General features: G+C 62.9%; 53 protein-coding genes, 2 tRNA genes and 2 pseudogenes (1 of these 57 only partly in view). 24 read left to right on the top strand and 33 right to left on the bottom strand.

The window, feature by feature from the left end:
• On the bottom strand, positions 1-398 hold the 5' end (the start) of the coding sequence (locus PAA8504_RS14430) for a YifB family Mg chelatase-like AAA ATPase (protein WP_108894904.1). 1,111 nt of this gene lie to the left of the window's left edge; 398 of the gene's 1,509 nt are visible here — the first part of the coding sequence; it begins with the start codon at positions 396-398; its stop codon lies beyond the left edge, outside the window.
• Positions 399-423: 25 nt separating this feature from the next.
• On the bottom strand, positions 424-1,119 hold the full coding sequence (locus PAA8504_RS14425; protein ID WP_108894903.1) for a glutathione S-transferase: 696 nt from the start codon (positions 1,117-1,119) through the stop codon (positions 424-426).
• Positions 1,120-1,334: 215 nt separating this feature from the next.
• On the opposite strand from PAA8504_RS14425, the gene PAA8504_RS14420 reads away from it, so the two are divergent.
• The 8 genes from PAA8504_RS14420 (at position 1,335) to PAA8504_RS14385 (ending at position 9,403) form a co-directional block, all read left to right on the top strand.
• Positions 1,335-2,213, top strand: coding sequence for an RNA polymerase factor sigma-32 (locus PAA8504_RS14420; RefSeq protein ID WP_108894902.1), 879 nt, complete (start codon positions 1,335-1,337; stop codon positions 2,211-2,213).
• Positions 2,214-2,217: 4 nt separating this feature from the next.
• Positions 2,218-3,012: a ChaN family lipoprotein gene (locus PAA8504_RS14415; protein WP_245897645.1), complete on the top strand. Its 795-nt coding sequence runs from the start codon at positions 2,218-2,220 to the stop codon at positions 3,010-3,012.
• A 45-nt stretch (positions 3,013-3,057) separates the two neighbouring features.
• Positions 3,058-4,248: a bifunctional phosphopantothenoylcysteine decarboxylase/phosphopantothenate--cysteine ligase CoaBC gene (gene coaBC, locus PAA8504_RS14410; RefSeq protein WP_108894900.1), complete on the top strand. Its 1,191-nt coding sequence runs from the start codon at positions 3,058-3,060 to the stop codon at positions 4,246-4,248.
• Positions 4,245-4,703 carry a dUTP diphosphatase gene (gene dut / locus PAA8504_RS14405; RefSeq protein ID WP_108894899.1) on the top strand — a complete coding sequence of 153 codons (459 nt, stop codon included), beginning with the start codon at positions 4,245-4,247 and terminating at the stop codon, positions 4,701-4,703. Before coaBC ends, dut begins: the two co-directional genes overlap by 4 nt.
• Positions 4,703-5,734, top strand: coding sequence for a HesA/MoeB/ThiF family protein (locus PAA8504_RS14400; RefSeq protein ID WP_108894898.1), 1,032 nt, complete (start codon positions 4,703-4,705; stop codon positions 5,732-5,734). Before dut ends, PAA8504_RS14400 begins: the two co-directional genes overlap by 1 nt.
• A 72-nt stretch (positions 5,735-5,806) precedes the next feature.
• Complete coding sequence (locus PAA8504_RS14395) at positions 5,807-6,595, top strand: transporter substrate-binding domain-containing protein (RefSeq protein ID WP_108894897.1); 789 nt, start codon at positions 5,807-5,809, stop codon at positions 6,593-6,595.
• 6 nt (positions 6,596-6,601) lie between these two features.
• Positions 6,602-7,363, top strand: coding sequence for an amino acid ABC transporter permease (locus PAA8504_RS14390; RefSeq protein WP_108894896.1), 762 nt, complete (start codon positions 6,602-6,604; stop codon positions 7,361-7,363).
• Positions 7,364-7,384: 21 nt separating this feature from the next.
• Positions 7,385-9,403: a M3 family metallopeptidase gene (locus tag PAA8504_RS14385; RefSeq protein ID WP_108894895.1), complete on the top strand. Its 2,019-nt coding sequence runs from the start codon at positions 7,385-7,387 to the stop codon at positions 9,401-9,403.
• A gap of 50 nt (positions 9,404-9,453) precedes the next feature.
• On the opposite strand, the gene PAA8504_RS14380 is transcribed toward PAA8504_RS14385, so the two are convergent.
• Both PAA8504_RS14380 and trxB read right to left on the bottom strand, forming a co-directional pair.
• Entirely contained in the window at positions 9,454-11,160 is a 1,707-nt protein-coding gene (locus PAA8504_RS14380) for a bifunctional sulfate adenylyltransferase/adenylylsulfate kinase (RefSeq protein WP_108894894.1), read from the bottom strand.
• A 221-nt stretch (positions 11,161-11,381) separates the two neighbouring features.
• Entirely contained in the window at positions 11,382-12,386 is a 1,005-nt protein-coding gene (trxB, locus tag PAA8504_RS14375) for a thioredoxin-disulfide reductase (protein WP_108894893.1), read from the bottom strand.
• A 141-nt stretch (positions 12,387-12,527) separates the two neighbouring features.
• Between trxB and PAA8504_RS14370 the strand changes: the two genes are divergently transcribed.
• Entirely contained in the window at positions 12,528-13,028 is a 501-nt protein-coding gene (locus PAA8504_RS14370) for an Lrp/AsnC family transcriptional regulator (RefSeq protein ID WP_108894892.1), read from the top strand.
• On the opposite strand, the gene PAA8504_RS14365 is transcribed toward PAA8504_RS14370, so the two are convergent.
• The 4 genes from PAA8504_RS14365 to lgt form a co-directional block, all read right to left on the bottom strand.
• Positions 13,025-13,795, bottom strand: a complete 771-nt coding sequence (locus PAA8504_RS14365) for a Hint domain-containing protein (RefSeq protein ID WP_108894891.1) — start codon at positions 13,793-13,795, stop codon at positions 13,025-13,027. The genes PAA8504_RS14370 and PAA8504_RS14365 overlap by 4 nt on opposite strands.
• A 213-nt stretch (positions 13,796-14,008) precedes the next feature.
• A complete protein-coding gene (gene pgeF / locus PAA8504_RS14360) occupies positions 14,009-14,764 on the bottom strand; it encodes a peptidoglycan editing factor PgeF (RefSeq protein ID WP_108894890.1) in 756 nt (251 codons plus the stop codon).
• Complete coding sequence (locus tag PAA8504_RS14355; RefSeq protein ID WP_108894889.1) at positions 14,761-15,828, bottom strand: class I SAM-dependent methyltransferase; 1,068 nt, start codon at positions 15,826-15,828, stop codon at positions 14,761-14,763. Before PAA8504_RS14355 ends, pgeF begins: the two co-directional genes overlap by 4 nt.
• On the bottom strand, positions 15,825-16,709 hold the full coding sequence (gene lgt / locus PAA8504_RS14350; RefSeq protein WP_108895023.1) for a prolipoprotein diacylglyceryl transferase: 885 nt from the start codon (positions 16,707-16,709) through the stop codon (positions 15,825-15,827). The genes PAA8504_RS14355 and lgt overlap by 4 nt, the downstream gene beginning before the upstream one ends.
• Positions 16,710-16,800: 91 nt before the next feature.
• On the opposite strand from lgt, the gene PAA8504_RS14345 reads away from it, so the two are divergent.
• Positions 16,801-17,052 (top strand): accessory factor UbiK family protein, encoded by a 252-nt coding sequence (locus PAA8504_RS14345; RefSeq protein ID WP_108894888.1) that lies wholly within the window; start codon positions 16,801-16,803, stop codon positions 17,050-17,052.
• Between the two features lie 66 nt (positions 17,053-17,118).
• Here PAA8504_RS14345 and lipB read toward each other — a convergent pair.
• Positions 17,119-17,775: pseudogene (gene lipB, locus PAA8504_RS14340) on the bottom strand (lipoyl(octanoyl) transferase LipB); the annotation flags it as partial.
• A gap of 123 nt (positions 17,776-17,898) precedes the next feature.
• On the opposite strand from lipB, the gene PAA8504_RS14335 reads away from it, so the two are divergent.
• From PAA8504_RS14335 to PAA8504_RS14305, 7 genes and pseudogenes are all read left to right on the top strand, one after another.
• Positions 17,899-17,984, top strand: a tRNA-Leu gene (locus tag PAA8504_RS14335).
• 74 nt (positions 17,985-18,058) lie between these two features.
• The gene (locus PAA8504_RS14330) at positions 18,059-19,759 is read left to right on the top strand and encodes a hybrid sensor histidine kinase/response regulator (RefSeq protein ID WP_108894886.1); all 1,701 of its coding nucleotides are present in this window, start codon (positions 18,059-18,061) and stop codon (positions 19,757-19,759) included.
• A 183-nt stretch (positions 19,760-19,942) separates the two neighbouring features.
• On the top strand, positions 19,943-21,043 hold the full coding sequence (locus PAA8504_RS14325) for an ABC transporter ATP-binding protein (RefSeq protein WP_108894885.1): 1,101 nt from the start codon (positions 19,943-19,945) through the stop codon (positions 21,041-21,043).
• Positions 21,044-21,124: 81 nt separating this feature from the next.
• Positions 21,125-22,276 carry an extracellular solute-binding protein gene (locus PAA8504_RS14320; protein WP_108894884.1) on the top strand — a complete coding sequence of 384 codons (1,152 nt, stop codon included), beginning with the start codon at positions 21,125-21,127 and terminating at the stop codon, positions 22,274-22,276.
• A 150-nt stretch (positions 22,277-22,426) separates the two neighbouring features.
• A complete protein-coding gene (locus PAA8504_RS14315) occupies positions 22,427-22,717 on the top strand; it encodes a DUF1330 domain-containing protein (protein WP_108894883.1) in 291 nt (96 codons plus the stop codon).
• Positions 22,714-24,420, top strand: a complete 1,707-nt coding sequence (locus tag PAA8504_RS14310) for an ABC transporter permease (protein WP_108894882.1) — start codon at positions 22,714-22,716, stop codon at positions 24,418-24,420. Before PAA8504_RS14315 ends, PAA8504_RS14310 begins: the two co-directional genes overlap by 4 nt.
• 10 nt (positions 24,421-24,430) lie before the next feature.
• A pseudogene (locus PAA8504_RS14305) lies at positions 24,431-25,282 on the top strand (ABC transporter permease); the annotation flags it as partial.
• Here PAA8504_RS14305 and PAA8504_RS14300 read toward each other — a convergent pair.
• From PAA8504_RS14300 to PAA8504_RS14270, 7 genes are read right to left on the bottom strand one after another with little or no spacing between them, the layout of a single operon-like run.
• Entirely contained in the window at positions 25,279-26,205 is a 927-nt protein-coding gene (locus PAA8504_RS14300) for an AEC family transporter (protein WP_108894880.1), read from the bottom strand. The pseudogene PAA8504_RS14305 and the gene PAA8504_RS14300 overlap by 4 nt on opposite strands.
• The gene (locus tag PAA8504_RS14295) at positions 26,202-26,999 is read right to left on the bottom strand and encodes an MBL fold metallo-hydrolase (RefSeq protein WP_108894879.1); all 798 of its coding nucleotides are present in this window, start codon (positions 26,997-26,999) and stop codon (positions 26,202-26,204) included. The genes PAA8504_RS14300 and PAA8504_RS14295 overlap by 4 nt, the downstream gene beginning before the upstream one ends.
• Positions 26,996-27,775 carry a TatD family hydrolase gene (locus PAA8504_RS14290; protein WP_108894878.1) on the bottom strand — a complete coding sequence of 260 codons (780 nt, stop codon included), beginning with the start codon at positions 27,773-27,775 and terminating at the stop codon, positions 26,996-26,998. The genes PAA8504_RS14295 and PAA8504_RS14290 overlap by 4 nt, the downstream gene beginning before the upstream one ends.
• Positions 27,776-27,778: 3 nt before the next feature.
• A complete protein-coding gene (locus tag PAA8504_RS14285) occupies positions 27,779-28,891 on the bottom strand; it encodes a DNA polymerase III subunit delta' (protein ID WP_108894877.1) in 1,113 nt (370 codons plus the stop codon).
• A 10-nt stretch (positions 28,892-28,901) separates the two neighbouring features.
• Entirely contained in the window at positions 28,902-29,510 is a 609-nt protein-coding gene (tmk, locus tag PAA8504_RS14280) for a dTMP kinase (protein WP_108894876.1), read from the bottom strand.
• Positions 29,507-30,682, bottom strand: coding sequence for a D-alanyl-D-alanine carboxypeptidase family protein (locus PAA8504_RS14275; protein ID WP_108894875.1), 1,176 nt, complete (start codon positions 30,680-30,682; stop codon positions 29,507-29,509). The genes tmk and PAA8504_RS14275 overlap by 4 nt, the downstream gene beginning before the upstream one ends.
• Positions 30,683-30,716: 34 nt before the next feature.
• On the bottom strand, positions 30,717-31,520 hold the full coding sequence (locus PAA8504_RS14270; RefSeq protein ID WP_108894874.1) for an SPOR domain-containing protein: 804 nt from the start codon (positions 31,518-31,520) through the stop codon (positions 30,717-30,719).
• A 153-nt stretch (positions 31,521-31,673) separates the two neighbouring features.
• Between PAA8504_RS14270 and PAA8504_RS14265 the strand changes: the two genes are divergently transcribed.
• Positions 31,674-31,763: transfer RNA gene (locus PAA8504_RS14265), tRNA-Ser, on the top strand.
• 63 nt (positions 31,764-31,826) lie between these two features.
• On the top strand, positions 31,827-32,426 hold the full coding sequence (locus tag PAA8504_RS14260; RefSeq protein ID WP_146190501.1) for a hypothetical protein: 600 nt from the start codon (positions 31,827-31,829) through the stop codon (positions 32,424-32,426).
• A 452-nt stretch (positions 32,427-32,878) separates the two neighbouring features.
• On the opposite strand, the gene PAA8504_RS14255 is transcribed toward PAA8504_RS14260, so the two are convergent.
• The 11 genes from PAA8504_RS14255 to PAA8504_RS14200 form a co-directional block, all read right to left on the bottom strand.
• Positions 32,879-33,391: a hypothetical protein gene (locus PAA8504_RS14255; protein ID WP_108894872.1), complete on the bottom strand. Its 513-nt coding sequence runs from the start codon at positions 33,389-33,391 to the stop codon at positions 32,879-32,881.
• Positions 33,388-33,603, bottom strand: coding sequence for a hypothetical protein (locus tag PAA8504_RS14250; RefSeq protein WP_108894871.1), 216 nt, complete (start codon positions 33,601-33,603; stop codon positions 33,388-33,390). The genes PAA8504_RS14255 and PAA8504_RS14250 overlap by 4 nt, the downstream gene beginning before the upstream one ends.
• Positions 33,604-33,680: 77 nt before the next feature.
• Positions 33,681-35,381, bottom strand: coding sequence for a CHAT domain-containing protein (locus PAA8504_RS14245; RefSeq protein ID WP_108894870.1), 1,701 nt, complete (start codon positions 35,379-35,381; stop codon positions 33,681-33,683).
• Positions 35,382-35,385: 4 nt separating this feature from the next.
• Positions 35,386-36,315 carry an HTH domain-containing protein gene (locus tag PAA8504_RS14240; RefSeq protein WP_108894869.1) on the bottom strand — a complete coding sequence of 310 codons (930 nt, stop codon included), beginning with the start codon at positions 36,313-36,315 and terminating at the stop codon, positions 35,386-35,388.
• Positions 36,316-36,713: 398 nt separating this feature from the next.
• Positions 36,714-37,316, bottom strand: coding sequence for a recombinase family protein (locus tag PAA8504_RS14235; protein WP_108894868.1), 603 nt, complete (start codon positions 37,314-37,316; stop codon positions 36,714-36,716).
• A 506-nt stretch (positions 37,317-37,822) separates the two neighbouring features.
• Positions 37,823-38,623, bottom strand: coding sequence for an abortive infection family protein (locus tag PAA8504_RS14230; RefSeq protein ID WP_245897643.1), 801 nt, complete (start codon positions 38,621-38,623; stop codon positions 37,823-37,825).
• Positions 38,624-39,327: 704 nt separating this feature from the next.
• The gene (locus PAA8504_RS14225) at positions 39,328-42,273 is read right to left on the bottom strand and encodes a primase-helicase family protein (RefSeq protein ID WP_146190500.1); all 2,946 of its coding nucleotides are present in this window, start codon (positions 42,271-42,273) and stop codon (positions 39,328-39,330) included.
• A gap of 295 nt (positions 42,274-42,568) precedes the next feature.
• The gene (locus PAA8504_RS14220; protein WP_108894866.1) at positions 42,569-42,883 is read right to left on the bottom strand and encodes a hypothetical protein; all 315 of its coding nucleotides are present in this window, start codon (positions 42,881-42,883) and stop codon (positions 42,569-42,571) included.
• Between the two features lie 245 nt (positions 42,884-43,128).
• Entirely contained in the window at positions 43,129-43,416 is a 288-nt protein-coding gene (locus PAA8504_RS14210; protein ID WP_108894864.1) for a hypothetical protein, read from the bottom strand.
• Between the two features lie 213 nt (positions 43,417-43,629).
• On the bottom strand, positions 43,630-44,118 hold the full coding sequence (locus tag PAA8504_RS14205) for a hypothetical protein (protein WP_108894863.1): 489 nt from the start codon (positions 44,116-44,118) through the stop codon (positions 43,630-43,632).
• On the bottom strand, positions 44,118-44,642 hold the full coding sequence (locus PAA8504_RS14200) for a hypothetical protein (protein WP_108894862.1): 525 nt from the start codon (positions 44,640-44,642) through the stop codon (positions 44,118-44,120). Before PAA8504_RS14200 ends, PAA8504_RS14205 begins: the two co-directional genes overlap by 1 nt.
• Before the next feature lie 337 nt (positions 44,643-44,979).
• Here PAA8504_RS14200 and PAA8504_RS22105 point away from each other — a divergent pair, with 337 nt between their 5' ends.
• The gene (locus PAA8504_RS22105) at positions 44,980-45,153 is read left to right on the top strand and encodes a hypothetical protein (RefSeq protein WP_181375808.1); all 174 of its coding nucleotides are present in this window, start codon (positions 44,980-44,982) and stop codon (positions 45,151-45,153) included.
• A 176-nt stretch (positions 45,154-45,329) separates the two neighbouring features.
• Here PAA8504_RS22105 and PAA8504_RS14195 read toward each other — a convergent pair whose 3' ends face one another.
• The 4 genes from PAA8504_RS14195 to PAA8504_RS22100 all read right to left on the bottom strand — a co-directional run bounded on the left by PAA8504_RS14195 (position 45,330) and on the right by PAA8504_RS22100 (position 49,803).
• Positions 45,330-46,898, bottom strand: coding sequence for a tyrosine-type recombinase/integrase (locus PAA8504_RS14195; RefSeq protein ID WP_108894861.1), 1,569 nt, complete (start codon positions 46,896-46,898; stop codon positions 45,330-45,332).
• Positions 46,899-47,444: 546 nt separating this feature from the next.
• Entirely contained in the window at positions 47,445-49,121 is a 1,677-nt protein-coding gene (locus PAA8504_RS14190; protein WP_108894860.1) for a recombinase family protein, read from the bottom strand.
• A complete protein-coding gene (locus PAA8504_RS14185) occupies positions 49,118-49,531 on the bottom strand; it encodes a DUF2924 domain-containing protein (protein WP_108894859.1) in 414 nt (137 codons plus the stop codon). Before PAA8504_RS14185 ends, PAA8504_RS14190 begins: the two co-directional genes overlap by 4 nt.
• Positions 49,532-49,533: 2 nt before the next feature.
• Positions 49,534-49,803, bottom strand: a complete 270-nt coding sequence (locus PAA8504_RS22100) for a DUF3489 domain-containing protein (RefSeq protein WP_181375807.1) — start codon at positions 49,801-49,803, stop codon at positions 49,534-49,536.
• A gap of 478 nt (positions 49,804-50,281) precedes the next feature.
• On the opposite strand from PAA8504_RS22100, the gene PAA8504_RS14175 reads away from it, so the two are divergent.
• From PAA8504_RS14175 to PAA8504_RS14165, 3 genes are read left to right on the top strand one after another with little or no spacing between them, the layout of a single operon-like run.
• Positions 50,282-51,601, top strand: a complete 1,320-nt coding sequence (locus PAA8504_RS14175; RefSeq protein ID WP_108894857.1) for a site-specific DNA-methyltransferase — start codon at positions 50,282-50,284, stop codon at positions 51,599-51,601.
• Positions 51,601-51,948: a DUF5681 domain-containing protein gene (locus tag PAA8504_RS14170; RefSeq protein WP_108894856.1), complete on the top strand. Its 348-nt coding sequence runs from the start codon at positions 51,601-51,603 to the stop codon at positions 51,946-51,948. Before PAA8504_RS14175 ends, PAA8504_RS14170 begins: the two co-directional genes overlap by 1 nt.
• Positions 51,917-53,275: a hypothetical protein gene (locus PAA8504_RS14165; RefSeq protein WP_108894855.1), complete on the top strand. Its 1,359-nt coding sequence runs from the start codon at positions 51,917-51,919 to the stop codon at positions 53,273-53,275. Before PAA8504_RS14170 ends, PAA8504_RS14165 begins: the two co-directional genes overlap by 32 nt.
• 19 nt (positions 53,276-53,294) lie before the next feature.
• Here the strand turns inward: PAA8504_RS14165 and PAA8504_RS14160 are convergent, their stop codons facing one another.
• Positions 53,295-55,001: a recombinase family protein gene (locus PAA8504_RS14160; RefSeq protein ID WP_108894854.1), complete on the bottom strand. Its 1,707-nt coding sequence runs from the start codon at positions 54,999-55,001 to the stop codon at positions 53,295-53,297.
• A 15-nt stretch (positions 55,002-55,016) separates the two neighbouring features.
• Positions 55,017-55,187 (bottom strand): hypothetical protein, encoded by a 171-nt coding sequence (locus PAA8504_RS22095; RefSeq protein ID WP_181375806.1) that lies wholly within the window; start codon positions 55,185-55,187, stop codon positions 55,017-55,019.
• 369 nt (positions 55,188-55,556) lie between these two features.
• On the opposite strand from PAA8504_RS22095, the gene PAA8504_RS22795 reads away from it, so the two are divergent.
• Positions 55,557-55,748: a DNA cytosine methyltransferase gene (locus PAA8504_RS22795; RefSeq protein WP_108894853.1), complete on the top strand. Its 192-nt coding sequence runs from the start codon at positions 55,557-55,559 to the stop codon at positions 55,746-55,748.
• The last annotated feature ends 94 nt before the right edge of the window (positions 55,749-55,842 follow it).

Genomic DNA, 55,842 nt, shown 5'->3' with positions numbered 1-55,842 from the left:
CGGTGGGTCTCGGCGGCGTGCAGGGCGGTGGGCAGGGCCCCGACCACCGGCAGAAGGCTTCCGTCCAACGACAGTTCGCCCAGCGATACCACCCGTTCGACCGCCTCGCGCGGTAGAATGTCGATGGCCGCCAGCAACGCCAGGGCGATGGGCAGGTCGAAATGAGACCCCTCCTTCGGCAGTCCGGCCGGGGACAGGTTCACCACGATCCGCTTCGACGGCAGCGCGATGGATAGCGCCATCAAGGCCGTGCGCACCCGGTCGCGCGCCTCGCTGACGGCCTTGTCAGGCAGGCCGACGATGGCAAAGCCCGGTATCCCCAAGGTTGCCGCGCACTGAACCTCGACCTCGCGGGTCTCAATGCCTTCGAAGGCTACGGTATAGCTGCGGGCGGTCATCCGCCACAGCTACGCCAATGGTGGTTTACGCCCGATTAATGCTGTCCGGCCACGCGACGCGGGGAAACGGCCTGGAATAAACCCCGTAGTGCAGATCCTCGCCGATCTGTAGGCCCATCCGGCGCCATTCGCGGAACGAAGGCTCCGTGAGGTGGCTATTAACGTAAGCAACGCTTGCAGCGCGCGTCAGCGGCAGGCCGTATCCGGCAATTCGTGCGGCCACGGGTGCATAGAACGCATCAGCCGCCGACCAAGCCCCGGCCAGCCAGGGCCCACCCGATCGATCGAGGGCGTCGGACCAGATGTCTTCGAGGCGCCGAAGATCGGCCAGAACCCCATCGCCCACCGGAACGTCGCAATATGCCGTCCTGAGGCACATCGGACAGTCGCCGCGCAGCGCTGCGAAGCCCGAATGCATCTCCGCGGCCAGCGACCGGGCAAGGGCACGTCGCGCGGGATCGGCGGGCCAGACGTCGGCATCGGGATAGCGCGAGGCAACCTCTTCCGCGATGGCAAGGCTGTCGCGGATTGCGACGCCGTCGGTGACCAGCACCGGAACCGTCCGTGCCGGGGGCTGGCCGATCTGTGCCGCCAACGGGGGATCCCCGTAGACCCTGTGCCACTCCACGCGGTGCGGAATGCCTGTGCGAGACAGGATCAGCCATACGCGCATGGACCAGGACGAAAAGCCGGGATCCGCCAGATGCAGAATATTTTCCATGGCTCACAGCTAAGGCTGAAAGCGCCCCCAAGTCCAATCAAGGAAGGTGCATATGACGATCACCGCGGCCGATCCCTAGACCGAATTGCGCATTTAGCAACGTCGCCCGGGAACTTTCCCGGATCGCCGCGGCTTAGGCTTCGGAACGCGCGAGTTACCAGTTGCCTGAACGTCCGAGCAAGCGCGCTGACAAAAGAAATCGTGGGAGTAGACACGTGGCTTTCGATGGATTCTCAGACCAGACCCTGTCGCGTCGGGCGATGCAGGCCGAATTACTGGATGCCGAAACCGAACTGAAGCTCGCCTACGCTTGGCGCGACGAGCGCGATGAGGCTGCCCTTCACCGCCTGATCACGGCCTACATGAGGTTGGCGATCTCGATGGCGGCGAAGTTCAAACGTTACGGCGCCCCCATGAACGACCTCATTCAGGAGGCCGGGTTGGGCCTCATGAAGGCGGCCGACAAGTTCGATCCCGATCGCGGTGTGCGGTTTTCCACATATGCGGTATGGTGGATCAAGGCGTCGATCCAAGACTATGTGATGCGCAACTGGTCGATGGTCCGAACCGGATCGACCTCGTCGCAAAAGTCGCTGTTCTTCAACATGCGTCGCGTACAGGCGAGGCTCGAGCGGGAGGCGGCCGCATCGGGCGAACGTCTGGACCGTCAGACGATGCGGCAGATGATCGCCACGGAGGTCGGCGTCCCACTGCATGATGTAGAGATGATGGAAGGCCGGCTTGCGGGTTCCGATTTCTCCCTTAACGCGACCCAGTCGACCGAAGACGAAGGGCGTCAGTGGATCGACGCGCTGGAGGACGATGCCGCGCAGGCGGACGAAACCGTAAGCCATGCCAAGGACGTCGATACCCTGCGCATCTGGCTGGTCGAGGCGATGCAGCAATTGAACGACCGCGAACGTTTCATCGTCCGCGAGCGTAAGCTGCGCGATCAGCCCCGGACGCTGGAAAGCCTCGGCACGGAACTCGGCCTTTCGAAGGAGCGTGTTCGCCAGCTCGAGGCTGCGGCCTTCGGCAAGATGCGCAAGTCGCTTGAGACCCAGTGTTCCGAGGTTCGGAATTTCCTCTCCTGACGGCGTGAGACCTCTCATTGCCTTCTCGGTCGGCGTCGCCCTTTCCCTCGGGGCGACGCCTTCTATTGCGCAGGACGTACCGCTGGATGCTCCGGTCGTCGTCATGGGCGAGGAACACGACGCCCCCCAACACCATCTGAACCAGGCAGACTGGATCGCAAGGATGAACCCGGGCGCGGTCGTGTTCGAGATGCTGCCGCCCGAACTCGGGCCGGTCGCAACAGCCCGGGCCGGGGACGATCCCGGCGCGTTGGGCGATGCCTTGCAGTGGGAAGACCGTGGATGGCCGGATTTCGGGATCTACGCCCCCGTTTTCGCCGCGGCCGAAGGGGCCCTGATCCTCGGGGCTGAACTGTCGCGCGACGATCTTTCCCGCGCGGTCGACAGCGGCCGCGCCAATTCCGCAGGCGGTGACGATCCGTTCGGCCTGTCCATTCCCTTGCCCACGGACGAGCAGATGGCCCGCGAAGCCGAACAGGCCGAGGCGCATTGCAACATGCTTCCCGCCGAGGCTCTGCCCGGCATGGTTGCGGCACAGCGCCTCAGGGATGCCGCCTTGGCCGAAGCGACCTTGAAGGCATTGGAGGCTTCTGGCGGCCCGGTTGCGGTTATCACCGGGAACGGACATGCGCGAACGGATCGCGGCGTACCGGCCCTTCTGCGAATGGCGCGGCCGGGCCTTCACGTGATTTCCATCGGGCAGAGTTCGGGCGGATGGGACGAGGCGCCATTCGACGTTCTGATCCGGACCGATCCCCCGGCTGATCGCGCCGGCGATCCCTGCGACGCTTTCCGCTGACGCCGGGCGTTGCCGCCGCCGGGTCATCGGCCTAGGGTCCGCCGCATGTTGACTGGAAAACGCATCCTTCTGATCGTCGGTGGTGGTATCGCGGCCTACAAGACGCTTGACCTAATCCGCCAGTTGCGGCGTGCCGGGGCATCGATCACGCCCGTCCTAACGCGCGCGGGGGCCGAGTTCGTCACCCCACTTTCTGTCGCGTCCCTGGCGGGGGAGAAGGTGTATACCGACCTGTGGGACCTGACAGACGAGGCCGAAATGGGGCACATCCAACTGTCCCGCGTGGCCGACCTGATCGTCATGGCCCCCGCAACCGCCGACCTGATGGCGAAGATGGCGGGCGGTCACGCCGACGACCTGGCCTCGACCCTGCTTCTGGCGACCGACACGCCCGTCCTGATCGCCCCGGCGATGAACGTCCGGATGTGGCAGCACCCCGCGACGCAGCGCAATCTTGACCTGCTGAGGCAAGACGGGATCGGAACGGTTGGCCCGGATGTCGGCGATATGGCCTGCGGTGAGCATGGGCCCGGGCGGATGTCGGAACCGGCGGCCATACTTGCCGAAATCACTTCACGGCTGACCGCGGGCCCCCTGACGGGGCGGCATGTCCTGATCACATCCGGTCCGACCCACGAGCCCATCGACCCGGTCCGCTATATCGCCAACCGATCGTCCGGGGCGCAGGGAACGGCCATTGCGCGGGCGGCCCGACGCGCCGGGGCACGCGTCACTTTCGTGACCGGCCCCGCCGATGCGCCCCTGCCCGAGGGTTGCACCATCCATCGTGTCGAGACGGCGCGCCAGATGCACGAGACCGTCACGCAGGCCTTGCCCGCCGACGTTGCCATCTTCGCCGCCGCGGTTGCCGACTGGCGGGTTTCGAACGCGGCGGCCTCGAAGATGAAGAAGACCGCGGGCGGACTGCCGCAGCTCGAGTTCGCCGAGAACCCGGACATCCTGGCGTGCGTCTCGACCCGGGCGGACCGGCCCGGGCTGGTCATCGGGTTCGCGGCCGAAACGGATGACGTGGTGGCCAACGCGATCACCAAGCGGCGCCGCAAGGGATGCGATTGGATCGTCGCCAACGATGTCTCGGACGGCACCGGGATCATGGGCGGGACCGAGAACGCCGTCACTCTGGTCACCGAAACCGGGACCGAGGACTGGCCCCGCGCCGGAAAGGATGTCGTGGCCGAAAGACTGATTGCCCGGATTGCGGAGACGCTGCGATGAAAGTTGTCGTCCAGCGGTTGCCCGAAAGCGATCCCGACGTTCCACTGCCGAACTACGCCACTGCCGGCGCCGCGGGGGCGGACCTGCGCGCGAACTTCCCCGCCCATCGCCGCGAGGGCGTCGAGCTGCAGCCGATGGATCGCGCGCTGATCCCCACGGGCCTTGCCATGGCGCTGCCGGAGGGGTGGGAGATGCAGGTGCGCCCTCGCTCGGGGCTGGCGCTGAAGGCGGGCCTGACCCTCGTCAACAGCCCCGGAACGGTGGATGCGGACTATCGGGGGGAAGTTGGCGTATTGCTGATCAACCTCGGCAGCGAACCGGTCCGGATCGCCCACGGTGACCGGATCGCCCAGGCGGTGTTCGCCCCCGTGACCCGAGCGGTCTTTTCGTTTGCGGACGCTCTGCCGCCCACGCCCCGCGGCACGGGCGGATTCGGGTCGACCGGGTCCACCTGATGGCGCTTGCCCTGATCCTGGCGGCCGCGATCTGGTTCGGCGGGCGCTGGCTTGGTTGGCCCAGCCAAGCCAGGTTGCTGGCCCTGGGGCTTCTTTACGTCATTGTCATGGCTTTGGCGGTGCTTCTGCCGGGGCAATCCCCTTTGGGTGGATCCGTAGGCGAGTGGTTGGTTCTAGGGGGGCTAGGACTTCTGGTGTTCGGCTATTCGCTGGTTCTGAAGCGCCTGCGCCGGAACGTCCGCCCCGAGAATCGCCCAACCGAGGTCGCGCCGGGACAGTTCGCGCCGGGCGAGCTCGACCGGTATGCCCGGCATGTCGTCTTGCGCGAGATCGGGGGACTGGGGCAGAAGAAGCTGAAGCAGTCCTCTGTCCTGGTCGTGGGGGCAGGGGGGCTGGGCTCGCCCGCGATGCTGTATCTCGCTGCGGCGGGGGTGGGGACGATCGGGGTGATCGACGACGATCACGTGGACGCGACGAACCTGCAACGACAGGTTATTCACACCGACAAGCGCGTCGGCATGCCCAAGGTGTTCTCGGCCGAAGCGGCGATGAAGGCTCTGAACCCCTATCTCGTCGTCAAGCCGTATCACCGGCGCCTGACCGCTGACATCGCGGGGGACCTCGTCCCGGAGTTCGACATCGTGCTGGACGGATGCGACGACCTCGACACGCGCTATGTGCTGAACGATGCCTGCACACAAGCACGCGTTCCACTGGTGTCCGGCGCCCTCAGCCAGTGGGAGGGGCAGCTGACCACCTACGCCCCTTGGGACAGCACGCCCTGCTATGCCTGCATCTTTCCTGAAAAACCCGCGCTTGGCCTGGCACCCACCTGCGCCGAGGCGGGCGTTCTAGGGCCGCTGCCGGGCATCCTGGGAACCATGATGGCCGCTGAAGCGGTGAAGGAGATCACGGGCGCGGGGAAGGGCATGCGGGGGCGGATGGCGATCCATGACGCTCTCTGGGGAGAGCACCGCGAGATCGCCCTCAAGCGCCGCCCCGATTGCCCGGTCTGTGGCAGGCCCGAGTAACCTACGCGTTTCAGGTTGCAGCTTCGGGCGCTCTGCGGTTCCATCGCCGCAAACACGTGAAAGGATGCCCCCATGATCCGCCGGACCGTTCTGATTGGACTTCTCGCTGCCGCCGCATTCCCAGCCGTGGCGCAGGACCTGCCCGACCTTGATGGCCGCGAAGTCGTCATCGCGGTCGAAAACGCCTACCCGCCGCTGCAATATGTCAGCCCCTCGACGGGTCAGGCGCAGGGCTGGGAATACGACGCGATGGCCGAGATCGCCGAGCGCCTGAATTTCGAGCCCGTGTACCAGAATACCAGCTGGGACGCGATGATCCCCGCCGTAGCGAACGGCGAATACGACATGGGCATGACCGGCATCACCATACGTGAGGACCGGGCCGAGGTCGTCGATTTCTCGGCCCCCTATATGCGTTCGGAAATGCGGATGATCGTCCGCGCTGACGAGGATCGCTTCGATGATGCGGAAGGCTTTGCCGAGGACGAAGATCTGCTGATCGGCGCGCAGCCAGGCACGACGCCGTTCTACGTTGGAATCTACGAGGTTCTGGACGGTGACGAACAGAACCCCCGGATGCGCCAGTTCGAGACGTTCGGCGCCGCGGTTCAGGCACTGCGGGTGGGCGACGTGGACCTTGCCTTGTCGGACTCCACGGCCGCGCAGGGGTATGTGTCGGCATCGGACGGCGGCCTGAAGATCGTGGGTGAGCCGTTGGGCGCCGAGGATTTCGGCTTCATCTTTCCGCCAGACAGCGAACTGGTCGCGCCGATGAACCAGGCCATTGCCGCTTTGCGCGAAGATGGCACGCTGGATGCCCTGAATACCAAGTGGTTCGTCGAGACCGAGCTCGGCCAGTAAAGCCCTGTGGCACGCGAACGCCCCTGGTGGCTGTGGCTGGCCCTCGCACTGGGGGGATTGATCCTGTGGCGCATCGTCACAGACGACCTTTATCTGCAAATCTTCCAGACGCTTCTGCGCGGCGTCTGGATCACCATGTTCGTGACCGTGATCTCGTTCGCGCTGGCTTGCCTGCTGGGGCTTGGCCTTGCGCTAGCTTCCCTCAGCACGCGCATTTGGGTTCGACAATCGGCCCGGTTCTATGTCGAGGTCATGCGCGGCCTGCCGATCCTGGTCCTGCTTTTGTACTGCGCCTTCGTCCTGGCGCCCGCCATCGTGGCGTTCTGGAACTGGATCGGTCTGCCCGAGGCGCGAACCCGCGACTTCCCCCTGATCTGGCGGGCGATCCTGGCGCTGGTTCTGGGCTATGGAGCCTTCATCGCCGAAGTTTTCCGCGCAGGCCTTCTGTCGGTCGAGGCCGGCCAGATCGAGGCCGCGAAGTCGCTGGGCCTTTCGCCCTGGCAACGCTTCCGCTTCATCGTGCTGCCGCAGGCCATCAAGACGATCCTACCGCCGTTGGGCAACGACTTCATCGCGCTGGTGAAAGACAGCTCGCTTGTCTCGGTGGTGGGCGTTCTGGACATCACCCAGCTGGGAAAGGTCACGGCCGCCGGCAATTTCCGCTACTTCGAGACTTATAACGTCGTCGCTTTCCTCTACCTATGTTTGACAATGGGCCTGTCCTTGCTGCTACGCAGGCTCGAACGGCGGCTGTCTCGCCGCCCCTGACCCTTTCAACAGGAGACCGTTTTGACCAATCCGCTGCTCGGACCCTGGGACACGCCCTTTCAGATGCCACCCTTCGACCGGATCGAGGACGACCATTTCCGGCCCGCCGTCGAAGCCGCGCTGGAGGAAGCCCGGGCGAACGTGGCCGCCATCGCCGACAGCGACGAGGCCCCGACCTTCGCCAACACCGTCGAGGCGCTGGAGCGGTCTGACGAGACGTTGGGCCGAGTTCTAGGCGTCTTCTACAACATCGCCGGGGCGGATACGAACGACACACGGCAGGAGCTGTCCCGCGATTTCTCCCCCATGCTCTCGGCCTTCTCGTCTGACGTCGCGATGAACGAGGCGCTGTTCCAACGTATCGAGACGGTATGGCAAGCGCGCGACTCGCTGGACCTGACCGCGGAACAGCAGCGCCTTCTTTACCTTACGCGCCGTCGCTTCGTTCGCGCGGGGGCCGAGCTGGAAGGGATCGCCAAGGACCGGCTGCGCAGCGTCACAGAACGCCTGTCCTCGCTTGGGGTCCAATTCACCCAGAACCTGCTGGCGGACGAGCGCGACTGGTTCATGGAACTGTCCGAGGGCGATCTGGAAGGTTTGCCTGATTTTGTCGTCGATGCCGCCCGGTCGGCAGGCGAGGAGAAAGGCGTGAAAGGCCCGGTCGTGACACTGTCGCGGTCGCTTATCGTGCCGTTCCTGCAATTCAGCCCCAGCCGCGACCTACGCGAGCGCGCGCATCGTGCGTGGGCCGCGCGCGGCATGAATGGCGGCGACACCGACAATCGCGAGATCGCGGCCGAAGTTCTGGCGCTGCGCGAGGAGCGCGCCGGGCTTCTGGGCTATGACGACTTCGCCACCTTCAAGCTTGAGACCGAGATGGCCAAGACCCCGGAAGCGGTGCGGGAGCTTTTGATGAAAGTCTGGGCGCCGGCCCGCGCCAAGGCCGAGGAAGACGGCCTGCGCCTGGCCGCAATGATGCATAACGATGGCGTCAACGCCGACCTTGAGCCTTGGGACTGGCGCTATTACTCGGAAAAGCGCCGCGTGGAAGAGCATGACCTGGATGAGACCCAGCTCAAGCCGTATCTGCAGCTCGACCGGATGATCGAAGCCGCGTTCGATGTGGCCAACCGCCTCTTCGACCTAGAGTTCACGCCGGTCGATGCGCCGCTCTACCACCCCGACGTGCGCGCGTGGGAGGTCACGCGGAACGGCAAGCACATGGCCGTTTTCCTCGGCGATTACTTCGCACGCGGGGCCAAGCGGTCCGGCGCGTGGTGCTCGACCATGCGGTCCCAGCGGGCGGACGTCCGGCCCATCGTGGTCAATGTCTGCAACTTCGCCAAACCGTCGAAGGAGCGCCCCGCGCTGCTGTCTTACGACGACGCACGGACCCTGTTTCACGAGTTCGGCCATGCGCTGCACCAAATGCTGTCCGACGTGACCTACGAGTCGATCTCGGGCACCAGTGTCGCGCGCGATTTCGTGGAACTGCCCAGCCAGCTTTACGAGCATTGGCTGGAAGTGCCCGAACTGCTGACCACCTACGCCACGCATGCCGAAACGGGCGAGCCCATGCCGGCCGAGATGCGCGACCGGCTTCTGGCGGCGTCGACTTACGACATGGGATTCCAGACCGTCGAATATCTCGGCTCGGCCCTCGTGGATCTGGAGTTCCACATGAGCGAGGCGCCCGAAGACCCGATGGCTTTCCAGCAGGAAGTCCTCGAAGATATCGGGATGCCGAAGGCCATCGGCATGCGCCACGCCACCCCGCATTTCGCCCACATCTTCTCGGGCGATGGATATTCCAGCGGTTATTACAGCTATATGTGGTCCGAGGTGATGGACGCCGATGCGTTCGAGGCGTTCAAGGAAGCAGGCGGACCCTTCGATCGGGACATGGCCGCTAGGTTGGAGAAACACATCCTGTCGGCCGGCGGCAGCCAAGACGCGGCGGACGCCTATATCGCCTTCCGCGGCAAGATGCCGGGGGTTGAGGCGCTTTTGAAGGGCCGGGGCCTGGACGACGCCGCCTGATCCATCGCCAATCAAAAAAAGGGGCGCCAAATCGGCGCCCCTTCTTATTTCTATCCGGCGATCAGACCCATGCTTTCCAGCTTCAGAAGGACCTGGTGGGCGCAGTGGTCGACATCCACGTTAACGGTGTTCACGCGAACCTCCGGGTCCTTGGGTTCGTCATAGGGATCGGAAATCCCCGTGAACTCCTTGATTTTACCTTCCCGGGCCAGCTTGTAGAGGCCCTTGCGGTCGCGCGCCTCGCATTCTTCCAGCGGGGTCGCGACGTGGACCTCGCAGAATGCGCCATATTGCTCGATCTCTTCCCGAACGGCCCGGCGCGTGGTGCCGTAGGGCGCGATGGGCGCGCAGATCGCGATGCCACCGTTCTTGGTGATCTCGGACGCGACGTAGCCTATGCGGCGAATGTTAAGGTCGCGATGCTCCTTCGAGAACCCAAGCTCAGAGCTAAGGTTCTTGCGGACGATATCACCGTCAAGAAGGGTCACCGGCCGGCCGCCCAGCTCCATCAACTTGACCATGAGGGCGTTGGCGATGGTAGACTTGCCCGAACCCGACAGCCCGGTCAGGAACACGGTGAAGCCCTGCTGCGAGCGCGGCGGACGGGTCTTGCGCAGTTCCTGAACAACCTCGGGGAACGAGAACCAATCGGGAATCTCAAGCCCTTCCTGGAGACGCCGCCGTAGCTCGGTGCCCGATATGTTCAGGACGGTCACGCCCTCTTCGATCTCGTCGGCGGGCTCGTACTGCGCGCGCTCCTGCACGTAGACCATGTGTTTGAACGGCACCATCTCGATGCCCATTTCCTCGGCGTGCTCCTTGAACAGCTCCTGCGCGTCGTAGGGGCCATAGAAATCCTCGCCGGCCGAATTCTTGCCCGGCCCGGCGTGGTCGCGCCCCACGATGAAGTGGGTCACGCCATAGTTCTTGCGGATCAGACCATGCCAAACGGCCTCGCGCGGGCCTGCCATGCGCATGGCAAGGGGCAGCAGCGACATGGTCGTCGTCGCAGCCGGGTACTTGTCCAGAACCGCCTCATAGCAACGCACGCGGGTAAAGTGGTCCACGTCGCCGGGCTTCGTCATGCCAACAACGGGGTGGATCAGCAGGTTAGCCTGGGTATCCTTGGCCGCGCGGAACGTCAGTTCCTGGTGTGCGCGGTGCAGCGGGTTGCGCGTCTGGAACGCGACGACCCGACGCCAGCCCATCTTGCGGAAATAGGCGCGCAGCTCGTTCGGCGTGTCGCGGCGGGCGCGGAAATCGTAATGGACCGGCGGCTGGATGCCGGTCACGGGACCGCCCAGATACACCTTCCTAGCTTGGTTGTGCAGATAGTTCACCGCCGGGTGCGCGTCGTCATCGGCGCCGAACACCTTCTCGGCCTCGCGCGATTTGTCGGGGGTCCACTTATCGGTGACGGTCATCGTCGCCAGGATCACGCCCTCCTGATCGCGAAGGGCGATGTCCTGACCGGTTTCGATCTTGTCGGCGAACGCCTCTGACACGTCGAGCGTGATGGGCATCGGCCAGAGCTTTCCGTCCGCCAGGCGCATGTTCTCGACGACGCCGTCGTAGTCGTCCTGTCCCAGAAAGCCCTTCAGCGGCGCGAAGCCGCCATTCATCAAAAGCTCCAGATCGCAAATCTGGCGCGGCGACAGGTCGTGCGAGGCCAGATCGCCCGCCTCGACCTTCATCTTCTGTGCGCTTTCATAGGAAACGAAAAGCTCCGGCACCGGAGCGAGATTGGGATTTTGCATTGCCGTCCGCCTGCTGTGTTGGGGTCCGGGCCCATGGCCGTTGCCGCGCCCCTACCCCAAGCGGCATGTGCGGCTCAAGCCATGGCGGTCCGATGCAGTACGATTGAGGCTAGAATTACGGATAATGCTGCAAAGGTGCCGACATTTTACCGCGAAGGGAAATCTTGCCTTGTGCGCCGTTCGCGTCACGGGGTGCAACGCGAACGCACGTTCCGCAGAGCTCAGCCCGTGGCTTCGACGCGCGCACCCCATCCCAGGGGCTCGCTCTCTTCCTTGCCTTCGTCCATGCCCTGTTCGGTCAACCACCGCTCGGCTTCGAGCGCGGCCATGCATCCCATACCGGCACTGGTGACGGCCTGACGATACACATGGTCGGTCAGATCGCCGGCCGCGAAGACTCCCGGAACGCTCGTTTCGGTGGTTCCGGGTTTGGTCACGACATAGCCGCCCATATGCGTTTCCAGCTGGTCCTTGACCAATTCGGATGCGGGCGCGTGGCCGATGGCGATGAACACGCCCTTCACCTGCAACTCGCGCATTTCCCCGGTCTCGACGTTCTTGATCCGCACACCTTCGACCCCTTTAGGCATGTCGGTGCCGGTCACCTCTTCAAGCTGGTGGTTCCAGATAACCTCGACCTTGGGATGCTCCAACAGGCGCTTTTGCAGAATCTTTTCCGCACGGAGTTCATCCCTCCGGTGGACCAGCGTCACTTTCGAGGCGAAGTTCGTCAGGAACAGCGCTTCCTCGACAGCGGTGTTGCCCCCGCCGAACACGGCGACCTCCTGCCCACGATAGAAGAACCCGTCGCACGTGGCGCATGCCGAGACCCCGAACCCCTTGAATGCCTCTTCGCTGGGCAGACCCAGCCACTTCGCCTGTGCCCCGGTGGCCAAGATCACGGCGTCGGCCGTGAAGACAGTGCCGCTGTCTGCCGTTGCGGTGAATGGCCGTTGAGAGAGGTCTAGCGAGGAAATGTGATCCGACACGATCTCCGCGCCCATTTCGCGAGCATGGCCTTCCATGCGAACCATCAGATCGGGGCCCATGATGGATTGCTCGCCGGGCCAATTCTCGACATCGGTGGTGATGGTTAGCTGGCCACCGGGCTGGATGCCTTGAACCAAGACCGGGTCCAGCATGGCGCGGGCCGCATAGACGGCGGCGGTGTACCCGGCGGGACCGGACCCGACGATGAGAAGCTTGACGTGGCGCGACTGAGCCATGATTCCCTCCTGATGACGCTGGCCGGATATAGGTCTTCGACGGGTGGCATGAAACCCCGGTAGAATATTGCGCATTTGCGAAACATAATTGCGCGTGCCGTTATTGAGGCGTAAGAGACGCGAAACCACCCTGAGGACGCAATGCCGGGACAGAAACTCGACGCCATCGACCGGAAAATTCTGGCGGAACTGCAGCGCGACGGTCGAATGACGAATGTCGAGTTGGCCAAGCGCGTCGGCATTTCCGCCCCGCCGTGCCTGCGCCGGGTCCGAACCCTGGAAGAGCAGGGGTATATCCGCGGATATCATGCCCAGGTTGACGTTCGGCAACTGGGGTTCGAGGTGCAGGTTTTTGCTATGGTTGGTCTGCAAAGCCAGGCCGAGGCCGATCTGTCAGCGTTCGAGGAAAGATGCCGGAACTGGCCCCTCGTCCGAGAGTGCCACATGCTGAACGGGGAGGTCGATTTCGTCCTGAAGTGCGTGGCACCCGATCTGTCGAGCTTTCAGTCCTTCCTGACCTCGGAGCTGCTGACCGCACCGAATGTCGGAAGCGTGAAGACGTCCCTTGTGATCCGGGCCGCGAAAGAAGCGCCCGGGGTTCCGTTCGATATCCTCGAAGAGCGGGTCGCCCGCACGGCCTAGGCGAGTGCTGTCAGTCGTCTGAGATCCTCGCCGCGAAGTCGAGGCATCGCCAACTCGCCGAAGTCGGGCAGATTATCGTGATGCGGGAACATCGACAGGTAGAGACTGCGTATTTCCCGGCCCAGGGAGTCCGAAAGGGTCCCAGGGTGCGCGCTTTCGACTTCAACTCCGTTCGCGGTGAAAATGGAGTGACGCGCGAATCCCAAGTGGAACACCTGGATAGCCGATATCGGTCGGATCCGAATGACGGAATTGTCGTCGGCAAGCGAGGCGGCCGGCACCAGCGCGGCGTCGGTACCCACCATCGCGCGCAACGACGTACGCCGTGACACGATCCGCGCGGCTGGACCCACCAAAAGGTCGGGAAGGGGGCGCGACGGTCCCAGCGCTTCGGACGCGATGCGATGGAGGGGCATGTCCTTGTGCAAGGGTGCGATGACCCGGCTTCCTTTCCAGCGAAGTGTGGCCGCTCCGACGCTGGTGACGATCCGGTCACCGGGCAGCAAATCCTCGATCGCGATGGGTCCGGTGGTCGTCTGGATCAGCGTCCCGCGGGCAAAAGCGGTAAACGCCTCGGTAAACAGCGGTGTGCTGGGCCCCATCCGGACGCCGTCCTCGACCCCACCGTCCGGGGTCAGCCAAGAGAACTGATAGCGCGTGGTCAAAGGCGGCAGAACTTTGACCTTGGCGGGACGTGCAGCGCTGTTCACGGTCCAGGGGGGCTGGCCCGTGGAAAACACGCCCCCCGGCGTGATGTCGCCGGCCATCTCAGGCGGACTCCGCCATTCGAATTGCGGGGCAGCCGCCCGCCACGGGAAGGGACGGAAGGGGTTTCGAGGCTTCGGCAATCGCCGAAGCGATCCAGCGACGGGTGGTCATGGGCCAATCCTCCAACAGGCAACGGTTCGTCTCACTCGGTCGAACTGTTGTCGCTGGGGAATTGGGCGGATTGGTGGCTCCGGGCGGGAATTTGGAAGGCGTCAGCCGGACCGGATGATCGAGATCAGGCGCCCATAATCCGCCTCACGCCGGTGAGTCGCCCGGCGGTAAGAGTAGAAGCGCCCTTCGTCGGCATAGGTGCAATGCCCGATCCAGTCGGCCGCCCCGACCCCGGCCTTGCGCAGGGCATGAAGCCCGTATCCGGGCAGATTGAACAGCAGCCTGTCGCCCTTGCCTTGCGCGAAGAAACGCGGCGCTTCGGGATCGTCCATGATGAATTCTTCCAGAAGCTCTGGTCCGACCTCGTAATTCGCCTGGCTGATGCAGGGTCCGATCGCCGCCGCGATGCGGTCCCGCCGCGCCCCGAGCCGCTCCATCGCGGCGACCGTGTTCTCGATCACGCCGTCGCGGGCGCCCCTCCAACCGGCGTGCAGTGCCCCGATGACACCGGCCTCGGAATCCGCCAGCAAGACGGGCATGCAATCGGCTGTCAGGATCCCCAGGGCAATGCCCTTTCGGGTCGTGACCATCGCATCGGCGTCTCCTTCGGGCAACGTGTCCGTGACCTCGACCACGCGGGCCGAATGGACCTGCGGCACGGTGAACAGCGCCTCCGGTGCGACATCCATCGCCTCGGTGGCACGGGCGCGATTGATCCGGACCACGTTGCCCTGATCCTTTGACCCGGTGCCGCAGTTCAGCCCTGCAAACACCCCGGAAGACGCCCCGCCGCGCCGGGTGAAGAAGCCATGCGGAACGATATCCAGTACATCGCAGGTCAGGTATGAAACACTCATGTCCGAGCCTCCAGTCCAGGGGGCGGCCCGGCATCGTCGTAAAGGGCCATGACCTTGAATAGCTGGCCCATCTCGTCGGGATGGGTCAACCTGCGATGCGCGGCGATATGGGTTTCAAGGGAAGGTCCGTCGAGACGGCGTGCCAAAGCCTGCGCCCGTGCGGTGATGCCCAGCCGCTCCAGCCAGATGCCCTGCGGGGTAACCTGGCTGGCCTTGCAGGGCGCTGCAGCCGCCAGCGCGCCGAAATCCACGTGCGAGGTCAGGTCGGCGGCGCCGGGATGGGCGAACGGGCTTTCCTTTTCATGATATCTGACGGCCTGGAACGTATCCCCGATGACGAGATCATCGCCATAATCGAACAACAACGCCGCGCCGCCCCGATCCGCGATCCGGTGCCCGATCTGTTCGGCCAGTGCGGTCGCGGCGCCCGAAACGGCGACCATGTCCCCGTCGGCGGTGTCCTCCAGGCGATGGGCGAGGTTCGCGAGTGGCAGCGCGTCGGACTTCCCGAAGGCCAGCGCTCCGTCCTGGACCGTCACCAACCTCTCGCGCCACAGATCGCCGTCGCGCAGGAACTGGCGGACGGGAAGGGCATCGAGAAACTCGTTCGCCACCAGGAACAAGGGGCCGTCGTCGGGCAAGTCTTCCACGGTGTCGCGGAAGAGCGGGGTGAACGCCGTCAGCACCTCTGCCTGAATCGCTCGCAACGGAAGCGAAACCTCGACCAACACCAGCCGCGCCGCCTCGACGAACCCCGGAACCCGGCTGGCGGCGCGCAGGGCATCGGCCATCAGTGTACCGCGCCCGGGGCCAAGCTCGGCGAGGGTAAAGGGGGCAGGGCGGCCCCGGTCGATCCAGGCTTGGGCCAGCGCCAGGCCTACCAGCTCGCCGAACATCTGGCTGATTTCGGGCGCGGTGATGAAGTCGCCCGCCGCGCCCAGCGGGTCGCGGGTCGTGTAGTATCCATGGGTGGGGTGCAGCAGGCAGGTCGTCATGTATTCCGCGACCGAAACCGGTCCGGTCGCGGCGATCTGGCGTTTGATGAGATTGGCAAGGATCGTCATGTGCGGGTTCGAGCCCGCAGGATCAGGCCCACCCCGATGGCCAGCATTGGCAGCGACAGAAGCTGGCCCATGGACAGGCCGGCCGAGCCGATCTGAACGACATAACCCATGGGATTGCCCGGCGTGACGAATTGCGCATCGGCCTGGCGCACCAGCTCGACCAGGATACGTGCGATCGCATAGCCGACGAGGAACACGCCGGTCAGTTGCCCCGGCCGCTTTAGCCAACCGCGCCGGAAGGCTAAAACGATCAGAAGCCCCCCCAGAAGGGCTCCTTCCAACGCCGCCTCGTAGAGCTGCGAAGGGTGACGTGCGCAGAGGCCCTCGACCCCGGGACAGTCCTGCGCGGCAGCGCCGGGAAAGATCACGCCCCAGGGAAGGTCCGTCGGGCGCCCCCACAGCTCGGCATTGATGAAATTGGCGATCCGACCCAGTAGCAGCCCCGGCGGCGTCCCCAGTGCCATGAGGTCCAGCATCGAGAACAACGGGATGTTCTTGCGTATAGCGAAGATCAAACCGCCCGCCGTCACGCCAAGCATCCCGCCGTGGAACGACATTCCGCCTTGCCAGATCGCGACAATCTCCAGCGGGTTCGCCAGATAGTAGGCGGGTTGATAGAACAGGACGAAGCCTAAACGCCCGCCGATCAGGATTCCTAGGATGATGGCAGTCATCAGATCCTCGACATCCTTCGCGGTGAAGGGGGAGCGGTTCTCGGGCCACAAGGCGGGCCGCACGGCCGCCATGGTCGCCAGCCGCCACCCCAGCAGAATGCCCACGATATAGGCCAACGCGTACCAGCGAAGCGCCAGGGTGAAGCCGCCGATGTCGATCGAAAAGATCTCGGGGCGGATGTCAGGGAAGGGAATGGCCATCAACATGGCGCGACAAAGCGGGCCGCGCCGGGGGAAGTCAACCTTGAGAATGCGGACCACCCGGCCCATATCGGACCCAACGCGACAGGAGGATCCCATGCAGACGCGCAGCAAGATGTTCGACGACCTCAGCCAGCTCATGACCAACGCCATGGGCGTCGCCCAGGGCGCCCGGTCCGAGGCCGAGACCGCCATGAAGGGCATGATCGACCGGTGGCTGGCCGACCGCGACTTCGTCACGCGAGAGGAATTCGACGCGGTGCGCGCGATGGCTCAGAAGGCCCGCGAGGAGAACGAGGCCCTGAAGGCCCGTCTCGACGCGCTCGAGGCCGGCAGCCAGCCGTCCTGAGGCCAGGCCAGCCTTATCCCGGATCCCCGTAACGGGCCGCTCCCGGGCGGCCCGTTACGGCGGTCGTCAGTTCCCGAATACCTCGTCGAAGGTCTGGCGAAGGGCGGTGTCGACATCCTCCAGGGTGACCGGCAGGCCAAGGTCGACCAGGCTGGTGACACCGTGGTCGGTGATCCCGCAGGGCACGATCCCGTCAAAATGGCTCAGGTCGGGTTCGACATTTATCGACAGCCCGTGCATGGAAACCCATTTCTTCAGCCGCACACCGATGGCCGCGATCTTCTCTTCCCGCGGGGCCCCGTCCGGCCCCGGGGCCTTCTCAGGACGCACCACCCAGACGCCGACGCGCCCCTCGCGGATCTCGCCCTTCACGTTGAACCGGTCCAGCGTGGCGATCACCCATGCCTCCATCTGGGCGACGAAGCGACGGACATCGCGCCCGCGCCCGGCTACGTCCAGCATAACATAGACCACGCGCTGGCCGGGCCCGTGATACGTGTATTGCCCGCCCCGACGGGTGGGAAAGACCGGGAAACGGTCGGGATCGACCAGGTCCGCGCTGCGCGCCGAGGTTCCCGCGGTATAAAGGGGCGGGTGTTCCAGCAGCCAGATCAGCTCGGGCGCGGTGCCGGCCCGGATCGCCGCGGCGCGGTCCTCCATCGCGGCGACGGCAACCTCGTAGGGCACTGGGGCCTCCTCGATGCGCCATTCAACCATGCCAGTCCCCCGTCGTTGCGCCGTGCCGTTTCCCGCGTCGCCGGTATGCTCTACACTGCGCGAGGGCGCGAAAAAACCGCTTTCCATCTCGGAAGCTCTTCGATAAACGGCCGCCACCCGGTCGGGAATGCGGTCGTGGCGGAATGGTAGACGCGCAGCGTTGAGGTCGCTGTGGGGTAACACCCGTGGAGGTTCAAGTCCTCTCGACCGCACCATTCCCGGCCCGGGTCTTTAGGGAAAATTTTCGGTCTTAAGCCAGCGGTAATGCATCGCGGCTAGCCATGCAGTCATGACGTTGGCCGCCCCAAAGGACATGGCTCTACAAGAGCAGATTACCCGTATCCGGGCGGATCGGCCTTGGCGGATCTTGGTCATCCTCATCGCGATGCTCGCTTGGACTATCTGGTCACATCTTCGGCCTACAACGCTGACACTTATCCTGGTGAACCTGGCACTCGATTTTCTGACCATTCCGTTGGAAACATCACTGCGCCGCCGCCCGACCTCGAGAAAATTCTACATCTACTGCACGTCGCTTTTCCTCCAGTCCGTCAGTATTTCGGCCGTTCTCATCGACAATGTTCTGAAGCATCCCGAGCAGACTTACTTCCTTAGCGCCGTCATTCTCCTGATTCTCGTCTTCAATTGCCTGATGGTGCGGACCGACAAGACAATGGTCCTTCTAGTATCGGTCATGCCGGTGTTCGTGGCGCTTAGCGGCTTGGTGGTGATGTGGATGCGGTCGAACAGCGGCCTGGTGGATGCCCCCCTGATCATGGTGACGATCTGCATCGCTCTGGTATACGGCGGGGCCACGTTCATCTTGATGCTCAGAAGGTCAGCCGCGCTGCACGCGGCCCGACGCGACGCGATCGAGGCGACACGCACGAAAGAGCGCTTCTTCAGCGTCATCGGGCATGAGTTGCGCACGCCCCTGAACGGAATCCTCGGCGTCGCGCAGTTGGCCGAGATCGAGGCCGCCGATGACAGGGGGCGCGAGCGGGCGCAAATCCTGAAGTCCTCGGCCAACGATATGTCGAACCTGCTAACCGACCTTCTCGATCAAGCCAAACTGGCCGAGGGGAAGTTCACTATCTCGCCAGCCCCGTGCGAGCTTCGCAGTGCGGTCGAAGGTGTCGTTCGTCTGCATGCGGACGCCGCCCGAGCGAAGAAAGTGGAGGTAACTGAGCGGGTTGCCCCCGGACTGCCCGTTTGGGTTCGGCTCGACGAGCTTCGTTTGCGACAGATCCTGTCGAACCTTCTTAGCAACGCAATCAAACACACGCCGCGCCACGGAACGGTGTCTCTGGCCCTTGAGGCCCAGAACGACAAGCTCGTATTTTCAGTCGAGGATGCCGGGCCGGGGATCGATGAAGGGCAGATTGCCACATTGTTCCAGCCGTTCCAACAACTGGACGACTCGGCTTCGCGCTCTGGAATGGGTACGGGGCTGGGACTCGCGATCTCGAAGGGCCTCGCGTTGGCGATGGGTGGTGATATCAAGGCCTCTTCTTCCGCCGAGATGGACGTCGGCGCCAAGTTCACGGTGACTCTTCCCATCGCTGAATGCGCAGCGCCTTCAATCCCCCGGATACCTTCGGATTGGGGGGGGCTTCTGGCGGGGAAAGTCATCCTGCTTGCCGACGACCACAAGGTCAACCGCACCATTGCACGCGGCTTCCTCCAACGTGCGGGCGCCACCGTGATCGACGCCCAGGACGGTCAGCAGGCCCTCGATATACTGGGTCGGACGTCGGTCGATGCGATCCTTCTAGATATGCACATGCCCCGCAAATCCGGACACCAGGTCATCGAACATCTGCGGGCCGACAAGCGCCGGGCGAACCTCGTCATTCTGGTCGTCTCCGCCGTCCAGGACTGCGATATCTGGGGGGCGGACGCCGTCCTGCCCAAGCCGATCGAGGCTACCAGTCTGGTCGAAACACTTCATGGGCTTCTGGTCGCAACGGATCGGCGCCTCAGCGCGTGATTTGCGATTTCGACGTGCGGTCTTTGCCGCTACAGCAGGCAAACTGACCGGAAACTGTGCGATGCCGGACGTCCTAAGACATATCGAATTTGTTCAATTGCCGTGAGTTTACTTGCAAACCGTCCACCCGTTTGCTTTCTTCCACCGCAACGACCGCGCCAAGCGGCAAATGGGGAGACCAAGGTGCTGGACACCAGAAGCGACCAGGCGTTCGTATCATTCGATCGTGTGCAAAAAAGCTATGACGGGGAAACGCTCGTCGTGAAGGATCTGAACCTCAGCATCGGAAAGGGCGAGTTTCTGACGATGCTCGGACCATCGGGGTCGGGCAAGACGACCTGCCTGATGATGCTCGCGGGGTTCGAGACGGCGACGCATGGCGAGATCCGGCTCGACGGGCGGGAGATCAACAACATCCCGCCCCACAAGCGCGGCATCGGCATGGTGTTCCAGAATTATGCCTTGTTCCCCCACATGACCGTGGGCGAGAATTTGTCGTTTCCGCTAGAGGTCCGCAAGATCGGCAAGTCCGAGCGTGAAACCAAGATCAAGCGCGCACTGGACATGGTTCAGATGGGCGATTTTGTCGGCCGCCGTCCCGCCCAGCTGTCAGGCGGGCAGCAGCAGCGCATCGCACTGGCCCGTGCCTTGGTATTCGAGCCCGAGCTCGTCCTGATGGACGAACCGCTCGGCGCTCTGGACAAGCAGCTGCGCGAGACGTTGCAATTCGAGATCACGCGCCTGGCCCACGATCTGGGCATTACCGTGGTCTATGTGACCCACGACCAGACCGAGGCGTTGACCATGTCGGATCGCGTCGCGGTCTTCGACGACGGGCGAATTCAGCAGCTAGCCACGCCCGACGCGCTTTACGAAACCCCGCAAAACAGCTTCGTCGCCCAGTTCATCGGCGAAAACAACACCTTGCGCGGTACGGTCAAGACGCTCGACAAAGATCGCTGCGTTGTCACCCTGGACGGGACCGGCGAGGAGATCGACGCGCTGCCGGTGAACGTGAAGAAGGCCGGGGACAAGACCCTGGTGTCGATCCGGCCCGAACGGGTGGAATTCGATCCCCAGCTTGGTGAGACATCTCATACGCTCGATGCCGAAGTCCTCGAATTCATCTACATGGGGGACGTGTTCCGCACGCGCCTCCGCGTGGCCGGCCGCGACGATTTCATCGTGAAGACCCGAAACCGGGCCGATCAGAAGCGCCTGTCGCCCGGCGACAAGGTCAAGATCGGCTGGCTTCCACAAGATTGCCGCGCGCTCGACCACTGATCGCGCGGCCAACCTTCGTACCTCTGCCCGCGGGCGAAGGATGCAACGACCTTAACGGGCACCTTAACAAGGAGAATTTCCGTGAAACTCAAGTCCACTCTTTTGACCTCGGCCGCGCTGTGCATCGCGACCGGTGCGTTCGCAGAGCAGCACGCCGAGATGACCGAAAGCCCCGTCGCGGGCGAGCCGATGTCCGACGAGATGACGATCGTCTCGTGGGGCGGCGCCTATCAGGAAAGCCAGCTGAAGGCCTATGTCGAGCCATATCTTGAGATGAATCCCGACGTGAACATCACGTGGGATGAATCGTCCGCCGAGGCCGTCGCGCAGCTTCGCGCCATGAACGAGGCCAACAACCTGACCTGGGATCTCGTGGATGTCACCGCCGCCGACGCCATGCGTCTGTGCGACGAAGGCATCGCGATGGAAGTCGACATCGACGAAATTGCGGCCCCGGCGCCCGACGGCACCCCGGCCTCGGAGGATTTCGGCGAGGACATGCTGGTCGCCGACTGCTTCATCCCGCAGATCGCGTATTCCTACACCTTCGGCTACCGCACCGACGTGGACGAATGGAACGGCGAGACGCCGTCCGAGATCTGCGACATCTTTGACACCGAGACGTTCCCGGGCCAGCGTGCGCTCGAGCGTCGTCCGCACAACAACCTCGAATGGGCGCTGATCTGCGACGGCGTCGCGATGGATGACGTCTATGACGTGCTCGAGACCGACGAAGGTGTCGATCGCGCGCTCGCCAAGCTTGATGAGATCAAGGACGACACCGTGTGGTGGACCTCGGGCGCTGACACGCCGCAGCTTCTGGCCGACGGCGAAGTCGTGTTCGGTTCGACCTATAACGGCCGTCTCTTCTCGCTCATCGAAGAGCAGGACCAGCCGGTCGAAATGATGTGGGACGCGCAGTCCTATGACCTTGACGGCTGGATCATCCCCGCCGGGCTCGAGGACGAGCAGCTGAACCGCGTGAAGGACTTCCTGTGGTTCGCCACGGATACCCAGCGTCTGGCGGATCAGGCCAAGTACATCTCCTACGGTCCGGCCCGTGCAAGCTCGGCCCCGATGGTCGGGGAGCACGCCGAGCTCGGGATCGACATGGCGCCGCACATGCCGACCAACCCCGAGAACGCGACCAACGCGTTCGTTCAGAACTACGAGTGGTGGGCCGACTACCGCGATGATCTGGACGCCCGCTTCCAGGCGTGGCTCTCGCAGTAATCGAAACGTTCGGGGCGGGCTTTTTGCCCGCCCCGATCCACGGCCGACAGCCCGTCCCGACGCTAATGCGGCAAGTGCGAGACCCGTAGCCGGCACGGCGCCGGCCCAGGCCCGATCATTGTCCGACAAATGACCGACAGGAAATCCGCGATGCCCAAAGGCTACATTATCGGCCATATCGAGGTGACGGACCCCGAGGGGTATCCAGAATACGTCCAGAAGGACACGCCGATCCTCGAAAGCCATGGCGCCCGTTTTATCGTCCGCGGCGGTCAGTCCGAGACGCCCGAAGGTGCCCCGATGGGCCGCCATGTCGTGATCGAGTTCGACAGCTACGAGGCGGCCAAGGCCGCTTATAACGACCCCGAATACCAGGCGGTTGCGGATATCCGTCGCCGCTGCGCCGAAAGCACGATCATCCTTGTGGAGGGCGTGGAATGAGCAGCGCAACCGGCCCGGACGCCTTTACCGGCGCGACCCCCGACAACGCCATCCGCGACGCCGACCGCGCCGGGAAGAGCGGCGGCGCGATGCTTGCTGCCGACGGCACCCCGCTCAAGGCATCGCTGGCCAAATCGCTCAGGGCGCAGAAGCTGCGCGCGCTGGCCCTGATCGCGCCGCTTTTGATCTTCATCATGGTGACGTTCATCGCCCCCATCGCCGATATGCTGTTCCGCTCGGTCGAGAACGATATCGTCAGTCAGACATTGCCCCGGACCGTGGTGGAGCTCGACCGTTGGGACGGCGAGGGCGTCCCCGACGAACAGACGTTCCGGGCGCTGGGGGCCGACCTCATGGTGGCTTCCGAACTGAAGAACCACACGCGGCTTGGTTCCCGTCTCAATTACGAGACGACCGGAGTGTCTTCGCTGTTCCGTCAGACAGGGCGGGATGTGGACGATCTGGGGGAGATTTATGCCGACCAATTCATTGACCTGAACGAGGCGTGGGAAGAGCCGTCGACGTGGATGTCGCTTATGGCCGATCCAGCCTGGATCGAAAATCACGAGGCTTGGGCGGCGCAAGAGGACGAGGATGAGACCCCTGAACCCCGTTTCCGGGTCTCGCCGACCGCTCAGCAGGCCCTGCCGCGAACGGCCCGGCTTTTCAGCCAGTTTGCGACGATCATCCAAACCGAGGATGAGGACAGTCCCACCGAAGAAGAACCCTGGAATATCGTCTACCAGGCACTCTACGAAGATCTGACGGGCGGCTACGACGCGGGGGCTTACGGCGGCGACATTCAGGCCCTGCTAGCAAACGCGGCCGAGGCTGCGGCTTCATTCGAACAGATGAATGTCAGGGACTTCTTCGTTGAAGAGATCGATGAAGACTGGGCAGATCCCCAGGTGTGGGGAACGATCGAAGCGTTCTCCTCGCCGTATACGGCCGGATACTTCCTGTCGGCCATCGACATGCAGTTGACGCCGCAAGGGATCGAGGCCCAACCTGAAGACCAGCAGATCTACATGCTGCTATTCCAGCGCACGATGTTCATGTCGATGACGATCATGATCTCGTGCATCCTTCTGGGCTATCCCATCGCGTTCCTGCTTTCGAACCTGCCGCTTCGAACCTCGAACCTTCTTCTCATCCTGGTTCTGCTGCCGTTCTGGACGTCGCTTCTGGTCCGGACCAGCGCGTGGAAGGTCCTGCTTCAGCAGCAGGGGGTCATCAACGATATCCTTGTATGGATAGGGCTGGTCGCAGACGGCAACCGTCTGGAGTTGATCAACAACCAGACCGGTACGATCATCGCGATGACTCATATCCTGCTGCCGTTCATGATCCTGCCCCTCTACTCGGTCATGAAGACGATCCCGCCACACTACGTCCGCGCGGCGAAGTCACTAGGCGCGACGAACTGGACGGCCTTCTGGCGGGTCTATTTCCCGCAATCGATCCCCGGGATCGGGGCGGGGTCGATCCTCGTCTTCATTTTGTCCATCGGCTACTACATCACGCCCGAGATCGTCGGCGGCACGACCGGTACCTTTATCTCGAACCGGATCGCCTATCATATCTCGACCTCGCTGAACTGGGGCCTGGCGGCTGCGCTCGGGTCAATCCTGCTCGCCTTCGTTCTGCTGCTTTACTACCTGTACGACCGCATCGTCGGCATCGACAACGTGAGCCTCGGCTAAGGAGACCGATATGGAACTGCCCCCTTATGCGACGCTCGGCCAACGGGTCTGGCACTACACGTTTCTGGTGATTTGTGGCCTGATCTTCTTCTTCCTGATCGCGCCGATCCTCACGATCATCCCGCTGTCGTTCAACGCCGAAAACTTCTTCACGTTCACGCCCGGGATGTTGGCTTTCGATCCTGACGCCTACTCGCTGCGCCACTATGAAGATTTCTTCACCAATTCGCAGTGGCAGGCGGCGATGTGGAACTCGATCAAGATCGCCCCCGTGGCGACGCTGATCTCGGTGGCGCTCGGCACGTTGGCGGCGGTGGGATTGTCGCAAAGCCACGTCCCCTTCCGTCGCGCAATCATGGCGATCCTCATATCGCCCATGATCGTGCCCCTGATCATCTCGGCCGCGGGGATGTACTTCTTCTATTCGCGCCTCGGCATGCAGGGGACCTATTGGGGTGTGGTTCTTGCCCATGCCGCCCTGGGTATTCCGTTCGTCATTATCACGGTCACGGCGACTCTTGTGGGGTTCGATCGCTCATTGACGCGGGCCTCTGCGAACCTGGGAGCGGGTCCGGTGCGCACCTTCTTCAAGGTGCAGATGCCGCTTATCCTGCCTGGCGTGATCTCGGGCGGCTTGTTCGCGTTCATCACGTCCTTCGACGAGGTTGTGGTGGTGTTGTTCGTCGGTTCCGCCGGTCAGAAGACCTTGCCGTGGCAGATGTTCATCGGTCTGAGGGAACAGATCTCACCGACGATCCTGGCGGTGGCGACGATCCTCGTTATCCTGTCGATCATGCTTTTGACTGGTGTCGAATTACTCCGCCGCCGGTCGGAGAAGATGCGAGGCTTGTCGCCAGGTTAAGGCAGGATCAGTAGCCAGACCCAGACCGACAGCAGTGATACCATCGTACCGATCAGGACGCCCGACGCGGCTGACCGGCGGGCCGTGCCATAGATGTTGGCGAAAATATAGGTGTTCACGCCTGGCGCCATGGCAGCGGTCAGCACGCTGCCCCGGAGTTGGCCCACCGAAAGTCCGAGACCTTGTCCGACCAGCCACGCCACCGACGGATGGAGGACCAGGGATGCCCCGCAGATCAGGGCGATGACCTTCAGGTCACCCTCGGGCTTGTAGCGATACAGGATACCGCCCAAGCCAAACAGCGCCGCCGGAAGCGCCGCCCGTACCATCAGATCGACGGCGTCGCCCACGACCCGCGGCAGGGATACACCGCTGAGGTTGACGATGAACCCGAGCGCGATTCCGATCACCAGGGCATTGTGGAACATCGCGCGCGTCACCTTGCGCGGCAGGCCGCCGAGGGCTTCGCCCCGGGCACGGACGATTTCCATCACCGTGACGCCGACGAGGTAGCAGAATGGCGCATGTACGGCGATGATCGCGTAGTTGAAACGCAAGGCCTCGGTGCCGAACGCACGTTCCGCGATCGGCAGGCCGAGCAGCACCGAGTTCGAGAACAGTCCGCAGAACCCGATGGCCACGGCATCTTCCCATGACCGCCCGAACAGACGTCCACCGATGAGCCCCGCGGTGAAGCCTGAAATCGCGCCGAGGTAGAATGACAGCAGCAATGGCCACGAAAACTCGGCGCCGAGGTCGATCTCGACGATTCCGCGAAACAGCAGGCACGGGATCGCGAACCGTTGCGTGAAGTTCATGAGACCATCGACGCCCGCGTCCGAGAACCAGCCCAACCAGACCGCGCCATACCCAGCGCCGATCAGGATGAAGACCGGCAGGATGACGTCGACCAGGGCGCTCATGCGTCGTCCAGGGACAGCACCATCATGTCATAGGCCGGCTCGATATGGCGGGGTGTTTCGGCACGGACGACCTCGTAGTCCAGATCATTGTGCATGTTCGTCAGAACGGCCCGACGCGGTGCCGCACGTTGGATCCAGTCGAGCGTCTGATCCAGATGCGCGTGGCTGGGATGCGGCGCGCGGCGCAGAGCATCGACGACCCAGATATCCAGATCCTGCAGCATCGGCCATACGCTTTCCGGGATTTCGTTGACATCCGGCAAGTAGGCCAGCCCGCCAATGCGGAAACCCAGCGCTTCGATCCGGCCGTGTTGTACGTCGAAGGGATGCAGGGTGATACTGCCCCCGGCGCCGTCGACCTCGACCGGGCCTTCAATCGTATGCCGGTCAAGAATGGGCGGATAGTCGGACCCCGGAGGCGTCTGGAAAACGTAGGAGAATCGCGTCAAAACATCAGTTGCGGTCCGGTCGTCCATCCAGATCTTCAGCCGCGCGCGGGTGTTCATGACGACCATCCGAAGATCGTCCAGGCCGTGGCAATGATCTGCATGGGGATGGGTCAGCACCACCGCGTCCAGTGTCCCGACTTTCGCATCCAGAAGCTGCATTCGCAGATCGGGCGAGGCGTCGATCAGCACTCGGGTGACTCCGTCCGACCCGATGCGTTCGACCAGCATCGAGCATCTGCGCCTATGGTTTCGGGGGTTGGCGGGGTCACATTCCCCCCAATGCCCGCCCAGCCGGGGCACCCCGCCTGACGATCCGCACCCGAGAATAGTAAAGCGCAGGCTCATGCGGCCTTCCAGAACAGTCGTTCGAAGTTCTCTTCGGTCTGCCGGGCGAAATCGTCGAAGGACATGCCCACCGTCTCTGCCCCCACACGCGCGGTGTGCGCGGTATACGCGGGTTCGTTACGCTTGCCGCGATGGGGCGGGGGGGCGAGGTAGGGGCTGTCCGTCTCGACCAGGATGCGGTCGACCGGGGCTTCGGCGAAGATCGCCCGCAGATCGGATGATTTCTTGAATGCCGTGATGCCCGACATCGAGAGGTAGAAACCGAGATCCAAAGCATGTCGCGCCAACTCAGCCCCGGACGAGAAGCAGTGCATCACGCAGGGGAAGGGACCCTTCGCGTGCTCTTCTTCCAGAATGCGGGCCATGTCCTCGTCGGCGTCCCGCGCGTGGATGATCAGCGGAAGGTTGGACTGCCGGCTGGCGTCGATATGGATACGCAGGCTTTGCTGCTGAAGATCGCGGGTTTCGGCGGTATAGTGATAGTCCAGACCCGTTTCCCCGATCCCGACCATCTTGTGATGTTCGGAAAGTGCAAGAAGCTCGTCCACCGAGGTCATCGGCTCGTCGCCCGCGCTCATCGGATGCGTGCCGGCTGCCCACCACACTTCGGGATGCGCTTCGGCGATGGCCCGGACCCGGTCGGCCTGTTTGAGCTTGGTGCATATGGTAACCATGCGGTGGACGCCGGCATCGACCGCGCGTGCGACCACAGCGGGCCGTTCGTTGTCGAAGTCCGGGAAGTCGAGGTGGCAATGGCTGTCGGTGATCTGCGGCATATCCTAGCCGCGCAGGATCTCGCGGCCCGTCTCGTTGATCTTGAGGCCCGTATCTAGAACCAGCGAAGAGGGGTCAAGGTTGACCGCCCGCCCATGTGCGATCCGGGCAGAGACATCTTGCGCCAGATTGGCCCAGATGCGGCCCGCTGCCGGGGTCGGGGCAAGGTGGGAGAGGACTTCGGCTTCGCCTGGCGTCGCCTCGGCCTCAGGGGGCGCCCCGGCCCCTTGGCGGGCAAGTCGGGACAGGAAAAGGTCGATCAGGCGGGACAAAGTGTCGAGTTTCGTGCGCCCGCCCGCCCCGGCCAGGCCGTTCGTCAGGGCCAGAAGTCGGGGGCGGTCCATATCCGGGATCGATCGTCCCAGCGCCACGAGTTCGGAATAGAGCTTCGGCCCGTACTCCTGCAAAAGGCGCGCCGCCTCCCCGACCGAGCCGGAGGCCAATTGCGCCAGCGCGGCCGGCTCGATCTGCGGCTCGAGACCGGCATTCGCAATCGCCGTGGTCAGGTCTAGCCCCGACAAAGGTTTGCAGGCCAAGACTCGGCACCGAGAGCGGATCGTCGGCAGCAGCCGGGCGGGGGCGTGGCTGATTAGCAGGATCGTCGTGCGCGCGGGCGGCTCTTCCACCAGTTTCAGAAGCGCGTTGGCGGCCTGGGTGTTCAGTTGATCCGCCGAGTCGACGATCACCACCCTTTGGCCCCCGTCGGTGGCGGACAGATGCAGGAAATCCCGGAGGGACCGGGCCACGTCGACCGTGATATCGCGCCGCTCCGTCCCCGTCGGTGACAGGGTGGGGCGCATCAGGAACAGCCCCGGATCGCTAAGTGCCGCGACCCGCGCGGCCACGGGGTGATCGTCGGGAATATCCAAATTTTCGGGCCCGCCGAACATGCCCCCCCTGTCGGGCGCAGCAATCAGGAAACGGGCGATCTTCCACGCAAGTGTGGCCTTTCCCACCCCGCGCGGCCCGGTCAGCAGCCAGGCGTGATGCACCTTGTCGCGGGTCCAGGCGTCCAGAACCTCGGCTTCGGCGGCCTCTTGGCCCAGTAGGCGCGCGGTATGGCGTGGGTGCGGGACACCGTCGACGCGATCCGGCTCATAGGGGGGGGCTTCGCTCATCCCGATATGCTCAGGGCAGGGCCGACTGCACCGACGCGGCGACCGCCTCGGGCGCATGATTGCCGTCGATCACGACGATACGGTCAGGATGCGCCTCTGCCAAACCCAGGAAGGCCGCGCGCATTCTGGTCTGCATCTCGACCCCGAAACTTTCGAACCGCTCTTCATGTCCATGGCGGGAAAGGGCGCGTCTCAGGCCCTGTTCGGGGTCGATGTCGATCAGGAATGTCCGGTCAGGCTCGATCCCGATGACCGCGTCATGGAGGATATTGACGGTTTTGGTCAGGTCGCCGCGTGTGGTGCCCTGATAGACCCGGGTAGAATCCGCGAAGCGGTCGGAAATCACAACCGCGCCCCTCTCGATCCCCGGAAGGATGATCCGCTCCAAGTGATCGCGTCGGGCGGCCGTGAACAGCAGCAGCTCGGTCTCGGCCGACCACCGATCCGGGTCGCCTTCGAGGACTAGGCGTCGAATCTCTTCGGCGCCGGGGGAGCCACCGGGTTCTCGGGTGAGGACGACGTCCCGGCCGGCCGCCTTCAGGTGATCAGCTAGAAGCCGCGCCTGCGTGGACTTGCCGGAGCCGTCGATCCCCTCGAAGCTCAGGAAAAGACCCGTCACTCTGCTTCGGTGGGGGCGTCGCCGCCATTGGAGGCGCGGTCGATGGCCATTGCAAGAAGCACGTTCGCAGCTGTCTTGATCCGGGGAACGAAGCCGCCTTCTGGAACAGCCTCGGTGGCGATCAACGGAATCCGGCTGTCGGGCATACCTTCGATCGAAATCAGCAGAGTTCCAACTTCTTGTCCCGCTTCGATGGGGGCCCGCAACGGCTCGGCGTAGGAGGCGACGGCTTTGATCTGGCCCTGTTCCAGTGCGGGGATCAGCATCCGGCGTCCTTCCGCCGTAACGAGGTCGACGGAACTACGCTCGCCCATCCAGACCTGCGCGGTTGCGATTGCCTCGCCCTCATTCACGAGGTCCCTCTCGACGAATTGGCGGAAAGCCCAATTGACAATGCGCTCAGCCTCGTCAGCACGCGCACGTTCACTGTCGAGACCCGTGATCACGAAAACGATCCGCCGGTCGCCTTGGGCCGCCGAGCCCACAAGCCCGTACCCGGCTTCGGATGTATGCCCGGTCTTCAGGCCGTCTGCGCCAATGCCGAGCCCCAACAGGGGATTGCGGTTGAACCGGTTTTGCGGGGCGCGATCATCGAACGCAAATTCTTCCTGCGCGAAATACCCGTAAAGGTCGGGGAACTCCTGAATCAGGCGCGAGGCGAGGATGCCCAAATCACGCATGGACATCCGCTGGTCGGGATGGGGCCATCCGCTGGCATTGGCGAATGTCGAGTTCATCATTCCCAGATCTCGGGCGCGTTCCGTCATCTGCCTGGCGAACGCCGCTTCGGACCCGGCCAGCCCTTCGGCCACCACGACGCAGGCATCGTTGCCGGACATGACGATGATTCCCTGGATCAGTTCCTCGACGGTCGGGCGATCCCGCTCGTTGAGGAACATGGTCGACCCGCCCATTTCCTTCGCCTCGGTCGAGACGCCGAAGCGGGTATCCATATCCACCCGGCCGTCCTTCAGGGCCTCGAACAGCATGTTCAGGGTCATGAGTTTAGACATGGACGCGGGGGGCAACGGTTCGTCCGCCTGCTTGTCCAGTAGAACGGTATCGGTCGTGACGTCGTAGACATAGGCCGCCCGGGCACTGGTCTCGAACGCAGCGGCGGGCAGGGCAAGAAGCGTCGCAAGGCAAAGTGCCAAGATGCGCAACAGGATCATGACGGGTCCTCCGAATGGGTCTTTTCGCGGTGTATCACCCGGAAACGAAATAGGCATCCTGGAACCCGAGCCCTTTCACTTTCGTGAGCAGTTCGGCACGGGCAGCTTCCGAGGCCGCCGGCCCGACGACGACGCGATAGAAGACCTTTCCGGCGGTCTCCTCACGATTGACTGTCGGATCCGCCCCGATCCCCTCAAGGGAAGTCGCGGTGTTCCGGGCATTCTGTTCCTCGCTGAAGATACCGATCTGGATGAACGGTTTGGCCAGGGACGATGGGGGCGCCGCAGGGACAGGATCGACGCTGGATTCGATCACGGGGGGCTCGTCCAAAGCGCTCTCGGCTATAGGCGACGCATCTGGCAATCCAGCAGGTGCCGCGACGGGCTCCGAAGGGGCTGCGCCGGGGGCTTCCTCACGCCTCAGCGCGGTGATGTTGAGCATCGCCGGCGTGCCCGCAAGCATGCCAAGGGCCTCGGCCGCGTCCGAGCTGACCTGAGCGGTCGGCCCGACCGAGCCGGGCTCCCGGCGGAAGAGGGCGCCGATCACGAACTGGCCATTCTCCTCGTTGCGAATGATGACCCGTTCGGGATCGTCGGTCTCGGGATGCGCGACCCATACGCCTCCGAGGGACGGGCGCCCGTCCCATACACCGCGATCCATGGCCTGGAAGACCTCCGGCGCCTCGACATCGCGTTCCACGAGCCGTTGCGTCGTAGAGGGCCGAACGGCGTCCTCTTCCGCCGTGCCGCTTCCAGAGCCGACGCAGCCGCTCAGAACGCCCAAGGCCGCAACCGCGACGCATATGAGCCGGTACGATTTGCCCGATCGTCTTGCCATTCACCGCCCCATCATTGCCTGTGTACCGCGTTTGCGGCCTTTTGACGAAGCATAGTCCAGCGATCCGCCCATGAAAAGCATGCGTCGCACAGTTGGCGGACCCTCTCACGGGGCTTCCCCTTCGAAAGCGCGCGCGCTAGACGGTTCCCGACCGGAGGAGTGGCAGAGTGGTCGATTGCGGCGGTCTTGAAAACCGTTGGGCGTGAAAGCGTCCCGTGGGTTCGAATCCCACCTCCTCCGCCATCTCGTAAATAACTGTTCTGAAACGGAAATCTTGGATATCGAATCAGCTTACTGGACCCGTTGTTGGACCCGCTGCTGGACAGAATCTCTGTCATCGAGAGGACAGAGATTCTCGCCCTTGCGATGGTCTGGGGAGATAGCCGCATGTACGAAAGCGCCCCGTGGCGGACCGAGCTACGCCTTCACGCTGTGACGATCCGGGAAAGCTGTGAATGCCGATACTCCGAGGTTCCCTTCAGCCTTGAGCGCGCGATCTTGTACTCGGCGTTCGTCCTGCGGAAGCTTATGGAGGATCGGAAGCTCACGGATGAATTCTGCGACAGGATTGTGCGCGCCGAGACCTTCGTCGCGGCGGCTCCCGAGATTGGCAATTTTTGGCGGGATTTGCCGGGATCGGTCGAGTTAAACTATGAGCATCCGCAGCCGCGCGATGTTTCCATCAAAGAGCTTTGCAGTCAGGTGATCCACAACCTTGCACGTGACTGGTGGCTTGATGATGACGACGAGATCGCGGCTTCTCTCATCGTTTCGTCTTATCGTGCGCAGGATCGCATCGGATACCGGATCATTCTGTCCGAGTGGGCAGACCTGTTAGATGAAGCGGCGGCAAGTATCGTGACAGAGTTCCGATGGGTCGAGGGAGAGGGGTGGGTCTATCGGTAGGGCACACAGCCAAAACACCCGCTCCCCAAACTCGCCGAGACAGTGACCCCACCGGGTGGGGCAAAGAGGTTGAGGCATCTAGCACCGAACTTGGAAGCACCGATGCGCCCGCCATACTATCTTAAGGACAGGTTGTGCTCGCCGCATGCGTGCAAGAAAAGATCACTCAACATGATTTAGTGATCTCGGGAGGCACGCATGACGATCAAGGACCTGACCTTGTACTTTCTGGCGGCTGCGACGGTCGTAGGGGCCTTTCTGCCCACCCTCCTATGAAAGAGCCCCGCGAACCTGTTGATACGGTTGTTACGCGGTGGCGACGTGAGGCGTGAGCTTCTACTTTCCCTTGCGACGAGCGTGATCTTGGCAGTTGTGGCCCTGAGCGTAGCTGGCTGGGCGATGTAGCCGAGACCGCCGCCCGGCGAAGTCCCTGAGACCGCGACCCACCTGCGCTATCGCTGTTCTGACGGTCGAATCTCCGCCAAGGCCACCGACAACAATCTTCGGTGACCGCCTGAGAACGCTTCTTCGATTTGGTCAGCGAGTACGGGTGGTAACTGATCTTCGTCTATGGCAGCTAGCTCTTTTCTAATTGCTTTGAAGGCCTCAGTGAACTCGGGCGAGATCACGAGGCGGTTGCGTTCGAACTGTTCCCGGCAAGCACTCCATGCTGACCACACCACGGCGTCTCTCTCCCTTCTATCCTTCGACGCGTCGTATGCGTCCGGATGCTCCGACTCGTGGTATCCAGTCGCAATGCGCTCCTGCTCGCGTGCAGCTTCTGCAAGCTTGGCAAGTATCGCGGTGTAGGCGTCCTTACGGAACTGCCAGAGCCGATCCTCTGCCTTCTCTTCTCTGGCGGCCTGTGCCTGCTGCCTCGCGCTGCTCCGAGAGAGCCATGCGCCGACTACCACGGAAGCGATGACGGCAACGGCACTGATCAGAGGGCCGATCCATTCGCTCATGTCTCTCGCGCCTCGTGCCATTCTTTGATGCGCCGGACGAGGAGGCCAAGGTACGGGTCAAAGAACAACGGCTCATCCGCGCCGTTGGGCGTGAAGCTGCAGAAATCGTTCTCTTCGGACTTCCACGTCACCAGCACCTCGCGTTCGGGGGGCATAACGTCACTAACCTCGGTCTCGCTAAGGCCTTTGAGGTTGATGTCATACTGGTACATCTGCACATCTCGTTTCCCATGATCGGCAAGCCACTTGGTCGGTGATGTCGGGAGGAGCAAGGGGCCTGCGCGACGTACTACAGTGACCTCATTGCATACTTCGTCGCTTCCGCCTGATCCACGAGCGCTACCTCATTGCGGCCCATCTCGAAGGCTTGACGGTATGGCCTTCCGGTAGCGATTGCCTGATAGAACATGTACGTGAACTTGGGCGCGGTAAAATCGCTGATGGCATCAGTTGATCCCACCACATACGGAACATGAGCAGCACAGGCCTTGGCGATCTCATCCGAATAACAGGCGTGAAGAACCAGACACTCAAGTTCGCCGTAAGTCTCCACGATGCGAGCGAGCATCTCGCCATCAAGTGGTGAAGCCCGACCGTCGCGATCCTCGAACACGAGTGATCCCCCGCCGCCATGTCCGCTGAAGTGGAGAACTTTCGGATCGTGGCGCACCATCTCTTGCTGGATTTGGTCAACCCGCGTTGCGTAGACGGTCTCGAAGATGGGTCGACGTCGTGGGTTCTGGACTGCTGCCATACGCTCACGCAGCTCCATCGCCTCTTTGTCGGGCCGGATCGGCATGTAGTCGCGGTCTACTGGGGCCGCGGGATCGGGTGTTGCATTCAGAATGAGCACCCTCAGTTCTCTTTCCGTCTTCATCCGCTCCATCAACGTCCTACGCTCCGTGTCAGTCCCTTCATCGAAGAGGCTGGGAGTTCGACCGATATCTCCTCGTACATTGCTGTACAGAGCGGTTCCCTCCGCGCCCAAGCGCACCCTTTCTCTGAAGGCCTTCCCTCGATCATAGAGCATCAACGCCTCTTCACGGTAACTCGGCGATCCTTCCGCGTGTCTCGCGAAGTGCTCTGCGAGCGGAAGAAGGACGCGATCCTCGGTTTCTGTCTCCGCCCACCGGATCGTAACGTCTTGCAGCCCTTCGTAGAAGAGGTGGGAAAGTCCTTTGGCGAGTCCCTCGCGAGCCTCGAGCGAAGGCAAAATACTGCCTTGGATGATGAGTTCCTGTAGCTCCGTCCGATCTTCTATCGCAGTCGGAGCGAGCTGCAGAAGCTTTGCCTGCACGTTGGGTTTCTCACGATCTATGCTGTCAAGCGGAACGCCTAGGTGCTCGGCGCCGAGCCGGTCGTTCTCGATTACCGACCAGACGCTGTACTGGCGTACTATAGGGTCATCGTGTTGACCGAGAGCTCGGACAATTTCGCCGTTCTCGTGTCGAGGATGAAGCAGGTGTTGAATATCGCGGTTCAACCCGATCACGATAAGTGCCAGCTTGAGCAACTCAGGGTCAGCAGTGTCGAGGTCTATCGAAAGCGGCACCGTGTCGAGAAGTCTGGGTGCGACGGTTTGCATCGCGGCGAGCATCCTCGTCGCGGGATCGACAGCGGCCATCCCGGCTTCGGGCGGCAATCTTCCCCTGTGTAGAGATGCGAGTGCGGAAACTGCAGCGGCTACTATCTCTGGGTCGGCTTCGTGTCGACGCAAGGCAAGCTTCGCGCTCTCGGCGGTATTTGCAACCGTTCCGATGCGGGCGATCGCATTGAGAGCCCAGCGTACCACCTTGAGATCAGACGCGTTAACGGTCAGTCCCGCGATCATCTGTTCGAAAGTCGTCTTAATCTCAGGCCGAAGGGTCAAGCCTGCTCGCGAGAGCCGACAGAGGTCTTGAAGAGCGCTCTTCTGCCGTTGTGCATCGTTGCTGTTCAGTTCGAAGCGGATAAAGGCCGCTTGCTGATGCGAAATGCTGGTCTTCGCCACGTCCTCACTGCTCCGCAGCCATGAGATGATCGAGCACCCTCACGCTCCACGGTTCGAAATCTTCGATGTTGTTGGGACGGGTTGCAGAACAAAGCCAGTCGGGCTCGTTGAGCGATAGCCTACGGGTTGTAGGCTCGAACCAGTCTGGGCAGAACCACGACAGGACCACAACCACTTCGAGAGAACCGTCTTCCCCTTCGACGGCGATAACGCCGTCGATCGCCGGGCGGCTGGCACTGGTTTCCTTGCCGATGCTGTCGAAGGAGGCGAGCGACAGATCTAGGTCGTACTGCAGAACGGTTGTCGCGCAGTCGACGACGCCTAAGGGGTCGTCTGAAAAGAGAGATACATCGTCGGCAGCTAGCGCGCCAACGAAACCGACCGAACGTCGATTGGCAAAGGCGTCGCGATCATCACGGTAACGACCTACCCGGTAGGTAAGGACACAATCGGTGCGCCGCACGACTGAGAAAGTCCACACGGCGCAGTAACCGTGCTCCTGCATCTCGTCCGGATGCATAGACGCGACGGCGTCTTCAGCCTCCGCCCGTCCGAACACATTGTCGAACAATGCAAGACCGTTTCCGATCGTGTCAGCAACAGACCTTGAGACGCCAAGAGCGTGGGGGCGCTTGAGATCACGGGTCCGCCTGCGAGCTGGAAACGGCACTTTCCATGCCTGCGGGATAGCAGGATCGTCAAGGAAAGACTTCAGAGCAAACTGTCCGGGCTCGGTGCGGTAGAAGGCAGAGGCCTCTCGGTGATGAAGGATATCTTCGCTCAACCGCGCTTGGAGTGTCTTGTGCTGGGTTTGCCCATGCAAATGGGTCGGAACGACACCTGCCTCATATGCCATGTCGAGCATAGCTTTCGCATTCAGAGGGCGTCGAGCAACCTGAAGCACCGTTTGCGCGATGTCGAGATACGTGTCCACAGATTCCTCCTTGTTAGAAGATGCCGGATCGGCGGGAGATGTTCAATTGGTCGGGTTGCCATACAGACGAAGACGGGCGACGCGGCACCACTACGACTGTGCCACTCCGATGGGCGAGTTCAGGAAAAATGACTCTACTTGAGGGCGACTCCGTGATCGCGAAGGGGATACCCACGATCCGGGGCGGGTCCCCGGAAAGCATCTGGGGGTCGATTCCGAGGATTGTGAGTCACATTCACGCGGGTACTGCGCCGGTTTTTGATCCCCTACCCATACCCCATCTTGGGTCCCTCGGCAGAATACATGGTGCCATGAGGGCCGCCTGACGCGGGCCAGCAGCCAAGTCACCACGTCACCCGAGCTGGTCAGTCGGAGGCGCGGGTGAGTTGGTCGAGGGGCTAGGAGGCCGCGTCCTGAGGGTGATCCTTGAGTATGCGGTAGACGCTGGCACGGCTGATCCCCACCACCTTTGCCGTCTCGTCGGGCGTGAGGCCACGGTCGCGGGCAGACAGCACCTTGTCCGTCTTGGCCCGCGCGGTCGGCGCACGGCCCTTGTACTTGCCTTCAGCCTTGGCCTTAGCGATCCCATAGGCACGGCGCTCGGCGAGGCGGTCGCGCTCGAACTGGCCCACTGCAGCCATCATGCGCACTAGGAGCATCTGGACCGGGTCGGACGGGTCCAGCGGGTTGGGAGAGAGGTCGGGCAGGTGCCAGATGACATGGGGGTTGTCGCCCTTCGTGATGGCTGCGTCAGCAGCGATGAGGTCGCGGAAGGCCCGGTCCATCTTGGCGGCACAGATGCAGATGCGACGCGCCTCGTGGGCGCTCTGTGCGGCCTCACGCATCATGGAGTCGAAGACGGGGCGTTCGCCCCGTGTGCTGGCCTCCTCTTCGAAGATGCGCGTGCAGCCCAGCTCCTTCAGGACACGGTGTTGCTCCGCCCATCCTGCGGCCTGCGTCTCGCGATCCACGCTGACCCTGACGTAACCCCATTTTTCCATCGTCTCGACCTCCTTGTCTCACATGACTCTATGAGGAATGAGATATTCTCACACGGGTGATTCGACAAGCCATGTGAGACCGATTCCGGCATGAATCTCGCATGCCGCATGGGACGTCCCTATTGAGACGGACTGTTGCCGTCGATCCGTTGGGCGCCAAATGGATGTTCACCTTTCGATCTCATGGGGTGCGATGCACGTACTGTGGATTTGGTGCCATTGCGGGCATGTAGGCGACGTGCGCGGGCCGCATGTGGTGGCGCTTACCCGGCAGGATATTGAGAGGCGTGCGCGCTGCACACGCTGCGGGTTGCGGGCGGTCGATCAGGTCAGGCTCGGGTGGGACAGCGAGGTCGATCCACGAGCCGGGGATCGCGGATCGGACTGGTAATATAGTTGCGCGTATCTCTGGTTGTGGCGCAAATTTTTGAGTCTGCGAGGTCGGCAGCCTCTGAGGCGGGTTTTTGGCTTGTCTGGCGGGAGATTGCGCCTGTCTCTACCGAGTATCAGTCCTCGAAGTGGCGTCCGTCTACAGCCTTCGCAAACCGCAGGAATGCGGCGATGCTATCAAAGATGAACCGAGCCTCTTCCATCTCGACAAGCTCAGGATTGTCATGCGCGAACGACTTGTCATTGCGTATAGTGTTCATCGCTTCGAATACGCTGATGGAGCTTTTCATGATGCGCTCGGATATCGGATTGAGGTTCCTCTGCGCCTGCATGAGCTTCACGTACTTCCCCACCCGTGAGTGCAGCGGATCGTCCTTGCCGCACTCTCCGCCGCCATGCTTCCTGACCAGCGATGCAAACCGCTTCATGCAATAGGTGTGAAGCCGATCTAAAGCGGCTTGCGGCTTCTTCGCATCGAGGTCCCGCTTGATCGAAGTGACCAGTTCTTCCAGTGGCTCGCTAAGTTCAAAGGTCTCGATGGCGGACGTGTCGATGGCGTCGGCTTTGCCTTCGATGCGGGAGACGACCCTGAAATAGTTCTCGCGCAGGCGGTCTTCGTTTGGGCCAGACCTTCTAATCTGTCTGTCACGGTGTTCCCACATCTCTCTGAGTATCTTAGATACCAAGTGCAATTCGGCCCGCTCTATGAAAGCGCGGAGTCGATTTGCCTTAGAAGTCCCGCGCCCGCTGAAGACACGTGTGTTGACGTCGGGGTCCAAACCGAGCGTTTCATAGAAGAAGTCATTGAACGTCCTGTTGTTGAAGTCGAGGACGTATCCTTCCTCCATTGATAACGCATTTTCAAAGTCCACTCGCTCGTGGCGCGGGATCATCTTTTCATAGCTGCGGCCCAGCATACTCGCATCTCCACGCCGTTGATCCGAGCGCAGCGGACTACGCGGAAAGTGTGCGGGCATCAAGTCGCCTGCGATCCCCCGCTAACGCGGGCCGTCAGAAGCTCCGCAGGTCGGGCAGGTCTCCATGGTCATCGCCTCGGTAGGTCGGCAGGTCACCCGTCTCGGCAGGTCGTGGGCGGGGGTAGGTCGGGGGGCGCGGGTAGGTCGTGGGCGCAGTGAGATCGGTGGCGCCCCGGCTCTGTGTGGTGGTGTGTCGCCGCGTCAGCGGCAAGGTCGGCAGGGGTTGGCAGGCGGGAAGGCGGAGTGCCAGCGGGGTGGTAAGGTGCCAGGACAGCGCGTCAGAGCGCAGGTGAGTCTGGTGGGTTGCCGGTCTGGTGGTTCGGGACCGCGCCGCGTTAGCGGAGTGGGGAACCCCCAGCGCCCCCAACCAACCCCCAACCCCTTGGGGGCGTGAAGTGCCTTGTTTTTATGGGTGGGAACGGGCTACCCCCAAACCCCCAACAAATCATGAGTTGCTGAAAAAGTAAGAGGACACACACACGAAGATGCGGGTGTGTGTGCCCCGCCCATCTTTATAGACCCGGCGAATTTGTTGGGGGTTTGGGGGCAGCGTGGCTTCGGCCTTACGAATAAGGGGTTTGCCACCCCCAAGGGGTTGGGGGTTGGTTGGGGGCAACCCCCGCTAACGCGGGGGCCGCACCGTCTCAGGCATCACTCTGCCGCCCCAAGACCTCAGGCGGGAAGAGATACCAGCGCTTGTTCGCATGGGACCCGACCTTGCCCTGACCCTCCGCCACAGCGGAATCCGGGAAGAGGCGCGCCATCATCGCGAGCACGCCCCGATCCGCTGCCTTGTTCTTGTTCCCGACTGCGCCGATGTAGTCTCGGAATGCCGACGCTGGGACCCGTAGCCCACTACCATCGGCAGTGAACGTTTCAAGCCCACCGTCGATGGACAAAGTGACCTCACCTTCCGCCAAGACCTCTTGCAGACGCCGCTCCGGGGCGGAGCGGGAGTGCTCCATCATGATACGGCGCTCTTCCGTCTCAGGCGCAGTTCGCACGTCATCCCAGCGCAGGCCCGCGTTAGCGGGGTCGTACTCTTGAAGGTAATGCAGGAGCGCCTGCATCTCACCGCCGTTGATCGCGGCGCGCACCTTGGCGAAGTAGTCGAGATTCTGCTTTTCGTCGGAGGAAATCTCAACAACCCACCACCGCCGCTCCGATCCGTTGCCTTCGATGAGGATCGGCAAGTCTGCGTTCGTGTCGAAGTATAGACGGAGGAAGGACGTCACGGTGACGAGGTTCAGCCCCTTCGCCTCCACCTGCATCGTCGGACTGTCCGCCATGCTCTTCAACGCCGACGAAACCTTCGGATCAGGGCCGAAGACGGCTTCATTGACTACGGATAGGATGCACTTCGACAGGTGCTCGCCTGCGAACTGCCCGATCACGTGCTTCTCGTTTTCTAGCAACTTGAAATGCGGTCGCGTGAGCTGGGCAAGTACCTCCCCGAAGGTGCCTTTCCCTGTGCCTCCCTCACCGCGACACACAACGGCTGTGCCGGGCTTCTCACCGGGGCGCTGGACCATGTGCGCCATCCAGAGCATGAGCCAATCGTACTTGGCAGCGTCCGACCGGCAGACAATACGGAAGATGAAGTCTTCCAAGATCGGCCAGTCTCCCTTCGCAGCTTCGAGCTTCCGACCCTGATACATGTTGAAATCGTTCGGACCGGGATTCGTCGGAGGCGGAGCGAACACAATTCCGCTCTTCCGCTTGGCCGTCTCTATGAACTCCTTGGCGGGGTTCACCATCACATCGCCTTCATGAATCTGGCGGTCGAGGTGCAGGTCGAGAAAGTCTTGCTTCAAGTAAACCACGATGGTGGAGTCCACGTCTGACCCGAACGCGGTCAGATCGGGTTTGCGCACAAGACGGAACTTTCCGCCTAGATCGACCGGCGCAAATCGGTGCGACAAGGTCGCCAGCGCTTCCTCCATCGTGTCGCCCAGCGGCTCGGCAGGGTCCAGAGACTTCACTGCAAGGTCATCGCGGTCGAGTGCATCTTCCCTAGCCTGACGGCGTTCCTCCGCTTTCTCCGCCGCGTATGCGGCCCGCTCTTCGCCCAGCATCTCGCGCCCACGGGCGGCTAGACGGCGCAGGTCATTCCCCTTCCACCCTGCGTCCCTCATCAACCTGTCGAGCGCTGCGGTCGCCTTGCCGGTGTTTCCTCCCTTCTCGACGCCAGCGTAAAGCCCGGCATAGTGATCTGCGGTTGACGCATCCGAAAGCTTTGCGAAGGCGCGCTCGACCGCCTTCGGCGATTTCAGGAACGTGATGACGACCGCCTCTTCGACGTAGTCGCTGCGACTTACTTCGACCGCCACCCCGTCCACGCTGTCAGGGTAACAGACCTGATCGCACAAGACCTCGGACATGGATTTGTATCCGTCCGGCAGCTCGACCTGCTCTTCGAGCATCCGAAGGAAGTTGCAGGTCCGCAGCTCATCGCACGCCGTGTGGAAACAGTAGATCAGCGCTCCGTTGTCGCTGTCCGGTCCGTCCAGCCCGTAAGCTACATCCGCCTCGGGATCAGTGTGGGCGGCGTTGTTCGGACAAAGCATCTCATACCAGTCGCCACCGCCCCCGCGCACGTCCCACCCGACCATTTCGAGGAAGGCGGTCATGTCGAAATACTCACCGTGGTCCATGTGCCACGACAGCAGGTCAAAGCCATCCTTCAAGATCGGTGGCTCACCATCGTATTCACCCGCTTCCGAGCGCGGCCCGACAGACGCGCCCTTGCGCTTGTACTTCGCCGGGTCTCCCACCGGAATCGTGGACACGTTGAGGCCCGCACCCGCGACGATGAAGTGCTCGTAGTCTGCACCAACCGGGCGGGCCGGTGCGTACATCATCTGCGACGCCAACGCGCCGCGCGGGTCAACGTCAACGTCCACGCCCTCAGGGATGATCGCTTCCACCACGCCCCAGTAGTGTGCTTTCCACTGTGCTAGACGCTCTTCCCAAGCCTCCGGATCATCCTCTCGCTTGCCCAGCTCAAACGGCTCGGACAACGGCGTGATGATCCGGAACCTTTCACTGCCCGGAGTGCCCTTGGAAGCGTTGGAATGGGTCGTGTAGATCGCGGCCATCACCCCCGCCGCTCGGATCGCCTCGACGGCGGCGTCAACAGTCCACCCGCCATCTACATCGACGTAGTGGGCGTGCACGCGGACCATCTTCTTCTCTACCTTCCAGAGGAAGCGGGCGTCATTGATCTTCCGCGAGAGCTGTCCTTCGGAGAAACAGATGGCGTTACCGCCCTTGCCTGTCTGCTCCGGGTGCTGCGTGAGTAGGTGGAGGAAGTGGTCTCCCCACGTCCCCCCCACCGCCTGCCATTTGTTGCCGGGCACCGCAGGAGCGGTCGTCGAGATACTTACCGTCGCGCGGGAGTTGAGGACGGAAACCGCCTCAGGGCTTTCAAGGTCGCCCAGCACAACGGCGTCACCGATCTTCGTGAACGGGAAGGGGATGACGTTGTCTTCATACTCCGCCGGGTCGGAGTCCTCAGGTAGGTCAAGCGCAGCTTGCAGCCACGGGTTGTCTACATCGTCCGTCTGGACGGCGGTCGTCGTGTTTTCCATGATAGTCGCCAGTTTGCTTTCAGTTGTCGCGTGTGGTATGAAGAGGCATCGGCTCGCCAGCCGAAGCTTTCGAAGGGGGATGCAGGCTCTGACCACTGCGTCCCCTTTTTCTTTGGTACTCGATTCCGCCCCCTGAGTCGAATCGCCGATCCGCCCCGGTCACCGGATTGCAACCCCAAATGTGCACCACGCGCACTTATTACTCGCACGGCACATCTAAGGCATTGATTTCGTTACATTTTGTAATAGTATGACGATTTGTGGTGGGGCGCATCACGGATAGTGATATGCGAGGTCAGCTCACAAGATGCAGGTGCGCCCGGTCCTCGTCCCAGCGGTCGGACGGGTCCTCATCCTCCATGAGCTGCGACAACATCGAATAATCGCATTTGAGCGTCGGGGGATAATTTGTCGGGGCCTCTCGGCTGACCCAACGGCCTTTGAGGTCACGGTGGTAGCCTGCGCAGATCAACACGCATCTCGCCCAGTCTTCCCGGTCGTCCAATTCCTCTCGGACCCATTCAAAATCCGCAACGCGGCATTTACCGGACGCCGCATTTCGCAGGTATTGGGCGCACAAGGCCAGCCCACGCTCTTCACGTTGGTTCATTCTCTTTCTCCATTGTCTAAGATTGATCTGCGCTGTTTAGGCCGCGCGCCGTGCCTGTTCTTTTCTTTGAAGGAAGGCCGCGACTTCCGCCGCCAAGCGTTCTTCCTCTTCGATGAAAGCGGTCTCGGGCCACTTTTTTCGGACAGCCTGCGCCTTCCGCCACTTGTCCCTTCGAGCCTTGTCTTTCCGGCCTGTCCGCTTTCGCTCTGCCGCATCAAGATCGGGCCGGAGGGTGTATCCATGACTCATAGCTCACCCGCCCGACGCAATGCCTCATCCTCTGATTTCAAGGCGCGCCGTTTCTGATCGGTCATTTGAACCGGCTGCGGCGCATCGAAGTGTACGGTTGGAGTCGGTTCTTTCGGCGCAGGCTTTTGTTCTTTCGGTTCTGTCGCGGGGAGGCACGCAATAGCCTTCTCAACTTCCTTGCGGAAAGCGCGATCAAGTCCGTAAAAGTCGAGCGCTTTTCGCACTGTGATATTGTCCGCCTCAGCAAAGGCGACCACCTGACGGGCGATTGACTCATATGACATTGGGGAATTCATCCTTGTACATTGAATATAGTTCTGCCTGAAGCTCAGCCCATTCATCCGCGCAGATCGACGTGCCCCATGGCATCATGATTCTTTTAGACTTTGATTGCTCACGCCCCAAGGTCCACGGGGGCGGGTGCCCAGCTAATGCGTCAGACCAGTTCCTCAAAACCTGAGTCATTGGTAGCGAAGAATTCTGGCAATCCGGGATCATCACGCGATTCCCATTTTCCGAGCATACGCCATGCGCGCTTGCGGACTTTGAATCTCCCACATCAGCTTAATTGCGCGAGCTTTCTCTTCATTGGATGGGGCTGGTTTGTCAGCCGGAGGCTTAGAAGCGAGGCCGTTCTTCCTTGCGAAGTTGATGCGCTGCTCCGGATTCATCGTGGCCATCTGACGTTGGAGATCGGACTCAGCATCCCCGGACTCAAGTAGATCGCGAACCTCGGCGTCGCGCTGCTCTTTTTCCCTCTTCTCAATGGCTTTCGCCACGGACGGGATATTACGTGCATCACGCTGCCAAGCCTCTGAGTCGAGGGGGAGGTTGGCCAGCACAGCGAGCCTGACGCTCGGGAGCTGGGCCAGTTCGCGGTCGCTTGGGACAGCATCCCATCCTTTCGCCTCAAGCCCGGCGCGCAGCTCGGCAAGTACGGCCTCTTGCTTCGCGAGGTCTTTGTCGGTGTATTCGTAATTAGCCATTATGCGGCTCCTTTCAGTGTAGCGAACATCGGGTCGAACGACCCGTTGATGATCGCGTAGTCGATGATGTGGTAATTAATCGCCGGGGTCTTTCCCCCGAGGATCGCGTGTTTGAGGAAGGGAGGGTAAAGACACAGAAGATAGAGGATCTGGTCTAGATTCTCGTCCTCAATCCAGTCCGCGTTGTCTTCCAGATAAGCTCTCGCGCGTTGGCGAAGGTCATTCAGTCGATCCAGCATCTCAGGCTGCATCCATTGTTCGATCAGCCTCACACGAGTGACGGGCGGGTCACCTACGGGATAGTCGCCGCCGATATTGCAATCGTCTCCGTCCGACTTCGCGCTGTCGAACATCTTTCCAATCTGGTCCGGGGTATCGTGGGGCGTCAGCCTCGGGATCACGGACGTGAGATCGTATCTCTTAAACCAGCCTCCATATGACGCGAGGCCGTTCACACGGGTTGCAACGGTCGTTGCGCTCTTTCCGAGGGCGTCTTTTAGCAACGGTTGGGTTGTGAGCAGCATGGGCTGACCACCTCCATATTTTATGTGGATGATCCGCGAAAGGTCAGCCCCCGGCTGTATCCGTTTGCGGCGTCTTTTGGTACGACCACATTGACTGATCGCTTGCAGAATGTCAATTTTTGCAAGGCGAGAGGGTCAAGATGGGGGCAGAATCTTTTACCCTCGGCTACTCCGCGTGTCGCGTGGTGCGCATTCTGTTAAGGAGAGGATAACAATTCTGTCCTGAGGGTTGGGAGATTGGCTGTCGGAGGGGCCTGTAAATTAGGGCTGGACTCCTTGTGCGTTTCACGTTTCTTGGCGCTCGGTATTAACAGAAAGGCCCACGGGAGATACGAACATGGAAGACAAGATTATTCTCGCGGCGCATGAGCTGGTGTCGGAAACCGAGGCGGCTGAAGCCCCGCTAGACTATGCGAAACTGATGCGGCTGGGGCAGGACTTCACGAGGATGGCGGAGGCGCTGGCGTCGCGGCCTTCGCCGGGTCCTGAGTTCCCGTTTCCGTCGCGGTAAGTCTGCCCCCGACGGGGCGAAGCGATAAGACGGCAGAGGCACCAGCTCCGCCACACGGCAGAGGCACCATGTCGGCTAGCTCAGGGGCGCGTGGACGTGGCGCGGGTGTGTCTGGTAGGAGGTAGGTCGGGTGTGGCGCTGCCGAACGGGTTTACGGGATGCCCGCGTATGCGGGGTTACGCGGGCAAACAGTCCATCCGCTCTAAGTGACGCCGCTTATCGTCTGTCCAATCGGCATCTCCGCCGTACCGCCCGGCATGTTGGTTATCGTTAGCGTGACCCAGCAGCGCGTTCCTGACGTGCTCGGGCATGCCCGTGCGCCGGGACTCTGCACTCCATGAATGGCGGAGGCTGTAGAGGACCTTCCGAGGGTCGTCGGTCACCTTGTGGCGCAGCTCGTCAGTCCACGCACGGGAGATGGGACGGGCATACCGTCCTTTAATCTCGACGGGGTGTCCCGTGCGTGTCGCCTCTTCAAGCTCGGCAGGCGTGGCCTCAGGTTCGAAGCTCGGGAAGAGGAGGGGGGCGTTATGGTATCGCAGGTGGTCGATCAGGAGGGGCAGGAGGCGCGAGTGGATCGGGACCTCTCGGACGCTGTTCTCATTCTTAGTCAGGCGTGGGCGGGCATCGTCGTCGCTGTCGTCGTTGGTGATCCGCAGGACGCCGCGCGTCAGGTCCACATCATCGCGGCGAAGCTGGCAGACCTCTTCCGGGCGCGCGCCTGTCCAGATGAGGACCTGTAGAGCCGCCGTCAGGTCTCGGGCGCGGCCCGGTCGCTTGTCGCGGCGCTTGCTCCATAGGGCAGACGACACGTCCACTAGCTTACGCACCTCGGCAGGCTCAAAACTCTTCCAGCTTCGCGACGTTTTCGGGCGGCTGTCCTTTGGGGCCTTCACGCCGGTCGCCGGGTTGGCGTCGATCACGTCGATTTCGGCGGCGTAGCCAAGTAGAGCGCGGATGCTGTCCAGTCGCTTGGCTATCGAGGTCGGGGAGAGAGGCTTACCTTGATACGTGAGGGCCGCCGCATGTTGCACGTACTCCACCACGTGGCGTTTAGTGACATCCTCTAGGGCAAGGTCGCCGTGGAGTTCGGCGAACTCTCGCGCGTACTGTGTGTGCTTTTTCCATGTTGTCGGGGCTTGCTTTCTGTTGTTCCTCCACGGGTCGAGAATGGACGTGACAGTGTGCCCACTGACGTGGGCCAGCCCGTCGATCTTGGTCGCTACCTTCTCGGCTTTGAGGTCGGCAATCTCTCTCGCGTCGTCGGACTCGGCAGCTTCGAACTCCGCCATGCGCTGGCGCATCTCCATCTGCGCCTTTTCCTCTTCAACCGACACGACATAGAAGCCATCGGCCTCCGCCGCCCGCCGCTGTGCCGGGTCATCGGTGATCGCGTAGCGGAACACGTCGAAGACTCTTCCGTCTCTGTAAAACCGCTCAGGCACCGGGGCAGGGGCACCGGGCGGAAGGTCGTCGGGTGCGAGGTCGATCCTCAGGCATGCAACGTCCTGCGTCTCCCGGTCTGGGATCGCGACCTCCTGTGTCATGCGAATTTGGCGGTTATGGCGATCTGCGATGGCCTGCGCTTCCGTGAAGCGTTCGGCGGAGGATCGGCCCTCCAACGGGATAGCCCACTCGGTCTTACCATCGAAGAGATGGCGGACCTTCGAGGGGATCGCACGGCGGTAGTAGTAGCGCCCCCGATGCTGTCGGATGTAGCTGCCGCGACGGGGTGAAAACGCCATGTCAAGCTCGCCCTATTGGTGCAGTTATTGGACCCTTATTGGACCCACACCGCAAGCGTTATTCGCGCGTGACGCGCAAGGCAAGGACAGAGAATCTAACCTCATCAGCGACTTGCGAGAAAGTCTGTCATCGCAAAGCGTGTCGGCAGGGCAACACGTGAAGATGAATCCCACCTCCTCCGCCAGCCACATAACCCTATGTTTTCATTGGGTTTTACCTGCGAATTCCCTGCGGGTTTTCCGCGCGTTACGAGACGTTTCCCTGCACTGAGACTCTTTCCCGTCGGGTGATGCCGGGCCTTTCGGTGTGCCGTCTCGGAGCGGTGCATCGCGGCGTGCGGTTTGCGTCATTTTCCCTGGTAACAGGGAATCAACAGGGAAATGGCGTCAGATCAGCGGCTGTCTGGTGAATTGGCTTTGGAAAAGCTACGTCACAACAGTGACTTGTCGGCATTTTGCCTGCGCGGCTGAACAGGGAATTTTTTGCGGCGAACAGGGAAACCAAATCCCCTGAACAGGGAAAGAATTCAGAAGAACGGGGAGTGGTCAGCTGATGCCGAAGCGGCGCGCCTGCTCGGACCAGTCGAGCGGGAGGGGCGCGCGGATCATTCGGTTGACCGTCAGCTCGGGCGGCTGGGTGCCGGCGAGGATCGCGGCCTGGATCTTCGGCGACAGGAAGGCGAGCTGTGCGCGGGTGCGTATGTAGGAGTCCGAATGGCCGGTCCGGGCGGCAAGGTCGGAGAGTTGCTCTCCCTTGCGAAGCGCCGCCGTCCAGGAATGGGCCTCGGCCAGGATACGGACGAGCCCGGGATCGGGTGCCGGGGCCGGGCGACCGGCCATGAGCTTCACTTCCACGCCGCGGCGGCGCAGGGCGAGAGGGGCCTCGATCCCGAGGAGCGCGGGGCAGAGATCATCTGGCTCCACTGACAGCGCGGCGGCGAGGCGCGGGGCATCGAGGCTGAGGACGATGCTGCCCGGCCGGAGCGTGCCGGCCGCGACCAGGTCGCGCAGGGTCTCGCCGGCGCCGCTGCGCAACTTGCCGATCAACACCGCGGCGGAAGCCTTCACCTGCTCTGCCGTAACCGCATCGGGGCGGGCGAGCAGCGCATGGCGCGCGGCGCAGCTCTGTAGGTGATCCGGGACGATCTTCCCGATCGTCTGGTCGAGAGCCGGCGCCGGCAGCCGCCAGCCGGCGGGGTCGGCGGTTCCGGCCAGCAGCCGGTTCGAAACGTAGTAGCGCAGCCGCTTGCCGCGGCGGGTGGTGTGGGTCGGGGTCAGCCGATCGCCGGTTTCGTCGCGGAATTTGCCTGTGAGGAGGGAGCCGATGGCGGCGGTGCCGGCCGGGCGCGCATCTCGACGTCCGCGCGGGCGGGCGCCCACCGCCTGCAGCCTCGCCTGGACGCGATCCCACAGATCCTCGGGGATGACGGGCGGGTGTCGCCCCGGCCAGACTTTCTCCTTGTGCCGGATGCGACCGCGATAGACGGGGTTGGTGAGCAGGTAGTGGATCTGCCCGCGCGAGAGCGGACCGCCACCGCTGCTCCGGCCGGAGGCGGAGGTCCGGTGCCTGGAGCGCAATCCGAGCCCGGCGGCCGCGTCCGCCACCTGCCGCAGGCAGCCGTGCCGGTCGTAGAGATCGAAGAGGCTGCGCACGGTCTCCGCCTCACGCTCGTTGACGACGAGCTCGCGGATGTTCGGATCGGGATGTGCGTCGTAGCCGAGCGGGACGGTGCCGCCCATCCAGAGCCCTTTCTGCTTGGAGGCGGCGATCTTGTCGCGGATGCGCTCGGCCGTGACCTCGCGCTCGAACTGCGCGAAGGACAGCAGCACGTTCAGCGTCAGCCGGCCCATCGAGGAGGAGGTGTTGAAGGCCTGGGTCACCGAGACGAAAGAGCAGCCGGCGGTCTCGAGCCGCTCGACCAGCCTGGCGAAATCTGCCAGCGAACGGGTCAGCCGGTCAATCTTGTAGACCACCACCATCCCGATCCGGCCGGCCTCGATGTCGGCGAGCAGGCGCTGCAGGGCCGGACGCTCCAGCGTGCCGCCCGAGAGGCCGCCGTCGTCGTACCGCTCTGAACCAAGCGTCCAGCCTTCATGCCGCTGGCTGGCCACATAGGCCGCGCAGGCCTCGTGCTGGGCGTCGAGCGAGTTGAAGCCCTGGTCGAGCCCTTCTTCGGAACTCTTGCGGGTGTAGATTGCGCAGCGAATCGTGGACCGGCTCATCGGGTGCCGCTTCCGGTCAGCCCGAAGAAGCGCGGCCCCGACCAGTGCGCCCCGGTGATCTCGCGGGCGATGGCCGAGAGCGAGCGGAACGCGCGGCCGCGCCAGGCATAGCCGGTCTCGGTGATGTCGACGACATGGCTGGTGCCGTTCCATTCGCGGATCAGACGGCCGCCGGGATGGATCCTACGGGCTTTGGGCCTATCCTTGCCGGCGGCGATGTGGACAAGCTTCTTCTGCACCGCCGGGGACAGCCCGCCATGACGGCGGGCCTGAAGCTCGAAGGCGATGAAGCGGCGCAGGAAGGGCCGGCTCAGCCGCTTCGGGGGCGGGGCGCCGAAGGTCGCGCGCCACAGGGCGAGGAGCGCCTCCCGGTCCATCGCCTCGATCCGGTCGATCGTGACATCCTCCATCCTCACCGACCCTCCGGCGCAGGGGCCGGGGCGGAGGTGATGCGATAGAGGCTGGTTCCATCCCCGGCCTTGCCGCGCTCGATCACGCAGCCCGTCTTGCGCAGGTTGCTTATGGCGGCGCGCACCGAGTGGCTCTGCCAGCCGGTGGCCTCGCAGAGCTGGGACAGGGTGGCACCGGTCCCGGAGGCGAGCATGTCCCGGACGAGGCCAAGCTTGCTGAGTTTGGGCTTGGTGTCGCTGTCGGTCTGGATGGTGGACGTCTTGCGTGGCATGGCGGTCTCCGGGTTCGGGGTCGGCACCGTGCCGGCCCTTGTACCGCGACGCGCCCGGGCGGCGAGCCGGGCGTGGCAGGACCAATGCTCGGATCGCGCAGCCAGTCCAGTCCGGACAGGGCGACCACGCCCGATAATGAGATGTTCGCCTTTTGCCCCTTGCTGTTCTGGCCACGCAGTGCTATCGGAAAAGACAGAGATGATGGCGGTGCGCGTGCGCATCGCGGGCTTGGCCGGACGATAGATTCCCCCGGCTACACGCCCGAAACAGAGAAGACGAAGGCGGTGCGCATTCGCATCGCGGACCAAGCCGGAAATAGATCTCCCGGCCGAGCGTCTGAATGGATGAAGCCAGAGAGCAATATTGCCTGTTCGCGGGCACCCTGTGACCCCCATTCCGGGCCGCTTGAATCTGGTCGTCATCGTGTGATCCCGCACTCCCCGACCATGATCCGGCCCCCAATCTTCGGAGGCCGTTATGGCTGAGATCATCTCCATGCGCATCGATGCGCTCACACCCTGGTCCGGCAATGCGCGGACCCATTCCCGCAAGCAGATCGCTCAGATCGCCGCGAGCATCGAGACCTTCGGCTTCACCAATCCGGTTCTGGTCGATGAGGCCGGCCGGATCCTGGCGGGGCACGGCCGGGTCGCGGCGGCGCGGCAGCTTGGACGGGGCGAGGTGCCCTGCCTGCGCCTCGATCACATGAGCGCCGACCAGAAGCGGGCTTACGTGATCGCGGATAACAGGCTGGCCGAGAATGCCGGGTGGGACCGCGAGACGCTCGCGATCGAACTCGGTGCTCTGGCCGAGGCCGATCTGGACTTCGATATCGGCGTGATCGGGTTCGATGCCGGCGAGATCGACCTCCTGATCGAGGAGGTATCGCCCTCCGAGCCCTGCGTGCCCGAGGACGAGGCGTTGCCGCCACTGGACGCGCAGCCCGTCACCCGCTCCGGTGATCTGTGGCAGCTCGGGCCGCACAGGCTGATCTGCGGCGATGCCCGGGAGTCGGACGTGGTCGATGGGCTGATGGCCGGGCAGACGGCCCGCATGATCTTTACCGACCCGCCCTACAACGTGCGCGTCGACGGGCATGTCTGCGGTTCGGGGCGCATCCGGCACCGGGAGTTCGCGATGGCCTCGGGCGAGATGAGCCCGGCGGCCTTCCGCGACTTTCTCGAGGCGGTCTTTGCGCGCCTGGTTGCGGCGAGCACCGATGGGTCGATCCACTACGTCTGCATGGACTGGCGGCATATGGCTGAGATCCTGGAGGCCGGCGAGCGCCATTACAGCGAACTGAAGAACCTGATCGTCTGGGCCAAGGATACCGGCGGGATGGGGAGCTTCTACCGCTCGCGCCACGAGTTGATCTTCGCCTTCAAGGCGGGGACAGCGCCGCATCTGAACACGTTCGGGCTGGGGCAAGGCGGCCGCTACCGGACCAACGTCTGGCAGTATCGCGGCGCCCATTCCGGCGGCGCCAGCCAGGAAGAGCTGGCGCTGCATCCGACGGTCAAGCCGGTGGCGATGATTGCCGATGCGCTTCGCGACTGTTCCTGTCGCGGGGATGTCGTGCTCGACGCCTTCGGCGGCTCCGGCTCGACACTGATCGCGGCACACCGCACGGGGCGCCGGGCGCGGCTGGTGGAGATCGACCCGATCTATTGCGACCGTACCATCAGGCGCTGGCAGAAGGCCGCGAAGGACGACGCGCGGCATGTGGAAAGCGGCGAGACCTTCGACGCCCGCGCGGAGCGCCTGTTGCAGGCGCCCCGGCAGACGGAGGAGGCGTGATGTCCGACGAGGGCTCGTACGAGGTGGGCTTCGGGAAGCCGCCGAAGGCCACGCGCTTTCGCAAGGGGCGGTCCGGCAATCCCCGGGGTCGTCCGCGCGGCGCACGTGGCGTGAAGGTGCTTCTCGATGAGGCGCTGTCGCGGAAGATCACCGTGACCGAGGGCGGGCGCACGGCGCGCGTGAGCAAGAGCGAAGCTTTGCTGGTGTCGCTGATCAACAAGGCGATCAAGGGCGACATCCGGGCCGCCGCGCAGGTGTTGCGCCTGATGGAGACCCACGGCGAGCGGCCGGCAGACAGGAAGGAGCTGGTGATCAATGTCGTCGACGCATTTGACGATCCCGCATGACTGGCAGCCGCGCCCGCACCAGCGGCGCCTCTACGCGGCCTTCGGCCACGGCAAGCCTTGCAGGCGGGGCTGTGCGGTGTGGCACCGTCGGGCGGGCAAGGACAGCGTCGCGCTGAACCTCACCGCGCGCGACATGTTCCGCCGGGTCGGGACCTACTGGCATCTCTTTCCCGAGCAGGCGCAGGCGCGGCGTGCGGTCTGGAACGGGATCGACGGCGCGGGACGTCGGATCATCGACCAGGTGTTCCCCGCGTCCATTCGCACACGGACCAGCGCCCAGGAGATGCTGATCGAGACGGTGAACGGCTCCGTCTGGCAGATGGCGGGCTCGGACAATTTCGACAGCCTCGTGGGCTCCAACCCGGTGGGCGTGGTCTTCTCGGAATGGTCGCTCGCAAACCCCGAGGCGTGGGACTATCTCCGCCCGATCCTTGTGGAGAATGACGGCTGGGCGCTCTTCATCTACACGCCGCGCGGCCACAACCACGCCTACGGCACCTATGCGCGTGCACTCGAGGCGGAAGGCTGGTTCTGCGAGCGGCTGACGGTCGAGGATACCGGGTTGATCCTGCCGGACCAGATCGAGGAGGAACGCCGCGCCGGCATGTCGGAGGGCAAGATCCGCCAGGAGTTCTACTGCAGCTTCGAGGCAGAGACCGACGACCAGTTGATCTCGCACGAGCTGGTCGCCGGTGCGATGGCACGCAAGGTGCGGCCGGAGCGGTTCGAGGAGAAGGTCATCGGCGTCGACGTCGCGCGCTTCGGCGACGACAAGTCGGCGATCTGCTTCCGCCATGGCCGAGATGGCAATGCCGTCCCCTACGAGCGCCATGCGGGGCTCGACACGATGCAGCTCGCCGCCCGGGTGGGGGACTGGATCCTGCGGTGGAGGCCGGATACGGTCTTCGTCGATGATGGCGGTGTCGGCGGCGGGGTGGTCGACCGTCTGCACCAGCTGGGCTTCCGGGAGGTGCGGGGGGTGAACTTCGGCGGGCGCTCGGATGCCGCACGGACCGGCGAGCGGGCGGCGAACAAGCGCACCGAGATGTGGCTGAGCCTCCGCGCCTGGCTGGAGCGGGGCGCCCTGCCAAGGGACGATCTGCTGAGCACCGAGATGACCGCGCCGATGTATCGCTACGATGCCGCCAACGCGCTGATGCTGGAACGCAAGGACGACATGAAAAAGCGCGGCATTCCCTCACCGGACGTCGCCGACGCCTTCGCCCTCACCTTCGCCTATCCCGTGAGGGCCGCGCTCGAGGAAGACGACGATGCCCTGGACCAGGCTCGGCATGCGGGCGGGCGGGACCCGGTGACAGGATACTGATGGTGGATCGGGTTCAAACTCATAACCTGAGGGTCATAGGTTCAAATCTTACTCCCGCAACCAACTTTAGCGAACTTTCAAGACCAGCAAAGCCCGCCTCTCCGGCGGGCTTTGTTGCGTTCAGCATACGCACCAGGTTGCCGCGCAGTTCGAGGCGATGTGCCCCGATCTCTGCATCCCAATCCACAATCACCGTCTCGATCAGCTCATGCAACTCGTCGCTGGCTCGCCCGGCAACTTCTTCACCGGATAGCGTCTCGACCAGATCGGCGACATAGGCGCGATACAGCACCGGGAGATCTGGGGGCAGATCTATGCTGCTGGGCTCAAGTTCTGCGCGCCGCGCCTTGAGCGCCTTCAGTTCGGCGTCGACGGCATTCAGCCGGTCGATGACGGCGTCTGAAAATTTCCCCGACTCGACGGCGTTCATGAGATTGCCGTGCGTCTTCTCCAACTCGCGCACCTTCCGGTCGTGGAGGCGAAGCAGCTCAGCAGAGTCTTTCGACTGATCTCGAAGATGCGCCGTAAAGCGGCGGGAGAACTCCGCGTAGGCCTCATCCTCCATTAGGCCTGTCTTCAGCACATCGAGCAACGGTTTGGCCGCGTCAGCCTCCTTGAGCCCTTTCATGCCCGTGCACACCGTCGGGCCTTTCTCCTTGGCGTTGGCACAATAGTATCGCCGGGTCTTTCCGCTCCCGGCGACGGTAAGGTTTCCCCCGCACTGGCGGCACTGCAGAAGCCCCGAGAGAAGGAACTTACGCCGGCGCAGTCCTTGAGACGCGGAGAGGCCGTTGCGGTCGCTGGAGGTGCGAGGGCGCTTGCGGCGGGCAAGGCTATCCTGCTGAGCCTTGACGGCGCCCCATAGAGCGTCGTCGATGATGCGGAGACCCGGATCCTCGCTAACAATCCAGTTTTCCTGCGGGTTCAGCCGAGACACCCGTTTGTTGGTGTCCGGGTGCTTTGAATACTGCAGGCGGTTCCAGATCCGGCGCCCGATATAGATCTCGTTGTTCAGGATCCCGGTCCCGCGTTCACGGTTCCCGTTGATCGTGTTCTGCTTCCAGTGCCCAGAGCCAGAGCCAGGGCCGCGTCCGCGGGGAGAGGGGATTCCGTCAGCATTGAGATCGGACGCTATCTTCCGCGGCGAGGTGCCCGCGGCATACTCGCGGAAGATGCGCTGCACCACGGCCGCCTCGTCCGGGCTGATCGCCGGCACACGTGTCTGGGGATCACCGCTTGGATCACTTGTTAGTTTGTATCCGTAGCTTCGGCCTCCGGGGCTCTTGCCCGCGAGCACCCTGCCTTCGTGGCCGCGCCTCACCCGATCTGCCAGATCCTCCAGATACATCGCCGCCATGGTGGAGCTGAATCCCAAGGTCATCATCGTAACCTTACCCCTGCGCACCTCGTGTATATCGACCCTGCTATGCTGGGCGACCTTGTAGAAGCGGGCGGTGTGCTCCTGATCGCGTGCAATACGGTCCAGCAGTTCGACGACGACAACATCGCATTCCTCGGCGCGGATGGCCGCCTCAAGCGCCTTGATCCCCGGGCGGTCGCTGACCGTGCCGGATATGCCGTGATCGGAGTGTTGGCCGACGACGGTCCAACCATTCTGTTCAGCCAGACGACGGCAGATACGGAACTGGTCGTCGACCGAAAGCGGGTTCTGAAGGTCGGAGGAATACCGCGCGTAGAGCATTGCGCGGAGTGGCTTGCCGGTCATGAGGAGATGCCGAGTTCAAGGCAAGAAGGCGCCAGGAGGATGATTTTGCTGCCGCCTTGCTTTCGCCCAGATCGCCAGCCATAGATTGCGCACTGCGTCCGAGGCGTTTTCCTTCGGTTCCCGCCCCTGGGCGGCCCGCTTGGCAGCGACTTCGGCAATCAGGTCGATCATCTTCGTGAGGGGCATTCGGATCTCCTTCGGCTGAGGACATCCGAAACCGTCAGACCGGTGAGGACGGAGCCCTGAAAGGGTGGTCGAAAGTGTGCCCGCGTCGCGAGAGCGGCGCGGGCACACTGAAGATCGCCTCCCTTAGGAACTGCAGCGGACGTCAAGTGAGTGGCTTCTTCTCTGCCCGGTGCCAGCTTGCTCAGTTTGGCAGGGTTGCTTGGCTGCGGCGCCATTATCGGCTCCAGAGGCTTGACCAAGACCTTGAGTGCGTGTCTCAGTCGGGCTCGCTTCAGGTGGCAGGCCAGAGGGTTTCCGCCGAAGTTACGATACCTGGTCCGAGAAGGCGCTACGCGTGAAAATAACTACTTTCGACGGTCCAGTAGCTTCATGAGGTTCATCGACCTATTTGCTGGCCTCGGCGGTTTCCATCGAGCGCTTGCGGACCTCGGCCACGACTGCGTCTTGGCATCTGAACTCGACCCACAACTCGTGGACCTTTACGAGCAGAACCATGGCATCCGGCCCTATGGCGACGTCACAAAGATCTGTCTGACGTCAGCACTCATGGGACAGATTTGAGGTTTTCGTAACGGAGGATTTCTGGATCATCGCAGCCATTAAGGAGCGAAGATGAACCAGAAATCCGGAACATCGAAGGACGCGGCTGATAAGC

This window comes from Palleronia abyssalis (genome assembly GCF_900302445.1).
GTDB classification, from domain to species: domain Bacteria; phylum Pseudomonadota; class Alphaproteobacteria; order Rhodobacterales; family Rhodobacteraceae; genus Palleronia; species Palleronia abyssalis.
This window is presented reverse-complemented; position numbering and strand designations above follow the sequence as displayed.

What these genes read in the sequence shown, in the direction of transcription:
- PAA8504_RS14355 (WP_108894889.1), bottom strand. Translation starts at nt 15,828, where the DNA reads ATGACGATCCTTGCCAATCTCATCAAACGCCAGATCGCCGCGACCGGA.
- PAA8504_RS14315 (WP_108894883.1), top strand. Translation starts at nt 22,427, where the DNA reads ATGCCCAAAGGCTACATTATCGGCCATATCGAGGTGACGGACCCCGAG.
- PAA8504_RS14190 (WP_108894860.1), bottom strand. Translation starts at nt 49,121, where the DNA reads ATGAGCCGGTCCACGATTCGCTGCGCAATCTACACCCGCAAGAGTTCC.
- PAA8504_RS14255 (WP_108894872.1), bottom strand. Translation starts at nt 33,391, where the DNA reads ATGAGCGAATGGATCGGCCCTCTGATCAGTGCCGTTGCCGTCATCGCT.
- PAA8504_RS14195 (WP_108894861.1), bottom strand. Translation starts at nt 46,898, where the DNA reads ATGGCGTTTTCACCCCGTCGCGGCAGCTACATCCGACAGCATCGGGGG.
- PAA8504_RS14160 (WP_108894854.1), bottom strand. Translation starts at nt 55,001, where the DNA reads ATGACCGGCAAGCCACTCCGCGCAATGCTCTACGCGCGGTATTCCTCC.
- PAA8504_RS22105 (WP_181375808.1), top strand. Translation starts at nt 44,980, where the DNA reads ATGGAAGACAAGATTATTCTCGCGGCGCATGAGCTGGTGTCGGAAACC.
- PAA8504_RS14235 (WP_108894868.1), bottom strand. Translation starts at nt 37,316, where the DNA reads ATGGAAAAATGGGGTTACGTCAGGGTCAGCGTGGATCGCGAGACGCAG.
- PAA8504_RS22100 (WP_181375807.1), bottom strand. Translation starts at nt 49,803, where the DNA reads ATGCCACGCAAGACGTCCACCATCCAGACCGACAGCGACACCAAGCCC.
- PAA8504_RS14205 (WP_108894863.1), bottom strand. Translation starts at nt 44,118, where the DNA reads ATGGCTAATTACGAATACACCGACAAAGACCTCGCGAAGCAAGAGGCC.
- PAA8504_RS14175 (WP_108894857.1), top strand. Translation starts at nt 50,282, where the DNA reads ATGGCTGAGATCATCTCCATGCGCATCGATGCGCTCACACCCTGGTCC.
- PAA8504_RS14330 (WP_108894886.1), top strand. Translation starts at nt 18,059, where the DNA reads ATGACGTTGGCCGCCCCAAAGGACATGGCTCTACAAGAGCAGATTACC.
- coaBC (WP_108894900.1), top strand. Translation starts at nt 3,058, where the DNA reads ATGTTGACTGGAAAACGCATCCTTCTGATCGTCGGTGGTGGTATCGCG.
- pgeF (WP_108894890.1), bottom strand. Translation starts at nt 14,764, where the DNA reads ATGAGTGTTTCATACCTGACCTGCGATGTACTGGATATCGTTCCGCAT.
- PAA8504_RS14425 (WP_108894903.1), bottom strand. Translation starts at nt 1,119, where the DNA reads ATGGAAAATATTCTGCATCTGGCGGATCCCGGCTTTTCGTCCTGGTCC.
- PAA8504_RS14220 (WP_108894866.1), bottom strand. Translation starts at nt 42,883, where the DNA reads ATGAACCAACGTGAAGAGCGTGGGCTGGCCTTGTGCGCCCAATACCTG.
- PAA8504_RS14210 (WP_108894864.1), bottom strand. Translation starts at nt 43,416, where the DNA reads ATGTCATATGAGTCAATCGCCCGTCAGGTGGTCGCCTTTGCTGAGGCG.
- PAA8504_RS14290 (WP_108894878.1), bottom strand. Translation starts at nt 27,775, where the DNA reads ATGCCGCAGATCACCGACAGCCATTGCCACCTCGACTTCCCGGACTTC.
- PAA8504_RS14370 (WP_108894892.1), top strand. Translation starts at nt 12,528, where the DNA reads ATGCCGGGACAGAAACTCGACGCCATCGACCGGAAAATTCTGGCGGAA.
- PAA8504_RS14380 (WP_108894894.1), bottom strand. Translation starts at nt 11,160, where the DNA reads ATGCAAAATCCCAATCTCGCTCCGGTGCCGGAGCTTTTCGTTTCCTAT.
- PAA8504_RS14225 (WP_146190500.1), bottom strand. Translation starts at nt 42,273, where the DNA reads ATGGAAAACACGACGACCGCCGTCCAGACGGACGATGTAGACAACCCG.
- PAA8504_RS14165 (WP_108894855.1), top strand. Translation starts at nt 51,917, where the DNA reads ATGTCGTCGACGCATTTGACGATCCCGCATGACTGGCAGCCGCGCCCG.
- PAA8504_RS14345 (WP_108894888.1), top strand. Translation starts at nt 16,801, where the DNA reads ATGCAGACGCGCAGCAAGATGTTCGACGACCTCAGCCAGCTCATGACC.
- PAA8504_RS14230 (WP_245897643.1), bottom strand. Translation starts at nt 38,623, where the DNA reads ATGCTGGGCCGCAGCTATGAAAAGATGATCCCGCGCCACGAGCGAGTG.
- PAA8504_RS14285 (WP_108894877.1), bottom strand. Translation starts at nt 28,891, where the DNA reads ATGAGCGAAGCCCCCCCCTATGAGCCGGATCGCGTCGACGGTGTCCCG.
- PAA8504_RS14200 (WP_108894862.1), bottom strand. Translation starts at nt 44,642, where the DNA reads ATGCTGCTCACAACCCAACCGTTGCTAAAAGACGCCCTCGGAAAGAGC.
- PAA8504_RS14395 (WP_108894897.1), top strand. Translation starts at nt 5,807, where the DNA reads ATGATCCGCCGGACCGTTCTGATTGGACTTCTCGCTGCCGCCGCATTC.
- trxB (WP_108894893.1), bottom strand. Translation starts at nt 12,386, where the DNA reads ATGGCTCAGTCGCGCCACGTCAAGCTTCTCATCGTCGGGTCCGGTCCC.
- PAA8504_RS14185 (WP_108894859.1), bottom strand. Translation starts at nt 49,531, where the DNA reads ATGGAGGATGTCACGATCGACCGGATCGAGGCGATGGACCGGGAGGCG.
- PAA8504_RS14170 (WP_108894856.1), top strand. Translation starts at nt 51,601, where the DNA reads ATGTCCGACGAGGGCTCGTACGAGGTGGGCTTCGGGAAGCCGCCGAAG.
- PAA8504_RS14250 (WP_108894871.1), bottom strand. Translation starts at nt 33,603, where the DNA reads ATGTACCAGTATGACATCAACCTCAAAGGCCTTAGCGAGACCGAGGTT.
- dut (WP_108894899.1), top strand. Translation starts at nt 4,245, where the DNA reads ATGAAAGTTGTCGTCCAGCGGTTGCCCGAAAGCGATCCCGACGTTCCA.
- lgt (WP_108895023.1), bottom strand. Translation starts at nt 16,709, where the DNA reads ATGTTGATGGCCATTCCCTTCCCTGACATCCGCCCCGAGATCTTTTCG.
- PAA8504_RS14295 (WP_108894879.1), bottom strand. Translation starts at nt 26,999, where the DNA reads ATGAGCCTGCGCTTTACTATTCTCGGGTGCGGATCGTCAGGCGGGGTG.
- PAA8504_RS14300 (WP_108894880.1), bottom strand. Translation starts at nt 26,205, where the DNA reads ATGAGCGCCCTGGTCGACGTCATCCTGCCGGTCTTCATCCTGATCGGC.
- PAA8504_RS14365 (WP_108894891.1), bottom strand. Translation starts at nt 13,795, where the DNA reads ATGGCCGGCGACATCACGCCGGGGGGCGTGTTTTCCACGGGCCAGCCC.
- PAA8504_RS22795 (WP_108894853.1), top strand. Translation starts at nt 55,557, where the DNA reads ATGAGGTTCATCGACCTATTTGCTGGCCTCGGCGGTTTCCATCGAGCG.
- PAA8504_RS14310 (WP_108894882.1), top strand. Translation starts at nt 22,714, where the DNA reads ATGAGCAGCGCAACCGGCCCGGACGCCTTTACCGGCGCGACCCCCGAC.
- PAA8504_RS22095 (WP_181375806.1), bottom strand. Translation starts at nt 55,187, where the DNA reads ATGCCCCTCACGAAGATGATCGACCTGATTGCCGAAGTCGCTGCCAAG.
- PAA8504_RS14400 (WP_108894898.1), top strand. Translation starts at nt 4,703, where the DNA reads ATGGCGCTTGCCCTGATCCTGGCGGCCGCGATCTGGTTCGGCGGGCGC.
- PAA8504_RS14270 (WP_108894874.1), bottom strand. Translation starts at nt 31,520, where the DNA reads ATGGCAAGACGATCGGGCAAATCGTACCGGCTCATATGCGTCGCGGTT.
- PAA8504_RS14275 (WP_108894875.1), bottom strand. Translation starts at nt 30,682, where the DNA reads ATGATCCTGTTGCGCATCTTGGCACTTTGCCTTGCGACGCTTCTTGCC.